Source organism: Citrobacter sp. JUb117, from assembly GCF_024809055.1.
GTDB lineage: Bacteria > Pseudomonadota > Gammaproteobacteria > Enterobacterales > Enterobacteriaceae > Citrobacter > Citrobacter gillenii.
In genome coordinates this window covers 1-57,671 of record NZ_JANUFB010000006.1, presented here as the reverse complement: position 1 = coordinate 57,671, position 57,671 = coordinate 1, and the positions used below count along the sequence as shown (strand labels likewise).

The 57,671-nt window shown below is 52.5% G+C and carries 52 protein-coding genes (1 of these 52 running past the window's edge); 19 read left to right on the top strand and 33 right to left on the bottom strand.

Annotated elements, in window-relative coordinates; translation table 11 throughout:
- Positions 1-359 carry the start of a DUF3748 domain-containing protein gene (locus M2374_RS14705; protein WP_181688616.1) on the bottom strand. 868 nt of this gene lie to the left of the window's left edge, so the window shows 359 of its 1,227 coding nt (coding positions 1-359); its start codon is at positions 357-359; its stop codon lies beyond the left edge, outside the window.
- A 99-nt stretch (positions 360-458) separates the two neighbouring features.
- Between M2374_RS14705 and cbrA the strand changes: the two genes are divergently transcribed.
- Entirely contained in the window at positions 459-1,586 is a 1,128-nt protein-coding gene (gene cbrA / locus M2374_RS14700) for a colicin M resistance lipid reductase CbrA (RefSeq protein ID WP_115257114.1), read from the top strand.
- 5 nt (positions 1,587-1,591) lie between these two features.
- On the opposite strand, the gene yidA is transcribed toward cbrA, so the two are convergent.
- The 5 genes from yidA to dnaA form a co-directional block, all read right to left on the bottom strand.
- Entirely contained in the window at positions 1,592-2,404 is an 813-nt protein-coding gene (gene yidA / locus M2374_RS14695; RefSeq protein ID WP_115257113.1) for a sugar-phosphatase, read from the bottom strand.
- A gap of 213 nt (positions 2,405-2,617) precedes the next feature.
- Positions 2,618-5,032: a DNA topoisomerase (ATP-hydrolyzing) subunit B gene (gene gyrB / locus M2374_RS14690; RefSeq protein ID WP_115257112.1), complete on the bottom strand. Its 2,415-nt coding sequence runs from the start codon at positions 5,030-5,032 to the stop codon at positions 2,618-2,620.
- Between the two features lie 28 nt (positions 5,033-5,060).
- Positions 5,061-6,134 carry a DNA replication/repair protein RecF gene (recF, locus tag M2374_RS14685; RefSeq protein WP_117342600.1) on the bottom strand — a complete coding sequence of 358 codons (1,074 nt, stop codon included), beginning with the start codon at positions 6,132-6,134 and terminating at the stop codon, positions 5,061-5,063.
- Positions 6,135-6,280: 146 nt separating this feature from the next.
- Complete coding sequence (dnaN, locus tag M2374_RS14680; protein WP_096758997.1) at positions 6,281-7,381, bottom strand: DNA polymerase III subunit beta; 1,101 nt, start codon at positions 7,379-7,381, stop codon at positions 6,281-6,283.
- Between the two features lie 4 nt (positions 7,382-7,385).
- A complete protein-coding gene (dnaA, locus tag M2374_RS14675) occupies positions 7,386-8,789 on the bottom strand; it encodes a chromosomal replication initiator protein DnaA (protein WP_181490786.1) in 1,404 nt (467 codons plus the stop codon).
- A gap of 606 nt (positions 8,790-9,395) precedes the next feature.
- Between dnaA and rpmH the strand changes: the two genes are divergently transcribed.
- The 9 genes from rpmH (at position 9,396) to M2374_RS14630 (ending at position 17,058) form a co-directional block, all read left to right on the top strand.
- Entirely contained in the window at positions 9,396-9,536 is a 141-nt protein-coding gene (rpmH, locus tag M2374_RS14670; protein ID WP_003023858.1) for a 50S ribosomal protein L34, read from the top strand.
- A 17-nt stretch (positions 9,537-9,553) separates the two neighbouring features.
- A complete protein-coding gene (rnpA, locus tag M2374_RS14665; RefSeq protein ID WP_096758995.1) occupies positions 9,554-9,913 on the top strand; it encodes a ribonuclease P protein component in 360 nt (119 codons plus the stop codon).
- Entirely contained in the window at positions 9,877-10,134 is a 258-nt protein-coding gene (yidD, locus tag M2374_RS14660) for a membrane protein insertion efficiency factor YidD (protein ID WP_003023846.1), read from the top strand. The genes rnpA and yidD overlap by 37 nt, the downstream gene beginning before the upstream one ends.
- Before the next feature lie 2 nt (positions 10,135-10,136).
- The gene (yidC, locus tag M2374_RS14655; RefSeq protein WP_181688615.1) at positions 10,137-11,783 is read left to right on the top strand and encodes a membrane protein insertase YidC; all 1,647 of its coding nucleotides are present in this window, start codon (positions 10,137-10,139) and stop codon (positions 11,781-11,783) included.
- Positions 11,784-11,891: 108 nt separating this feature from the next.
- Positions 11,892-13,256 carry a tRNA uridine-5-carboxymethylaminomethyl(34) synthesis GTPase MnmE gene (gene mnmE, locus M2374_RS14650; protein WP_096758993.1) on the top strand — a complete coding sequence of 455 codons (1,365 nt, stop codon included), beginning with the start codon at positions 11,892-11,894 and terminating at the stop codon, positions 13,254-13,256.
- Positions 13,257-13,435: 179 nt separating this feature from the next.
- Positions 13,436-14,617: an MFS transporter gene (locus tag M2374_RS14645; RefSeq protein ID WP_117342604.1), complete on the top strand. Its 1,182-nt coding sequence runs from the start codon at positions 13,436-13,438 to the stop codon at positions 14,615-14,617.
- On the top strand, positions 14,586-15,545 hold the full coding sequence (yidZ, locus tag M2374_RS14640; protein ID WP_181688614.1) for an HTH-type transcriptional regulator YidZ: 960 nt from the start codon (positions 14,586-14,588) through the stop codon (positions 15,543-15,545). The genes M2374_RS14645 and yidZ overlap by 32 nt, the downstream gene beginning before the upstream one ends.
- A 166-nt stretch (positions 15,546-15,711) precedes the next feature.
- Positions 15,712-16,461, top strand: coding sequence for a 4'-phosphopantetheinyl transferase superfamily protein (locus M2374_RS14635; RefSeq protein WP_117342606.1), 750 nt, complete (start codon positions 15,712-15,714; stop codon positions 16,459-16,461).
- Between the two features lie 30 nt (positions 16,462-16,491).
- A complete protein-coding gene (locus M2374_RS14630) occupies positions 16,492-17,058 on the top strand; it encodes an NADPH-dependent FMN reductase (protein ID WP_181629860.1) in 567 nt (188 codons plus the stop codon).
- Positions 17,059-17,112: 54 nt separating this feature from the next.
- Here M2374_RS14630 and adeP read toward each other — a convergent pair whose 3' ends face one another.
- Positions 17,113-18,450, bottom strand: a complete 1,338-nt coding sequence (gene adeP / locus M2374_RS14625) for an adenine permease AdeP (RefSeq protein ID WP_138140552.1) — start codon at positions 18,448-18,450, stop codon at positions 17,113-17,115.
- Between the two features lie 167 nt (positions 18,451-18,617).
- On the opposite strand from adeP, the gene yieH reads away from it, so the two are divergent.
- Complete coding sequence (gene yieH, locus M2374_RS14620) at positions 18,618-19,283, top strand: 6-phosphogluconate phosphatase (RefSeq protein ID WP_096758988.1); 666 nt, start codon at positions 18,618-18,620, stop codon at positions 19,281-19,283.
- A 120-nt stretch (positions 19,284-19,403) separates the two neighbouring features.
- Here yieH and phoU read toward each other — a convergent pair whose 3' ends face one another.
- The 22 genes from phoU to asnC form a co-directional block, all read right to left on the bottom strand.
- Positions 19,404-20,129, bottom strand: a complete 726-nt coding sequence (phoU, locus tag M2374_RS14615) for a phosphate signaling complex protein PhoU (protein WP_115259878.1) — start codon at positions 20,127-20,129, stop codon at positions 19,404-19,406.
- A gap of 14 nt (positions 20,130-20,143) precedes the next feature.
- Positions 20,144-20,917 (bottom strand): phosphate ABC transporter ATP-binding protein PstB, encoded by a 774-nt coding sequence (gene pstB / locus M2374_RS14610; RefSeq protein ID WP_003023821.1) that lies wholly within the window; start codon positions 20,915-20,917, stop codon positions 20,144-20,146.
- Between the two features lie 107 nt (positions 20,918-21,024).
- On the bottom strand, positions 21,025-21,915 hold the full coding sequence (pstA, locus tag M2374_RS14605) for a phosphate ABC transporter permease PstA (RefSeq protein ID WP_181688613.1): 891 nt from the start codon (positions 21,913-21,915) through the stop codon (positions 21,025-21,027).
- Entirely contained in the window at positions 21,915-22,874 is a 960-nt protein-coding gene (gene pstC, locus M2374_RS14600) for a phosphate ABC transporter permease PstC (RefSeq protein ID WP_096758985.1), read from the bottom strand. Before pstC ends, pstA begins: the two co-directional genes overlap by 1 nt.
- A 144-nt stretch (positions 22,875-23,018) precedes the next feature.
- A complete protein-coding gene (pstS, locus tag M2374_RS14595) occupies positions 23,019-24,059 on the bottom strand; it encodes a phosphate ABC transporter substrate-binding protein PstS (protein ID WP_096758984.1) in 1,041 nt (346 codons plus the stop codon).
- 334 nt (positions 24,060-24,393) lie between these two features.
- The gene (locus M2374_RS14590; RefSeq protein WP_181688612.1) at positions 24,394-26,145 is read right to left on the bottom strand and encodes an amidohydrolase; all 1,752 of its coding nucleotides are present in this window, start codon (positions 26,143-26,145) and stop codon (positions 24,394-24,396) included.
- Between the two features lie 67 nt (positions 26,146-26,212).
- Positions 26,213-27,100 (bottom strand): GyrI-like domain-containing protein, encoded by an 888-nt coding sequence (locus tag M2374_RS14585; protein ID WP_181688611.1) that lies wholly within the window; start codon positions 27,098-27,100, stop codon positions 26,213-26,215.
- Positions 27,101-27,205: 105 nt separating this feature from the next.
- Positions 27,206-29,035 carry a glutamine--fructose-6-phosphate transaminase (isomerizing) gene (glmS, locus tag M2374_RS14580; protein ID WP_135912819.1) on the bottom strand — a complete coding sequence of 610 codons (1,830 nt, stop codon included), beginning with the start codon at positions 29,033-29,035 and terminating at the stop codon, positions 27,206-27,208.
- A gap of 239 nt (positions 29,036-29,274) precedes the next feature.
- A complete protein-coding gene (gene glmU / locus M2374_RS14575) occupies positions 29,275-30,645 on the bottom strand; it encodes a bifunctional UDP-N-acetylglucosamine diphosphorylase/glucosamine-1-phosphate N-acetyltransferase GlmU (RefSeq protein ID WP_115259874.1) in 1,371 nt (456 codons plus the stop codon).
- A gap of 655 nt (positions 30,646-31,300) precedes the next feature.
- Complete coding sequence (locus tag M2374_RS14570; protein WP_005121460.1) at positions 31,301-31,720, bottom strand: F0F1 ATP synthase subunit epsilon; 420 nt, start codon at positions 31,718-31,720, stop codon at positions 31,301-31,303.
- A gap of 20 nt (positions 31,721-31,740) precedes the next feature.
- Entirely contained in the window at positions 31,741-33,123 is a 1,383-nt protein-coding gene (atpD, locus tag M2374_RS14565) for a F0F1 ATP synthase subunit beta (RefSeq protein WP_096758981.1), read from the bottom strand.
- A gap of 26 nt (positions 33,124-33,149) precedes the next feature.
- Positions 33,150-34,013, bottom strand: coding sequence for a F0F1 ATP synthase subunit gamma (atpG, locus tag M2374_RS14560; protein WP_096758980.1), 864 nt, complete (start codon positions 34,011-34,013; stop codon positions 33,150-33,152).
- 50 nt (positions 34,014-34,063) lie between these two features.
- A complete protein-coding gene (gene atpA, locus M2374_RS14555; protein WP_003827026.1) occupies positions 34,064-35,605 on the bottom strand; it encodes a F0F1 ATP synthase subunit alpha in 1,542 nt (513 codons plus the stop codon).
- A gap of 12 nt (positions 35,606-35,617) precedes the next feature.
- Positions 35,618-36,151 (bottom strand): F0F1 ATP synthase subunit delta, encoded by a 534-nt coding sequence (gene atpH / locus M2374_RS14550; protein WP_096758979.1) that lies wholly within the window; start codon positions 36,149-36,151, stop codon positions 35,618-35,620.
- Between the two features lie 14 nt (positions 36,152-36,165).
- Positions 36,166-36,636 (bottom strand): F0F1 ATP synthase subunit B, encoded by a 471-nt coding sequence (gene atpF / locus M2374_RS14545; protein WP_003827022.1) that lies wholly within the window; start codon positions 36,634-36,636, stop codon positions 36,166-36,168.
- Positions 36,637-36,695: 59 nt separating this feature from the next.
- The gene (gene atpE / locus M2374_RS14540; RefSeq protein WP_000429386.1) at positions 36,696-36,935 is read right to left on the bottom strand and encodes a F0F1 ATP synthase subunit C; all 240 of its coding nucleotides are present in this window, start codon (positions 36,933-36,935) and stop codon (positions 36,696-36,698) included.
- A 46-nt stretch (positions 36,936-36,981) separates the two neighbouring features.
- Positions 36,982-37,797, bottom strand: a complete 816-nt coding sequence (gene atpB / locus M2374_RS14535) for a F0F1 ATP synthase subunit A (protein WP_096758978.1) — start codon at positions 37,795-37,797, stop codon at positions 36,982-36,984.
- Between the two features lie 7 nt (positions 37,798-37,804).
- Entirely contained in the window at positions 37,805-38,185 is a 381-nt protein-coding gene (atpI, locus tag M2374_RS14530) for a F0F1 ATP synthase subunit I (RefSeq protein WP_096758977.1), read from the bottom strand.
- Between the two features lie 615 nt (positions 38,186-38,800).
- On the bottom strand, positions 38,801-39,424 hold the full coding sequence (rsmG, locus tag M2374_RS14525) for a 16S rRNA (guanine(527)-N(7))-methyltransferase RsmG (RefSeq protein ID WP_115259873.1): 624 nt from the start codon (positions 39,422-39,424) through the stop codon (positions 38,801-38,803).
- Positions 39,425-39,529: 105 nt separating this feature from the next.
- The gene (gene mnmG, locus M2374_RS14520; protein WP_096758975.1) at positions 39,530-41,419 is read right to left on the bottom strand and encodes a tRNA uridine-5-carboxymethylaminomethyl(34) synthesis enzyme MnmG; all 1,890 of its coding nucleotides are present in this window, start codon (positions 41,417-41,419) and stop codon (positions 39,530-39,532) included.
- Positions 41,420-41,791: 372 nt separating this feature from the next.
- A complete protein-coding gene (gene mioC / locus M2374_RS14515; RefSeq protein WP_181688610.1) occupies positions 41,792-42,241 on the bottom strand; it encodes an FMN-binding protein MioC in 450 nt (149 codons plus the stop codon).
- An 88-nt stretch (positions 42,242-42,329) separates the two neighbouring features.
- A complete protein-coding gene (gene asnC / locus M2374_RS14510) occupies positions 42,330-42,788 on the bottom strand; it encodes a transcriptional regulator AsnC (RefSeq protein WP_045449013.1) in 459 nt (152 codons plus the stop codon).
- A gap of 151 nt (positions 42,789-42,939) precedes the next feature.
- On the opposite strand from asnC, the gene asnA reads away from it, so the two are divergent.
- Positions 42,940-43,932: an aspartate--ammonia ligase gene (gene asnA, locus M2374_RS14505; RefSeq protein WP_096758973.1), complete on the top strand. Its 993-nt coding sequence runs from the start codon at positions 42,940-42,942 to the stop codon at positions 43,930-43,932.
- Positions 43,933-43,935: 3 nt separating this feature from the next.
- Here asnA and viaA read toward each other — a convergent pair whose 3' ends face one another.
- Together viaA and ravA are read right to left on the bottom strand one after the other, a co-directional pair.
- Positions 43,936-45,387, bottom strand: coding sequence for an ATPase RavA stimulator ViaA (viaA, locus tag M2374_RS14500; RefSeq protein WP_117342610.1), 1,452 nt, complete (start codon positions 45,385-45,387; stop codon positions 43,936-43,938).
- Positions 45,381-46,877, bottom strand: a complete 1,497-nt coding sequence (ravA, locus tag M2374_RS14495) for an ATPase RavA (protein WP_181688609.1) — start codon at positions 46,875-46,877, stop codon at positions 45,381-45,383. Before ravA ends, viaA begins: the two co-directional genes overlap by 7 nt.
- 328 nt (positions 46,878-47,205) lie before the next feature.
- On the opposite strand from ravA, the gene kup reads away from it, so the two are divergent.
- From kup to rbsR, 7 genes are all read left to right on the top strand, one after another.
- A complete protein-coding gene (gene kup / locus M2374_RS14490; protein ID WP_096758970.1) occupies positions 47,206-49,074 on the top strand; it encodes a low affinity potassium transporter Kup in 1,869 nt (622 codons plus the stop codon).
- A gap of 191 nt (positions 49,075-49,265) precedes the next feature.
- Positions 49,266-49,685, top strand: coding sequence for a D-ribose pyranase (rbsD, locus tag M2374_RS14485; protein ID WP_061075803.1), 420 nt, complete (start codon positions 49,266-49,268; stop codon positions 49,683-49,685).
- A gap of 7 nt (positions 49,686-49,692) precedes the next feature.
- Positions 49,693-51,198: a ribose ABC transporter ATP-binding protein RbsA gene (gene rbsA, locus M2374_RS14480; protein WP_096758969.1), complete on the top strand. Its 1,506-nt coding sequence runs from the start codon at positions 49,693-49,695 to the stop codon at positions 51,196-51,198.
- Positions 51,199-51,203: 5 nt separating this feature from the next.
- Positions 51,204-52,169, top strand: coding sequence for a ribose ABC transporter permease (gene rbsC, locus M2374_RS14475; RefSeq protein WP_096758968.1), 966 nt, complete (start codon positions 51,204-51,206; stop codon positions 52,167-52,169).
- 24 nt (positions 52,170-52,193) lie between these two features.
- Positions 52,194-53,084 carry a ribose ABC transporter substrate-binding protein RbsB gene (gene rbsB / locus M2374_RS14470; protein ID WP_096758967.1) on the top strand — a complete coding sequence of 297 codons (891 nt, stop codon included), beginning with the start codon at positions 52,194-52,196 and terminating at the stop codon, positions 53,082-53,084.
- 137 nt (positions 53,085-53,221) lie between these two features.
- On the top strand, positions 53,222-54,151 hold the full coding sequence (gene rbsK / locus M2374_RS14465; RefSeq protein WP_181688608.1) for a ribokinase: 930 nt from the start codon (positions 53,222-53,224) through the stop codon (positions 54,149-54,151).
- A gap of 3 nt (positions 54,152-54,154) precedes the next feature.
- A complete protein-coding gene (gene rbsR / locus M2374_RS14460; protein WP_181688607.1) occupies positions 54,155-55,147 on the top strand; it encodes a ribose operon transcriptional repressor RbsR in 993 nt (330 codons plus the stop codon).
- Here the strand turns inward: rbsR and mdtD are convergent.
- Both mdtD and M2374_RS14450 read right to left on the bottom strand, forming a co-directional pair.
- Positions 55,113-56,540 carry a multidrug transporter subunit MdtD gene (gene mdtD / locus M2374_RS14455; RefSeq protein WP_096758964.1) on the bottom strand — a complete coding sequence of 476 codons (1,428 nt, stop codon included), beginning with the start codon at positions 56,538-56,540 and terminating at the stop codon, positions 55,113-55,115. The two genes, rbsR and mdtD, sit on opposite strands and share 35 nt — an antisense overlap.
- A 1-nt stretch (position 56,541) precedes the next feature.
- On the bottom strand, positions 56,542-57,246 hold the full coding sequence (locus tag M2374_RS14450) for a FadR/GntR family transcriptional regulator (RefSeq protein ID WP_096758963.1): 705 nt from the start codon (positions 57,244-57,246) through the stop codon (positions 56,542-56,544).
- Positions 57,247-57,671: the final 425 nt, after the last annotated feature.

The window sequence follows — 57,671 nt, the reverse complement described above, 5'->3', positions numbered from 1 at the left end:
GGGGTATACGGGACAGTAATATCCATCGCGTCCAGATTCGTCACATCACCCTGCCCGGCAATGACTCCGCGACGGTGATGAAAGTCGTAATGCCATGTTTCATCAGGATTTTCAGGTCCGTGAATGAACACGTATTTTTCAGACTTCGGATGAACGGTCACCACGCCAACGTGTGCCTGCTGCGTCGCGCGATAAATTACTTCCACCTCGCCAGTGTGAATATTGACGCGTTCAATGGTCTCGCCGGTAAACGATGCGCCGGAGGGTCGCACATCAAAAACCAGCCACTGGCTGTCCGGGGTCCAGGTATTGATATTGGTCAGTTGGTGATGACGCGGCGTAAAGGTGACTTGCTTCATGGGATACCCTGATACGAGACAATTTCAGCAATCATACTTCACAAGGACTTCACTTTCAGGCTTTAGCGTATGCTCATCTCACTTACTATGGGCAGAAAGATGGAACATTTTGACGTGGCGATTATCGGTTTAGGCCCGGCAGGTGCGGCGCTGGCGCGGCAGTTGAGCGGAAAAATGCGCGTGATTGCTCTGGATAAAAAGCGCCAGTGCGGGACTGAAGGGTTCACCAAACCCTGCGGAGGCCTACTGGCTCCTGACGCCCAACGTTCATTTATCCGCGACGGGATCACGCTCCCCGTTGATGTTATTGCCAATCCGCAGATATTCAGCGTTAAAACGGTCGATGTGGCCGCCTCTCTGACCCGAAACTACCAGCGTAGTTATATCAATATCGATCGCCATGCTTTTGATTTATGGATGAAATCACTCATCCCTGACGATGTGCAGGTTTATCATGACAGCCTGTGTCGTAAAGTCTGGCGCGAGGGCGATAAATGGCATGTGATATTCCGTGCAGACGGCTGGGAACAGCAGATTACGGCTCGCTATCTGATCGGTGCCGACGGGGCGAATTCGCTGGTGCGCCGTCATCTCTATCCACAACACCAGATCCGCAAATATGTTGCTATCCAACAGTGGTTTACGGAACAACACCCTGTCCCATTCTACTCGTGTATTTTTGATAACGATGCTACGGACTGTTATTCCTGGAGTATCAGCAAAGACGGCTTTTTTATCTTCGGGGGTGCTTACCCAATGAAGGACGGTCAGGCACGTTTTGACATGCTGAAAACCAGGATGGAAGCGTTCCATTTCCAGTTTGGCAAACCGGTGAAAAGCGAAAAATGTACAGTCCTGTTCCCGTCACGCTGGAAGGATTTCGTCTGCGGCGAGGAGAACGCCTTTCTGATTGGTGAAGCCGCCGGATTTATTAGCGCCAGTTCACTGGAAGGTATTAGCTATGCGCTGGACAGCGCGGAAATCCTTAAATCCGTACTGTTGCAGGACGTGGTAGACAAAAATAAAGCCTATCGCAAAGCAACCCGCAAGCTGCGTATCAAGCTGTATGGAAAAATCCTCAAGAGCCGGGCGCTAACGTCCGCATTTTCCCGTAAATGGATAATGCGCAGCGGCGTGGCGCATATTCCGCAGGCCGAATACCCTGAATCAAAAACGACAACGGATGAAAAAGACGTTGGGCAAATGCGGCAAGGCATTTGCCCATAGCGGACTTAATTCAGCGCAAATTTCTCAATGGCATACGCAACGCCGTCTTCAAGATTAGATTTGGTGACGAAGTTGGCGATTTCTTTTACCGAGGGAATTGCGTTATCCATGGCTACGCCCATACCGGCATATTCGATCATCGCGATGTCGTTTTCCTGATCGCCAATCGCCATAACCTCTTCGGCTTTAATGCCCAGCGCATCGGCCAGCGATTTCACACCGGTGCCTTTATTGACGCGTTTATCCAGGATTTCGAGGAAGTACGGCGCACTTTTCAGCACTGTATATTTCTCTTTCACCTCTGCCGGAATGCGTGAGATGGCTTTATCGAGGATTTCTGGTTCATCAATCATCATTACTTTCAGGAACTGAGTCGCCGGGTCCATCTTCTCGGCTTCGCAGAACACCAGCGGAATGGTCGCGATAAACGATTCATGCACCGTGTAGTAGCTGATATCTCGGTTAGCGGTATACAGCGTGTTGCGATCGAGGGCGTGGAAGTGTGAACCGACTTCCCGGGAGAGTTGTTCCAGGTAACGATAATCGTCATAGCTCAACGCCGTTTGGGCAACGGTGCTGCCATCCCCTGCTTTCTGCACCAGCGCCCCGTTGTAGGTAATGCAGTAGTCGCCGGGTTGTTCCATATGAAGTTCTTTCAAGTAGCTGTGGACGCCGGCATACGGACGGCCAGTGGTCAGCACCACGTTTATCCCGCGCGCGCGCGCCGCAGCAATTGCATTTTTGACTGCAGGTGAAATGGTGTGATCGGGCAGCAGAAGTGTGCCATCCATGTCGATAGCAATAAGTTTGATAGCCATGAGTTCCCCGGATTAAATGAGTCCGTCCTCATGCTAACGCGATTCCGCTCAAAAAACAGCTACGAAAAGGGGGATAGGAAGGGGAACCGGGATCCCCCTTTTGACAATCGATGGTAGGCCGGATAAGGCCTAAGCCGCCATCCGGCAAAAACTGACGAACTGCCTGATGGCGTTGCGCTTATCAGGCCTACAGGAGCAAGCCTGAGTTACACATTAGATATCGATATTTGCCGCTTTCAGGGCGTTCTCTTCGATAAACGCACGACGCGGTTCAACGGCGTCGCCCATCAGCGTAGTGAACAACTGGTCGGCAGCAATCGCGTCTTTCACCGTTACACGCAGCATACGACGGCTTTCCGGATCCATGGTGGTTTCCCACAGCTGATCCGGGTTCATTTCGCCCAGGCCTTTATAACGCTGAATAGACAGACCACGGCGGGACTCTTTCACCAGCCAGTCCAGCGCCTGCTCGAAGCTGGTAACCGGCTGACGACGCTCACCACGTTCAATAAACGCATCGTCTTCGATCAGGCCACGCAGTTTCTCACCCAGCGTGCAGAGACGACGGTATTCACCTCCGGTCACAAACTCATGCTCCAGAGGATAGTCGGTATCGACCCCGTGGGTACGCACGCGGATAACCGGTTCAAACAGGTTCAGCTCGGCGTCTTTACGTACAAAGCTATTCCAGGTGCTACCGTGCATTTCGTTTTCATTCAGCACGTTCACCAGCTGGGAAACCCAGGCCGTGACTTTCTCTTCATCAGCCAAATCAGCTTCGGCCAGCGTCGGTTGATAAACCAGTTCTTTCAGCAACGAGCGCGGGAAGCGGCGCTCCATACGACCAATCATTTTCTGCGTGGCATTGTATTCAGATACCAGTTTTTCCAGCGCTTCACCCGCCAGCGCCGGAGCGTGGGCATTGGTGTGCAGCGTGGCGCCATCAAGAGCAATAGAGATCTGGTACTGATCCATCGCTTCATCGTCTTTGATGTACTGTTCCTGCTTGCCTTTCTTCACTTTGTACAGCGGTGGCTGTGCAATGTAGACGTGGCCGCGTTCAACGATTTCCGGCATCTGACGATAGAAGAAGGTCAACAGCAACGTACGAATGTGCGAGCCGTCGACGTCCGCATCGGTCATGATGATGATGCTGTGATAACGCAGTTTATCCGGGTTGTATTCGTCGCGACCGATACCGCAGCCGAGCGCGGTAATCAGCGTTGCCACTTCCTGAGAAGAGAGCATCTTGTCGAAGCGCGCCTTCTCAACGTTAAGGATTTTACCCTTCAGCGGCAGAATCGCCTGGTTCTTACGGTTACGCCCCTGCTTCGCAGAGCCGCCCGCTGAGTCCCCTTCCACCAGGTACAGTTCAGAGTGGGCCGGGTCGCGTTCCTGACAGTCCGCCAGTTTGCCCGGCAGGCCAGCTAAGTCCAGCGCACCCTTACGACGGGTCATTTCACGTGCACGACGTGCTGCTTCACGGGCACGTGCCGCATCAATAATTTTGCCGACGACGATTTTCGCGTCAGACGGGTTTTCCAGCAGGTATTCGCTCAGCAGTTCGTTCATCTGCTGTTCTACTGCGGTTTTCACCTCGGAGGAGACCAGCTTGTCTTTGGTCTGGGAGGAGAACTTCGGATCCGGTACTTTCACGGAAACGACAGCAATCAGGCCTTCACGGGCATCGTCACCGGTGGCGCTGACTTTCGCTTTTTTGCTGTAGCCTTCTTTGTCCATGTAGGCGTTCAGGGTACGGGTCATCGCCGCACGGAAGCCTGCAAGGTGAGTACCGCCATCACGCTGCGGAATGTTGTTGGTGAAGCAGTAGATGTTTTCCTGGAAACCATCGTTCCACTGCAGCGCAACTTCGACGCCAATACCGTCTTTTTCGGTGGAGAAGTAGAAGATATTCGGGTGGATCGGCGTTTTGTTTTTGTTGAGGTATTCAACAAACGCCTTGATGCCACCTTCGTAGTGGAAATGATCTTCTTTGCCGTCGCGCTTGTCGCGCAGGCGGATGGATACGCCGGAGTTCAGGAATGACAGCTCGCGCAGGCGTTTCGCCAGAATCTCATATTCAAACTCAACGACATTGGTAAAGGTTTCATGGCTTGGCCAGAAACGCACCTGGGTACCGGTCGCTTCAGTCTCGCCAGTCACGGCCAGTGGTGCCTGCGGTACGCCGTGCACGTAAGTTTGCTGATGCACTTTACCTTCGCGGCGAATCACCAGCTCCAGTTTCTGCGACAGGGCGTTAACCACGGAAACACCTACGCCGTGCAGACCGCCGGAGACTTTATAGGAGTTATCATCGAATTTACCGCCTGCGTGCAGGACGGTCATGATCACTTCGGCCGCCGAAACGCCCTCTTCCGGGTGGATACCGGTTGGGATACCACGACCATCATCGGTAACGGACACGGAGTTGTCAGCGTGGATTGTCACCACGATATCTTTACAGTGACCCGCGAGCGCTTCGTCGATAGCGTTATCTACCACCTCGAATACCATGTGGTGTAGACCGGTGCCGTCATCCGTGTCGCCGATATACATACCCGGGCGCTTACGCACCGCATCCAGTCCTTTCAGGACTTTGATACTGGAGGAGTCATAAGAATTCGACATCAACGTTTCTCGCTCATTTTATCTTGGGTTAATCCGTTATTTTACCCTTTTCCACGGTGAACATCTTCGAATTTTTGTCCGACATGTCCATAACGTGTTCAGCGCTAATTGCGCTGACAAAGACTTGAGATTGCGTGGCTTTTAAGCGGCTGGCTAGCAGTCCGCGACGCGCATCATCCAGTTCAGAGGCAAAATCATCTATCAGGTACAGGCAGCGCCGTCCGCTTTCGCGAGTCAGGAACTCCCCTTGCGCCAGACGTAAGGCGCACATCAGCAGTTTTAACTGCCCACGCGACAACGTATCTTCCACCGGTGCACCGTCGGCACGTATGCGGAAATCCGCTTTGTGCGGGCCGTGGGCGGTGTAGGTCAACATGCGATCGCGTTCAAAACTGCGTTCCAGCACCTCAGCGTAGTCGGTCTCTTTCTCCCAGCCACGCTGGAAAGAGAAAGAGAGTGAAAACTCGGGAAGAAACTGCTGGCAGGTATCCGCCATATCCTGCGCGATACCGGCGCTGTACTCCGCGCGCCAGGTGCTGATTTGTTCCGCCAGCGGGATCAACTCTCGATCCCACGGGCGCAGTTGCTCATAACGACTCACCTGACGCAGCGCCGCATTGCGCTGCTTTAGCAATCGCTTAAGGTTGCTCCAGGCGGTAAAGAATCCGGCTTCATTGTGAAAGCATCCCCAGTCAAGGAATGCTCTTCTGTATTTGGGGCCGCCATTGAGTAAAGTAAACCCCTCAGGCGTTATCAGCTGCATCGGCATCAGGTGCGCCAGTTCGGCAACCTTATGACCGTCAGTTCCGTCAATGCGCACTTTGCTGTCACCCAGCTTGTCTTTGGTCAGGCCAATCGAGGTTTCACGCTCGGCGCCCTGCAAACGCCCGTGGAGTACAAACGACTCCTGCTCGTGGCGAATGACGCGGCCAATCTGCACACTGCGAAACGCCCGACCGTGACCGAGCGTATAAATAGCTTCCAGCACGCTGGTTTTACCGCTGCCGTTAGCGCCGACCAGGAAGTTAAAGCCGGGAGATAAAGTGAGATCCGCATTTTCAATATTGCGGAAATCTTTGATGAGCAAGCGCGTCAGTGACATATCAGCGTTCTTTGGGCCAGGGCGTTATCGGCGCAGCCAGTTTCAACGCGGACTGCGCGCAGACCCTGGAGCGTACACGAAGTACGTGACAGGGGCGAGCACAGCCCAGGTTGAAAATGGCAAGTAAGATAGCCCGATATTTTCCACTACAGTCTCATTGGCATAACAACGTAGGCTGCGGATTGTGACGCTGCATCTTCAATCTGTACGCTCGATACGGAATCGGTCAGCATAATACGGACGTTTTCGCACTTCAGCGCGTTCAATACGTCCAGCACATAGCTAACATTGAAGCCGATTTCCATTTCAGTCCCAGGATAGGTGACATCGAGGATCTCTTCCGCTTCTTCCTGCTCTGGGTTGTTGGCCGTAATTTTGAGCTGGTTTTCGCTGACGTACAGACGCACACCGCGGAATTTCTCATTGGAGAGTATGGCCGCACGGGCAAACGCCTGCTTAAGGATATCGCAGCCCGCCTCCAGATGTTTGTCTGGATTCTTCGGCAGTACGCGACGGTAATCCGGGAAACGTCCATCTACCAGCTTGGAGGTAAAGATGAAATCGCCAACATGCGCACGGATGTTGTTGCTGCCAATCTGCACGCGCAGCGGGTTGTCGCCGCCGTCGAGCATACGCATCAGTTCAATCACGCCTTTACGCGGCACGATCACCGAATGACTGGGCAGCGATTGACCCACCGGCATAGAGCACACCGCCAGGCGGTGACCGTCGGTCGCCACGGTACGCAGTTCTTCACCTTCGGTTTCAAACAGCATGCCGTTTAAGTAATAGCGCACATCCTGATGAGCCATCGAAAACTGCGTGGCTTCAATCAGACGCTTCATCGTCGCCTGCGGCAGCGTGAATTCAACTTCACTCTGCCAGTCATCCAGATTCGGGAAGTCGGCAGCAGGCAGTGTGGACAGCGAGAAACGGCTGCGGCCAGAACGCACCAGCATGCGGTCACCTTCCAACTGGACAGCAATTTCCGCACCTTCCGGCAAACCACGACAAATGTCGAAGAATTTACGCGCCGGGACGGTGGTCGCACCGGGTTCATGCGGCTGGATCAGCGCAACGCGTGCCACCATCTCCATCTCGAGATCGGTACCGGTCAGAGAAAGCGTTCCATCCGCAACCTGTAGTAACAGGTTTCCGAGGATCGGCAGCGTAGGACGACCACCCAGCGGGCCGCTGACCTGCTGAAGCGGTTTTAATAAATGTTCACGTTCAACGGTAAATTTCATAGCGTCACGAAGATAATGTTCTGATTAAATTGGAGAAATCTTCTTTAATATCATGGCTTTCTTCACGCAACTGTTCAATCTTGCGACAGGCATGAAGCACGGTAGTATGGTCACGCCCGCCAAAGGCGTCGCCAATTTCCGGCAAACTGTGGTTGGTAAGCTCTTTTGCCAGCGCCATCGCCATCTGACGCGGACGCGCTACCGAGCGAGATCGACGCTTAGAAAGCAGATCCGCAATTTTGATTTTGTAATACTCAGCCACCGTCTTTTGAATATTGTCGATGGTGACCAGTTTTTCCTGTAATGCCAGCAGGTCGCGCAGCGCCTCACGCACAAAATCGATAGTAATCGCCCGGCCAGTAAAGTTGGCGTTAGCAATCACGCGGTTCAGTGCGCCTTCCAATTCACGCACGTTAGAGCGTAAACGCTTGGCAATAAAGAACGCCACCTCGCCTGGCAGACGAATATCGTTTTCGTCAGCTTTTTTCATCAGGATCGCAACGCGCGTTTCCAGTTCAGGTGGTTCGATCGCGACGGTCAGTCCCCAGCCAAAGCGGGATTTCAGACGATCTTCAACGCCATTGATCTCCTTCGGATAGCGATCCGACGTCAGGATGATCTGCTGATTACCTTCCAGCAGGGCATTGAAGGTGTGGAAAAACTCTTCCTGGGATCGTTCTTTATTAGCAAAGAATTGAATATCGTCAATCAGCAACGCATCAACCGAACGGTAGTAGCGTTTAAACTCTTCGATCGCATTGTTTTGTAGGGCTTTAACCATGTCCTGTACAAAACGCTCGGAGTGCATATACACCACTTTTGCATTCGGCTTGCGCGCCATAATCCCGTTACCCACAGCATGCAACAGGTGGGTTTTACCCAGACCGGTGCCGCCATAAAGGAATAGAGGATTGTAGGCGCCGCCAGGATTGTCCGCCACCTGACGAGCCGCCGCGCGCGCCAGTTGGTTAGATTTACCTTCAACGAAGTTATCAAACGTGTGTTTGACGTTGACGTTAGAGCGATAGGTTGGTTCTGCCGGGGCCGGGACGTTATCCCAACCCGAACGTGCTGCAGGTGCAGCTCGTTGCGGCTGAATTTGTTGCGCTACATACGCAGGTGCGACAACGTGATTAACCGGCGTCTTCAGCGTTTGCGTGACGGGTTTGGTACCGACTTCAAAGCGTAGCTGTGGGGCATCTGCTCCGCAGAAGTTATTCAGCAATCCATTAATATTATTAAGGTATTTGTCCCTTACCCAATCGAGCACAAAACGGTTTGGCGCATACAAAGCCAGCGTGTTATCGCTCAGTTCCGCCTGCAACGGGCGTATCCACATACTGAATTCTGTGGCTGGTAACTCATCCTGCAATCGGGCAAGACACTGCTGCCAAAGCGAAAGTGACACGGCGGACTCCACTCGAACAAAAGTCGATAAATGACAAAGGCTGAAACATTCATGATTGTTGGCGCACGTCGAAAAGACCCTGCGTGAGGGTGACGTGCGAACCGCTGTCTGCGGTTATATGCCTGATCAGGATCCATTGAAACGATCAGGACCGCGGATCATAGCCTAAACTGAGCGAGAGATCTTCTGTTTCTCACAGATTCTTCCCGATTTATCCACAGGATGATCCAGAATCGGCTAAGTGTAAACGATCCTGGAGAAGTGCTGCAGGTTTTCGCGCGCATATTGAAAAAATTAATGAGTAAAGATGCTTTACTGCGAAAACGATCTAATAAAGATCCCGTGCGATCCTTGCGCTTTATCCACCAGCCCGTATAATTCTTACCCCCAGCGAGTAAAGGTCGCCTCACGGCGTCAACGCTGCCTGTTTTTTACGCGAAACCATGCGGAAAAAAGCGGGAATTAAGGAAAGAGAATTGACTCCGGAGTGTACAATTATTACAATCCGGCCTCTTTAATCACCCACACTGTGGCGTAAGTCGTTCGAAGTTCGTTCGGGTATACGCAAAAGTCAGTGAATTTATTCAAGTTTAGGTAGAAATCGCCATGAAACGCACTTTTCAACCGTCTGTACTGAAGCGCAACCGTTCTCACGGCTTCCGTGCTCGTATGGCTAATAAAAATGGTCGTCAGGTTTTGGCACGTCGTCGTGCTAAAGGCCGTTCTCGTCTGACCGTTTCTAAGTAATAAAAGCTAGCCCCTGAGTGGTTAAGCTCGCATTTCCCAGGGAGTTACGTTTGTTAACTCCCACTCATTTCACATTCGTCTTCCAGCAGCCACAACGGGCTGGCACGCCGCAAATCACCATTCTCGGCCGCCAAAATTCGCTGGGGCATCCCCGCATCGGTCTAACGGTCGCCAAGAAAAATGTTAAACGTGCGCATGAACGCAACAGGATTAAACGCCTGACGCGTGAAAGCTTCCGTTTACGTCAGCACGAACTTCCAGCAATGGATTTCGTAGTGGTGGCTAAAAAAGGGGTTGCCGACCTCGATAACCGTGCTCTCTCGGAAGCGTTGGAAAAATTATGGCGTCGCCATTGTCGCCTGGCTCGCGGGTCCTGATAGCCCTCATTCGGGTCTATCAACGCCTGATCAGTCCGCTGCTTGGGCCGCATTGCCGTTTCACTCCAACCTGTTCGAGCTACGGAATTGAGGCATTGCGCAGGTTTGGAGTGATAAAAGGCAGTTGGTTGACGGTGAAACGCGTATTAAAATGCCACCCTTTACACCCTGGTGGTGACGATCCCGTCCCACCCGGACCATTTGATACCAGAGAACACTAACGATGGATTCGCAACGCAATCTTTTAGTCATCGCTTTGCTGTTCGTGTCTTTCATGATCTGGCAAGCCTGGGAGCAGGATAAAAATCCGCAACCTCAGGCTCAACAGACCACGCAGACAACGACCACCGCAGCGGGTAGCGCCGCCGACCAGGGCGTACCGGCCAGTGGCCAGGGGAAACTGATTACGGTTAAGACTGACGTGCTTGATCTGACCATCAACACCCGTGGTGGTGATGTGGAACAGGCTTCACTGCCAGCTTACCCGAAAGAACTCGGTTCTACCGAACCGTTCCAGTTACTGGATACCACGCCACAGTTCATCTATCAGGCACAGAGTGGCCTGACAGGTCGTGACGGCCCGGATAACCCGGCTAACGGCCCGCGTCCGCTGTACAACGTCGACAAAGACGCTTTTGTACTGGCTGACGGTCAAAATGAACTGCAGATCCCGATGACCTATACAGACGCCGCTGGCAACACGTTTACCAAAACGTTTGTTCTCAAGCGCGGTGAGTATGCGGTAAGCGTTAACTACAGCGTGCAGAACGCCAGCGAGAAGCCGCTGGAAATCTCCACCTTTGGTCAGCTGAAGCAATCCATCAATCTGCCCTCTCATCTCGACACTGGTAGCAGCAACTTTGCGCTGCATACCTTCCGTGGCGCGGCTTACTCCACGCCTGATGAGAAGTATGAGAAATACAAGTTCGACACCATTGCTGAAAACGAAAACCTGAACGTCAACGCTAAAGACGGCTGGGTCGCAATGCTGCAGCAGTATTTCGCCACGGCATGGGTTCCGCGTAACGACGGCACCAATAACTTCTATACCGCAAATCTGGGTAACGGCATTGCCGCTATCGGCTATAAATCTCAGCCGGTACTGGTTCAACCGGGCCAGACAAACGCGATGACCAGCACCCTGTGGGTTGGCCCGGAAATTCAGGATAAAATGGCGGCCGTTGCACCGCACCTGGATCTGACCGTCGACTACGGTTGGTTGTGGTTCATCTCTCAGCCGCTGTTCAAACTGCTGAAGTGGATCCATAGCTTCCTGGGTAACTGGGGCTTCTCTATCATCGTTATCACCTTTATCGTTCGTGGCATCATGTACCCGCTGACTAAAGCGCAGTACACCTCCATGGCGAAGATGCGTATGCTGCAGCCGAAGATTCAGGCAATGCGTGAGCGTCTGGGCGATGACAAACAGCGTCAGAGCCAGGAAATGATGGCCCTGTACAAAGCTGAGAAGGTTAACCCTCTGGGCGGCTGCTTCCCGCTGATCATCCAGATGCCAATCTTCCTGGCGCTGTACTACATGCTGATGGGCTCCATTGAACTGCGCCATGCGCCGTTCGCATTGTGGATCCATGACCTGTCTGCACAGGACCCGTACTACATCCTGCCGATCCTGATGGGCGTAACGATGTTCTTCATTCAGAAGATGTCGCCGACCACCGTGACCGACCCGATGCAGCAGAAGATCATGACCTTTATGCCAGTCATCTTCACCGTGTTCTTCCTGTGGTTCCCGTCAGGTCTGGTGCTGTACTATATCGTCAGCAACCTGGTAACCATTATTCAGCAGCAGCTGATTTACCGTGGTCTGGAGAAGCGTGGCCTGCATAGCCGCGAGAAAAAGAATTCCTGATTCGGTTGTAGGCCGGATAAGGCGAAGCCGCCATCCGGCAAACGGAACATAAATTAAAGGGCGGTCGATTGACCGCCTTTTTTATTATTGGTATTTAAGAGACATATCATGAGCCATAACGACACCATCGTCGCTCAGGCCACCCCACCGGGACGTGGTGGTGTGGGTATTCTGCGCATCTCCGGCCTGAAAGCCCGCGAGGTTGCAGAATCCGTACTGGGCAAACTGCCAAAACCACGTTATGCCGACTACCTGCCGTTTAAAGATGCCGATGGTAGCACGCTGGATCAGGGGATTGCCCTGTGGTTCCCCGGTCCAAACTCCTTTACCGGTGAAGACGTTTTAGAATTGCAGGGCCACGGCGGCCCGGTCATTCTCGACCTGCTGTTAAAACGTATTCTGACTATTCCCGGCCTGCGTATTGCCAGACCCGGTGAGTTCTCGGAGCGCGCGTTCCTGAACGATAAACTCGATTTAGCCCAGGCAGAAGCCATTGCCGACCTGATCGATGCCAGTTCAGAACAAGCCGCACGTTCCGCGCTGAACTCCTTGCAGGGTGCGTTCTCCGCCCGCGTAAATCACCTTGTGGAAGCACTCACTCACCTGCGCATCTACGTGGAAGCGGCGATTGATTTTCCGGATGAGGAAATCGACTTCCTCTCTGACGGTAAAATTGAAGGCCTGCTTAATAACGTCATCGCCGATCTCGATGCCGTACGGGCCGAAGCGCGTCAGGGTAGCCTGCTGCGTGAAGGGATGAAGGTGGTGATCGCCGGACGTCCTAACGCCGGGAAATCAAGCCTGCTGAACGCCTTAGCGGGCCGTGAGGCGGCGATTGTCACCGACATTGCTGGCACCACCCGCGACGTGCTGCGCGAACATATTCATATCGACGGTATGCCGCTGCATATCATCGACACCGCCGGTCTGCGTGACGCCAGTGACGAAGTCGAACGCATTGGTATCGAACGCGCCTGGCAGGAAATCGAACAGGCCGACCGCGTGCTGTTTATGGTGGATGGCACCACCACCGATGCCGTCGACCCGGCCGATATCTGGCCTGATTTTATCGCACGTTTGCCGACGAAGTTACCCATCACCGTAGTACGCAACAAAGCGGATATCACTGGAGAAACGCTGGGCCTTAGCGAAGTAAATGGCCACTCACTGGTTCGCCTCTCCGCGCGTACAGGTGAAGGCGTGGACGTGCTACGCAACCACCTCAAGCAGAGCATGGGTTTCGAAACCAATATGGAAGGGGGTTTCCTGGCGCGCCGTCGTCACCTGCAGGCACTGGCAGAAGCGGCAGAGCATCTCGAGCAGGGCAAAGCTCAGCTGTTGGGCGCCAGGGCCGGAGAATTGCTGGCAGAAGAGCTACGCCTCGCGCAGCAGAATCTCAGTGAGATCACTGGGGAGTTTACCTCCGACGATCTGCTGGGACGGATTTTCTCCAGCTTCTGTATCGGTAAGTAACGTTGTGTTGCCCGGTGGCGCGATGCTTGCCGGGCCTACAGGACCCGTAGGCCCGATAAGGCAAAGTCGCCATCCGGCAACAGTGATTTCCTCACAGGAAATCACTGTTGTCCGAATGGCAACTCGTGCTACTGACGCTCTCCCCGTATTCTTAGCGCCACATTCCTCATGAGGTCGCTATGACACGCTTTTTAATCTGCAGTTTTGCTCTGGTTCTGCTTTATCCTGCCGGTATTGATATGTATCTGGTGGGGTTACCGCGTATTGCCGCCGACCTTAACGCCAGCGAAGCACAGCTGCATATCGCATTTTCGGTGTATCTGGCCGGAATGGCCGCGGCGATGCTGTTCGCCGGTAAGATTGCCGACCAGTCGGGTCGTAAACCGGTCGCGATTGTCGGCGCCCTGATCTTTATTTTTGCTTCCGCCCTGTGTTCATTCGCCGAGAGCGGTACGCCGTTCCTGGTGGGCCGTTTTATTCAGGGAATTGGCGCAGGCTGCTGTTATGTAGTGGCCTTTGCGATTTTGCGCGATACGCTCGACGATCGCCGCCGGGCGAAGGTGCTGTCTCTGTTGAACGGTATCACCTGTATCGTGCCGGTTCTGGCCCCGGTAATGGGGCATCTGATTATGCTCAAATACCCGTGGCAGAGCCTGTTCTACACGATGATTGGTATGGGCGTGGCAGTTTGCCTGCTGTCGGTGTTTATCCTGCGAGAATCGCGCCCAGCGACGCTCTCAAGGTCTGCGGGTGTTGAGCAGCGCACCGAATCGCTGGTAAACCGCTTTTTCCTCAGCCGACTGGCGATTACCACGCTCAGCGTGTCGGTGATCCTTACCTTCGTCAACACCTCGCCGGTGCTACTGATGGAGGTAATGGGTTTTGACCGCGGTGAATACGCCACGACCATGGCGATGACCGCAGGGGTCAGTATGGCGGTCTCTTTCTCCACGCCGTTCGCCCTGAGCCTGTTTAAGCCCCGCACCCTGATGCTGGCCTCACAGGTGCTGTTCCTGAGCGCAGGCGTGGTATTAACCCTTGCCAGCTCGCATGCAGTTACACTGTTTGGCCTGACGTTAATCTGTGCCGGATTCTCGGTCGGTTTCGGCGTTGCCATGAGCCAGGCGCTGGGACCGTTCTCGCTGCGAGCGGGCGTCGCCAGCTCAACGCTAGGCATCGCCCAGGTTTGTGGCTCATCGCTGTGGATTTGGCTGGCGGCTGTCCTCGGACTTGACGCGTTGAATATGCTGATCGGGATTCTGATTGGCTGTAGCATAGTGAGCATCATGCTGATTATCACTGTTGCTCCTAACCGGTCCGCGCCTACTCATGAAGAAATCCCTCAGCAGTCTCGATCTTAATTTACTGCTCTGCCTGCAGCTCCTGATGCAGGAGCGCAGCGTCACCAAAACCGCCAAACGGATGAACGTCACGCCGTCGGCGGTCAGTAAATCTTTGGCAAAGCTGAGATCCTGGTTTGACGATCCGCTGTTTGTAAACACTCCGCTGGGGCTGACGCCGACGCCGTTGATGGTCAGTATGGAACAGAGCCTGGCGGAGTGGATGCAGATGGGCAATCAGTTGCTCGATAAGCCGCTTCACGAAGCACCGCGCGGGTTGAAGTTTGATCTGGTGGCCGAGACGCCGCTGGTGATGATCATGTTCAACGCGCTCTCGCAGCAGATTTATCAACGCTATCCGCAAGCGTCCATCAAAGTGCGCAACTGGGATTACGATTCACTGGACGCCATTATTCGCGGTGAGGTGGATATCGGGTTTACCGGGCGCGAAAGCCACCCGCGCTCACGCGAGTTGCTGAGCCTGCTGCCGTTATCTATCGACCATGAGGTGCTGTTTTCCGATCTCCCCTGCGTCTGGCTGCGCGAAGATCATCCGGCGTTACGAGAAGAGTGGAACCTGGAGACCTTCCTGCGCTATCCGCATATCAGCATCAGCTGGGAACAAAGCGATACCTGGGCGCTGGACGATGTGCTGCAGGAGATGGGACGCAAACGCACTATCGCCCTGAGCCTACCGGGGTTTGAGCAGTCTCTGTTTATGGCCGCCCAACCGGATCACGCGTTGATAGCCACCGCCCCAGTCTACTGTCAGCGTTATAATCAACTCCACCAGCTTCCACTGGTGGCACGCCCGCTGCCCTTTGATACCGCACAGCTGGAAAAAATGCGCGTACCGTTCACCCTGCTCTGGCATAAACGTAACAGCCACAATCCAAAGATCGTCTGGCTGAAAGACACGATCAAGACGCTCTATCGTGATATGTCCTGACACTGCGCGCCCAAATTGTTGCTAAATTAACCATGATAGTGTCAGAAATGTAAATGTCGCGTAATGTATCCCGTTTTCGCCTGATTTTTAGGCAGCAAAGCCTGCCTGGACGCCGTGTAAATGTTACTCTGGTAATAATCACGGACCATTAATCACGGAGCGAAAAATGGCGACACATTTTGCCAGAGGGATTCTTACGGAGGGACACCTGATTTCAGTTCGCCTCCCTTCTCCATGTCATATCGAAGCAAACAGCCTCCCAACTCACCGCCGAACACGCTTTCTGGCCTCCAGAAGCCTCCTCGCTGAACTGATGTTTATGCTTTACGGCACCAGCTCGCTACCCGAAATCGTGCAACATGCCAAAGGCAAACCGGTCTTTCGCGATAAAAATCTGCCCGGATTTTCCATTTCCTACGCCGGAAATATCGTCGGCGTGGCGCTGACGACAGAAGGCAGCTGCGGCCTGGATATGGAACTTCAGCGAGCAATCCGTGGGTTTAACTATCCACATTCGACGGACACCAGGCGCTTTTCCAGCAACGAAAACCTGTGGATCAACAACCAAAGCGATCCGAATGAAGCACGCGCACAGCTCATTACCCTACGCCAGAGCGTACTCAAACTTACCGGTGATATGAGCAATGACGATCCGCGCGAACTCCAGTTGTTACCCGGCGCCGGACGCCTGAAATGCGCCCATACGGCGCAGATCGAAGCCATTTGCGATGCGGAAGATGTGCTGGTGTGGTCGGTCGCGGTGACGCCAGCCATTGAAAAACTCAAGGTTTGGGAGTTTGATGGTAAGCAGGATTGGAAAAGTTTGCCCGATATCCAGACTCGCGCCAATGCGCCAACGGGCCGCCTGATCCGCTTCTCTCAATTATCCGCAGCGAAGAACTACACGCTTAACTGATTTAACCTTCATGATGAAACAGGAGTAACCATGTCCGAAACATTGAATGTTGTTACGTTACTGGGGAGCCTGCGCAAAGGCTCATTTAATGGAATGGTTGCCCGTGCGCTGCCAAAAATTGCCCCGGCAGGGATGGACGTCAACGCATTACCGTCGATTGGCGATATTCCACTGTACGATGCCGATCTCCAGCAGGAAGAAGGTTTTCCGGCAAGCGTAGAAGCGCTGGCTGAGCAGATCAGAAAAGCGGATGGCGTGGTGATTGTCACACCAGAATATAACTATTCGGTACCAGGTGGACTGAAGAACGCCATCGACTGGCTGTCCCGTCTGCCCGATCAGCCTCTGGCAGGCAAACCGGTGCTGATCCAGACCAGCTCAATGGGCGCGATTGGCGGTGCCCGCTGTCAGTACCATCTGCGCCAGATTCTGGTGTTCCTTGACGCCATGGTCATGAATAAACCGGAGTTTATGGGCGGTGTCATTCAGAATAAAGTGGATACACAAACCGGCGAAGTGATTGATCAAAGCACGCTGGATCACCTGACGGGCCAGTTAGCCGCCTTCGGGGATTATATTCAGCGCGTAAAAGCATAAAAGAAAAAGCCCGCCAGCAGTAATGCCGGGCGGGCTGTAGAGAATACCGATATTTTAGTGTGCGTCGATAAACACAATCTTCAGCACAAACAGCAGCGCCACAACGATCACGCATGGGCTGAGGTCGCGGAAGCGTCCGGTACCGATTTTCATTACACAGTAGGAAATAAAGCCCAGCGCGATACCTTCGGTAATCGAGAAGCTAAACGGCATCATCACGGCGGTAATAAACGCCGGGACCGCTTCGGTCAGGTCATCCCACTTCACGCGTGACAGGCTGGAGGTCATCAGCACACCGACATAAATCAGCGCACCTGCTGCCGCATAAGGCGGCACCATTCCCGCCAGCGGCGACAGGAAAATCACCAGCAGGAACAGGATCCCCACCACGACAGCCGTCAGGCCAGTACGCCCGCCAACTGAAACCCCGGAAGACGACTCGATATACGCAGTCACCGAAGAAGTACCGATAAAGGACCCGGCAACCGAGGAGACGCTATCCACAAACAGCGCCTGCTTCATGCGCGGAAACTTGCCTTTTTCATCGGCCAGACCCGCTTTGTCCGTCACACCGATAAGCGTACCGGAGGAGTCGAACAGGTTAACCAGCATGAAGGAGAAGATCACCCCCGCCAGCCCCAGGTTGAACGACCCGGCAAGGTCAACATGGCCCACAACGGTGGTGATGCTCGGTGGCGCAGAAACGATACCGTTATAGTGCACATCGCCCAGCATCCAGCCCAGCAGGGTGGTGACGATAATCGAAACCAGCACCGCCGCATGAATGTTGCGGGACGCCAGAATAGCGATAATGAAGAAGCCCAAGACCCCCAGCAGCACGCTGTGAGAAGTCAGGTTACCAATGGAAACCAGCGTATCCTTGTTCGCCACGATAACGCCGGCATTTTTCAGCCCCATCATGCCGATAAACAGACCGATACCGCTGGTGATCCCCACGCGCAGACTGACCGGAATGTTGGCAATCATCCAGTAACGCACGCGGAAGATAGTCAGCAGCAGCAGACCCACCGCACCCCAGAAGATAGCGCCCATACCTACCTGCCACGGCAGGCCCATTGCCTGTACCACGACGAACGCGAAGAAGGCGTTCAGCCCCATCGCTGGCGCCAGCGCCACCGGCAGGTTAGCGAATACGCCCATCAGGATACTGCCCAACGCCGCAATCAGACAGGTGGTCACGAAGACGGCACTGGTGTCCATTCCGGCTACGCCCAGAATTTGCGGGTTGACGAAAACGATGTAGACCATCGTCAGGAAAGTAGTGAAACCGGCGATCACTTCGGTCCGTGCCGTCGTGCCATGTTCGCGCAGTTTAAACACGCGTTCCAGTATGCCCCGGCCAGAAGCCTGGGTTGTGTGTTGTTGACTCATTATCAATTTCCGAACAAGGAGGGAAAATTCGTCGCTATCCTATACCAAAATGCGACAATAGGGTGGGTTATGAGCGATTTTTTTCCATTGATTTTGCTTATACGGCAACGATTGCGTCGCCCAATAATGCTGTACGTAAACGTTAAACTTGTTAAAACGGAAATGACATGTCCCAGATAGAAGCTGTATTTTTTGACTGTGACGGAACCCTCGTCGACAGTGAAGTCATTTGTTCTCGCGCGTATGTCAGCATGTTCCAGGCGTTTGGCATTACGCTCGATCTTGAAGAGACGTTTAAACGCTTCAAGGGGGTAAAGCTCTACGAGATCATCGACATTATCAACGACGAGCACGGTGTCGAACTGGCAAAAGCCGAACTAGAACCGATTTACCGCGCCGAGGTCGCACGCCTGTTCGATACGGAACTGGAGGTGATTGCGGGTGCCAACGCGCTGCTGGATAGCATGGCAGTGCCGATGTGCGTGGTGTCGAACGGTCCGGTCAGCAAAATGCAGCACTCGTTGGGCAAGCTAGGCATGCTGCATCATTTCCCGGATTTACTGTTCAGCGGCTATGATATCCAACGCTGGAAGCCCGATCCGGCGCTGATGTTCCATGCGGCAAAAGCCATGAACGTCAATCCGCAAAACTGCATTCTGGTGGATGATTCTGCAGCGGGTGCGCAGTCAGGGATTGATGCCGGGATGGAGGTGTTCTACTTCTGCGCCGATTCGCACAACAAACCGATCGATCATCCTAAAGTGACGACCTTTACCGATCTGGCACAGTTGCCGGCATTGTGGAAGGCGCGGGGTTGGAATATCGTCGATTAAACAGTAGGCCTGATAAGCAAAGCGCCATCAAGCGGATGGCGCAGAATGCCGGATGCGGCGTAACGCCTTATCCGGCCTACAATAGCGACGCCGGGGATCCCGGCGAACGCAACAAGCCGATTATTCCTTCGGGTCTTTACCCGCCAGCAGCTTATCCAGCTCATCGCCTCCGACGTGACGGAAATCTTGTCCCTTCACGAAGTAGAAGATGTATTCGCAAATATTCTGGCAACGGTCACCGATACGCTCGATAGAACGGGCGCAGAACAGTGCGGTCAGCACGCTCGGAATGGTGCGCGGGTCTTCCATCATATAGGTCATCAGTTGGCGTACGATGCCCTCATATTCCTGGTCAACTTTCCTGTCTTCACGGTAAATACGCACCGCTTCGTCCAGATCCATCCGCGCAAATGCATCCAGAACATCATGCAGCATTTGCACCGTATGGCGACCCAGTGATTCCAGGCTTACCAGCAACGGCTGATGCTGCAGGGAGAATTTCTCCAGCGCGGTACGGCAAATTTTATCCGCTACATCACCAATACGTTCCAGCTCGGCGATAGTTTTGATGATTGCCATCACCAGGCGCAGGTCGCTCGCCGTCGGCTGACGCTTGGCAATGATGCGCACACAGGCTTCATCAATCGCCACTTCCATCATATTGACGTTCTTATCGCCCTCAATGACGCGCTTCGCCAGCTCGCTGTCCTGGTTGTGCATAGCGGTAATGGCATCAGAAAGCTGCTGCTCCACCATGCCGCCCATGGTCATTACCTGGGTGCGGATGCTTTCCAGTTCTGCGTTGAACTGGCCGGAAATATGTTTATTAAGGTTCAGACTGTCCATAACGCGCTCCTGAATCAACCGTAACGACCGGTGATATAATCTTCTGTTTGTTTCTTCGCGGGCTTGGTGAACAGATCGTCCGTGTTGCTGAACTCAATCAACTCGCCCAGGTACATAAACGCCGTGTGGTCGGAACAACGCGCAGCCTGCTGCATGTTGTGGGTAACGATAACGACGGTGTAATCCTCTTTCAGCTCGGTGATCAGCTCTTCAATACGCCCGGTAGAGATCGGGTCGAGCGCCGAACACGGCTCATCCAGCAGCAACACTTCAGGGCGAATGGCAATACCACGCGCAATGCACAAACGCTGCTGCTGACCACCGGAGAGAGAGTACCCGCTCTGGTGTAGTTTATCTTTGGTTTCATTCCATAATGCGGCCTTGGTCAAGGCCCACTGCACGCGCTCGTCCATGTCTGCACGCGAGAGTTTTTCAAACAGACGGACACCAAACGCGATGTTGTCGTAGATGGACATCGGGAACGGCGTCGGCTTCTGGAACACCATCCCTACTTTGGCACGCAGCAGCGCGATATCCTGGGTATTGGTGAGAATATTGTCGCCATCCAGCAGGATTTCACCTTCCGCACGCTGTTCTGGATACAGTTCAAACATTTTGTTGAAGGTACGCAGAAGCGTTGATTTACCACAGCCTGATGGCCCGATAAACGCCGTGACCTGGTTTTTAGCGATATCCAGGTTGATGTTCTTCAGGGCATGGAATTTGCCGTAGTAGAAGTTCAAATCACGAACCTGAATCTTACCTGGGGCAGTATCAACCATACTCATTTCAATCTATTCCTTATCATGCCTGATGGCGCGCAGCTTATCAGGCCTACAAATATGTTCGACCGTAGGCCGGATAAGGCGTTTACGCCGCCATCCGGCAATTCGTCTTAACCGTGTTTCTTCTTCGCGAAAATAACGCGCGCCAGAATGTTCAGCAGCAGTACGCACAGGGTAATAATCAGCACCCCGGCCCAGGCCAGTTGCTGCCATTCCACAAATGGGCTCATCGCAAACTTAAAGATAGTCACCGGCAGGTTGGCTATCGGCTGCATCATGTCGGTGCTCCAGAACTGATTGGAGAGCGATGTAAACAGCAGCGGAGCGGTTTCACCGGCAATACGCGCAATCGCCAGCAAAACACCGGTGATAATGCCGGAGACAGACGCCTTCAGGGTGATCGCTGAAATCATCTTCCACTTCGGCGTACCCAGCGCATAGGCCGCTTCACGCAGGCTATCCGGCACCAGTTTGAGCATGTTTTCGGTGGTACGAATCACGATTGGCACCTGCAGCAGCGCCAGCGCAATCACGCCCGCCCAGCCAGAGAAGTGCTCCATTTTCGCGACGACCACGGTGTAAACGAACAGACCCACAACAATCGACGGCGCAGACAGCAGAATGTCGTTGATAAAGCGGATAATCTCAGCCAGCCAGGACTTACGCCCGTACTCGGCCAGATAGATGCCCGCTATAATACCGAGCGGCGTACCCAACACGGTCGCCCACAGGATCAACAGCCCGCTGCCCGCCAGGGCATTCGCCAGACCGCCACCCGCCGTATTCGGCGGCGGCGTCATTTCAGTGAACAGCGCCAGCGACATACCGTCGATACCGCGAACCACCGTTGAGAACAGGATCCACACCAACCAGAACAGACCGAACGCCATCGTCCCCATTGAGAGCGTCAGTGCGATGCGGTTTTTCAAGCGGCGACGCGCCTGCATCTTACGACGAGACTCCGCCAGCGCGGCGGTGTTTTGCATATCAAGCGTAGCCATTAGCGTGCCCCCTCGTTCTTCGCAAGGCGCATGATCATGAACTTAGACGCTGCCAGCACGATGAAGGTAATCACAAACAGGATCAGCCCCAGTTCCATCAACGCAGCCACATGCAGGCCAGATTCCGCTTCGGCAAATTCATTCGCCAACGCAGAGGTAATACTGTTACCCGGCATAAACAGCGATGCACTGTCGAGCTGGTAGGTGTTACCGATGATAAAGGTCACCGCCATGGTTTCACCCAGCGCGCGGCCAAGACCCAACATCACGCCGCCAATCACCCCATTTTTGGTGAACGGAAGGACGATGCGCCAGATAACTTCCCAGGTGGTACAGCCGATGCCGTAGGCTGACTCTTTCATCAGTACCGGCGTTTGTTCGAACACATCGCGCATGACCGCCGCAATGTATGGGATGATCATAATGGCCAGGATCACACCGGCTGCCAGAATACCGATACCAAAGGCCGGACCCGCAAACAGGGCACCCACAAACGGAATGTTGGAAAGGATGTTACCCACCGGCTCCTGGAAGTAGGTTGCAAACAGCGGGGCAAAAATAAACAGGCCCCACATGCCGTAAACAATACTCGGGATCGCCGCCAGCAGTTCAATTGCAATGCCCAGCGGGCGACGTAACCAGTTAGGTGCTAACTCAGTCAAAAATAAAGCGATGCCGAAGCTCACCGGAACGGCGATCAGCAAGGCGATAAACGAGGTCACCAGCGTACCGTAAATCGGTACCAGCGCACCGTAGATGTCGTTTGGCGCATCCCACTCTTTGGTCCACAAAAATGAGAAACCAAATTTTTGAATGCTTGGCCAGGAGGAGATGATCAGAGAGACAATAATGCCACCCAACATCAATAGCACAATCAGCGCAGCCAGTTTTACCAGCACGCTGAATATCATGTCACCCTTTTTACCCGGTGGGTTAAAAGCAGGCTTGGTTGCAGCCATAAATCACTCTTTAAGTTAAACTCGTTTACTCAGTTGCCCATGCCGGATGGCGCTACGCTTATCCGGCCTACACTCTGGGCCTACGGTAGAAACCGTAGGGCGGATAAGCGTAGCGCCATCCGCCAATTCGTCAAAGATATTCTATTAGTACAGTGCTTTACCGCTGCTGTCTTTCACGTTGGTCTTCCATGCAGCACGAATCTGCTCAACCACGTTATCCGGCAGGCTGGCGTAATCCAGGTCATTCGCCTGTTTACCGCCATTTTTATACGCCCAGTCAAAGAACTTCAGCACTTCAACGCCCTGCTCAGGTTTCTTCTGCTCTTTGTGAACCAGGATGAATGTGGTGGACGTAATCGGCCACGCCTCATCACCTTTCTGGTTAGTCAGATCCTGGGCGAAGGTTTTGCTCCAGTCAGCACCTTTTGCCGCATTTGCAAAGTTTTCTTCGGTCGGGCTTACCGGTTTACCGTCAGCAGAAATCAGTTTGGTATAGGCCAGGTTGTTCTGCTTAGCGTAAGCATATTCAACGTAACCAATGGAGCCTGGCAGACGCTGTACGAACGCGGCGATACCGTCGTTACCTTTACCACCCAGACCGGTTGGCCAGTTAACGGTAGAGCCTGCACCAATTTTAGATTTCCACTCTTCGTTCACTTTTGCCAAGTAGCTGGTGAACACGAAAGAGGTACCGGAACCATCAGCACGACGCACAACGGCGATGTTCTGCGAAGGCAGTTTCAGCCCTGGGTTCAGTTTGGTGATGGCTTCATCATCCCACTTCTTGATTTTGCCGAGGTAGATATCACCCAGGGTCTTACCGTCCAGCACCAGTTCGCCGGATTTCAGGCCAGGGATATTTACAGCCAGCACGACACCGCCGATCACTGTCGGGAACTGGAACAGGCCTTCCTGTGCCAGTTTCTCATCAGACAACGGTGCATCAGAAGCGCCGAAATCAACGGTATTTGCCGTAATTTGTTTTACACCACCGGAGGAGCCGATACCCTGGTAGTTGACTTTACTACCGGTCTCTTTCTGATAAGTATCAGCCCATTTGGCATACACTGGCGCAGGAAAAGTTGCACCTGCACCTGTCAGGCTCGCTGCGGCAAATACAGAGAACGCGCTCATGGATAAGGTCGCGGCGACAACAGTTGCGACAGTGGTACGCATAACTTTCATAATGTCTCCTGCACGGTTTTCGTAAATCATTGTTTGAGTTGCTACTGTGAGCAAAATAGGACAAACAGGTGACAGTTAAATGTACGAAATATGACAGTTTTATGACAATGAAAAAAAGTGAAATACAGAATTTAAAAAATACTGCAAAAACAAGTTATTAACGCATTTCATGACAATAACATTTCGCGAAAATTTTATTTTTATGACACTTAAAAGCGTAGCCAAGGATGACTATTTTTCATCAAAATGCCGTGATGTATTTCTTTTCTAACGGCTCAAAAAACAGGCTATCGTAATGTAAAAGACCACCTCCCGGTGGCCTTTCAGCAGCAGTTTACTTCCCGCTATAGACTTTTTTTCCGGCAAACATCGTCCAAAGCACCGTGGCATCCCGTAGCTTTTCAATACTCACTTTCTCAAGGTTGCGATCGAACAACACCAGGTCAGCACTTTTCCCTACGGCAATTGAGCCCGTTTCTTTATCGCGGCCAATAACTTTTGCTGCATTCAGGGTGTAGGCCTGTAGCATCGCGGCACGGCTGATTTTTTCACTCTCAGGTGGCAGTTCGCCCTCTTCCCCCATCCGCGTAACTGCCGTGTAAATGGCAAACAGCGGGTTGGGGCTAGATACCGGCCAGTCGCTGGCCCCCGCAATCAGCGCGTGATGGCGGAACAGATCGCCAGCAGGATAAAGGTGTTGGAGTAACGGCGCTGGCACTTTGCCATCCAGCAGAGTTGTCGTTGCACCGTCTTTACCCGCCCACAGCAACTGCATAGACGCTGCGACGTTCAACTGCTGAAATTGAGGGAGGCTCTGCGGGTTGACGATTTCCAGGTGGGTAATGCTGTGCAATATGCCGCTGTTGCCATTCTTTTCGCGCGCACAGGCAACCGCATCCAGTGACTCCTGCACGGCGCGATCGCCGATAGCATGAAAGTGGGCAATCAACTTTTCAGCATCCGCTTTGGCCACCAGCGAACAGAACGTCACTTTATCCAGCGAGTTACTACCACTGTAGCCAAGTCGATTCAGGTATGACTGACTCAACTTCGCCGTCTGGGACGGATATTCAATCACTCCGTCCTGAAAGATTTTAATCCCAGCCAGCTTGATATCGGGTATTCCGGCATATTTATCCCTGATAGCCACTACGTCATCAATGGCTGCTGGAGAAGCGTTAATATTGACCAATGCCAGACCGGTTACGTGGGCGGTGAGTTTTCCGTCCTTCGCCAGAGAACTGTACGCCGGAAGTAGCCCTTCATCGTTGCGTCCCGGGTGAGCATCAAATGACAGTGCCAGCGGGCGCAGGTTGCTCAGCGGCTCCATCCAGGCGGTGATACCATAGCGGTTCATCACCTTTGATCCAGCGATAATCGACTGCGCAATTTTGTCGTTATTGACGGGAGGAATGGCACCGAGCACCCGATCCCATGCGCCTTCGGAGACAAAGCCGTTGAGTTTTCCATTGGGGGTTAGCCCAACATTGGTTCTTATACTGTTGCCAGCGTCAGCAATGGCCTGGGGATCCAACTTGGCTTTACGTAACATGGCGTTATTAACCCAGCCGGTATGGGCATCCGATCCAGCCAGCACCACCGGCGTATCCTGATATTCTGGCGCATTAAATACGCTATCCAGCAGGCTAATATTGTCCCAGTAATCCAGGGATACATTGCTGTAAAACTGGACGCCATGGAGATCGCGCTGAGGGTTACGCTTATTTTTATCGACAAACGCTCTAATCGCTGCCGCTTTTGTCATCCCTTCAGGAAATTCGACGGTGATCGTTTTAAAACCGCCATCAGCAACATGGGCGTGGCTGTCGATCAACCCCGGCATCAGGTAATTACCCTGCAAATCAATGCGAATAGCATCAGAACCGGCCTTCTTCAGCACATCGTTGAACGTTCCCACGGCAATGATTTTTTTGCCTTCAATAGCGATGGCTTGTGGAGAGGGATTATTTGGATCGGCGCTGTAGATTTCCCCGCCAAAGATAATCATTTTATTACCTTCCAGAGCAGAGACCGTGGAAGACGTGACGGCCAGTGAACATGCCAGAAAGAGCATTGAAATTCTCATGAAAAATTAACTCCATTGCGTTGCGAATAAACGTATTCGTTGCTGTGTAGATAGCTTTTTTCTGGCGTTAATTCAAAGGGATGCAAATGTCATAGACATAATAATCATGCGCGGCATTGGTTTCGTTGTAATATATTTCGTAGCAAAGTTTACCGCTTTTCATCAGCCCTTTCGTTCGCATCCAGGCAAAGGCGAGCGCCCAGGTGTTATCAACCTGATCTCCCCAAGCTGCGCACTTGCATACCAGATAATTTCCGGCGGCTATTGTCTGCACGGCAATATGTCGACTGACCTGCTCCCCCTCGCTGAGTTCAAAACCAACATCCGTGCGGCAATGCTGTTCTGCCGTCACATCTGGCGGATCCCAGTAAACACATAGCATTCCGGCAGGCTGTAACGGCGTTCTGGCGGGCAACGAGGTCAACAAGTCCTGATGCGTTTGTTGGCAGGTCTCTTTACCGTATGGTCCAAATCGGCGCATAAATGCGACCCTACGCGTGGGGAGCGCAATGACTTTTGCACCCAAAAAGCCTGCTGTATGCCAGTGTGCTTGGGTAGTATCGCACTGAGAATAGGTGCTTTTTTGCTGAGAGACGTGTCCTGTCTTGCTTTTTATTGCCTCCCGAAGGGAGCGACGAAATTCGCCTGGCGATACGGAAAAATGACGGCGAAATGCCCGGGCAAAGTTTTGCGAACTGGAAAATCCGACCTGTAATGCCAGCCCGGTAATATCGCTATGCGGTGCGTCAATCAGGCTCATAGCGGCCTTTTCCATCCGCAGACGACGGGTAAATTCAGCGACCGTTTCGCCAACCTGTGCTTTGAAGATGCGATGAAAGTGATAGCAGGACACAGCGACCTCACGCGAGACCTCTTCCAGAGTTGGATTAAGATCCAGATGCTGGCTGATGTAGTCCATTGCCCTGAACACCGACTTACGATAGTCCTGCGTCATCTTCTGCCTCATTTAATATACTGATTTTAGACATAAAAAAATCCGGAGTGCCGTAACAGCACGCCGGATTTTTAGCGCTATCTCCGCGATAAATCGCGTGGCGCGTTACTCTACGGTAACTGACTTCGCCAGGTTGCGCGGCTGATCGACATCGGTGCCTTTAATCAGCGCCACGTGATACGCCAGCAGTTGCAGCGGAACGGTATAGAAGATCGGAGCAATCACCTCTTCCACATGCGGCATCTCAATGATGTGCATGTTTTCGTTGCTGGTAAAGCCCGCATCTTGATCGGCGAAGACGTACAGTTGGCCGCCACGGGCACGAACTTCTTCAATGTTGGATTTCAGTTTTTCCAACAGTTCGTTGTTCGGTGCCACGACGATAACCGGCATATCCGCATCAATCAGCGCCAGCGGGCCGTGTTTCAGCTCGCCAGCTGCGTAGGCTTCCGCGTGAATATAAGAGATCTCTTTCAGCTTCAGCGCGCCTTCCAGCGCAATCGGATACTGATCGCCACGGCCGAGGAACAGCGCATGGTGTTTGTCAGAGAAATCTTCTGCCAGGGCAGCAATGCGTTTGTCCTGAGACAGCATCTGCTCAATACGGTTCGGCAGCGCCTGCAGACCGTGAACGATGTCATGCTCAATAGACGCATCCAGGCCTTTAAGACGTGACAGTTTCGCCACCAGCATCAGCAGTACAGTCAGTTGGGTGGTAAATGCTTTCGTGGAGGCCACGCCGATTTCGGTACCGGCGTTGGTCATCATCGCCAGGTCGGATTCACGCACCAGAGAAGAACCCGGTACGTTACAAATCGCCAGCGAACCCAGATAACCCAGCTCTTTTGATAAGCGCAGACCCGCCAGGGTATCCGCCGTTTCACCAGACTGGGACAGGGTGATCATCAGGCTGTTGCGACGCACCGCTGATTTGCGGTAACGGAATTCAGAGGCGATTTCTACATCACACGGAATACCCGCCAGCGACTCAAACCAGTAGCGAGACACCATACCGGAGTTGTACGACGTACCACAGGCGATGATCTGAATATGCTCCACCTGAGACAGCATCTCGTTGGCATGCGGACCCAGCTCGCTTAAATCCACCTCACCGTGGCTGATGCGCCCGGTCAGCGTATTTTTGATCGCATTCGGCTGTTCGTAGATCTCTTTCTGCATGTAGTGGCGATAGATACCTTTTTCGCCCGCGTCATATTGCAGACTGGATTCAATATCCTGACGTTTAACTTCCACGCCAGACTTGTCGAAAATGGTCACTGAACGACGAGTCACTTCCGCAATATCGCCTTCTTCCAGGAAGATAAAGCGACGGGTTACCGGCAGCAGCGCCAGCTGATCGGAAGCGATAAAGTTCTCACCCATGCCCAAACCAATTACCAGCGGGCTACCAGAACGCGCCGCCAGCAGGATTTCAGGGTTACGGGTATCCATGATCACCGTACCGTATGCACCGCGCAGCTGCGGGATAGTCCGCAGTACGGCCTCACGCAGAGTACCGCCCTGCTCCAGCTCCCAGTGCACCAGGTGAGCAATCACTTCGGTGTCGGTTTCTGACACGAAAGTGTAGCCACGTGTTTTCAGCATTTCACGCAGCGGTTCATGGTTTTCGATGATGCCGTTATGCACCACCACAATGTGATCAGAAACATGCGGATGCGCGTTCGCTTCTGAAGGTTCGCCGTGCGTTGCCCAACGCGTGTGAGCAATACCGGTGCCGCCATGTAACGGATGATCTTCCGCAGCCGCGGTAAGCATCTGTACTTTGCCCAGACGACGCAGACGGGTCATTTTGCCTTCAGCATCGACAACTGCCAGACCGGCAGAGTCATAACCACGATATTCCAGACGACGTAAACCTTCGAGAAGGATTTCAGCAACATCACGCTGCGCGATAGCGCCAACAATTCCACACATATTTTTAGATTCCGAATTTAGGCATTGTGCCTGTCGTTGTCGGTCAACCTGATACCCGTATTCCGGGCGCCCCGAGCCTTGTAGAGAGTGGGGTTATTTTTATGGTACTGCGTGTTGAGCGGAGGATTATATTATCCCCTCATCTCTTGTCTGCCTGATGGCAATCACGTTTATCAGGCCTACTGAACGTCACCGCACGTAGGTCAGATAAGGCAAAGTCGCCATCCAGCAAAAATTAATTACTTCTTCTTCACCGGACGCTTCCAGCCCTGTTTATGGACCTGCGGTACCCGGCTGATAACCAGTTCGTTATCCGCGACATCACGCGTTACGGTGGTCCCGGCGGCAATAGTCGCGCCTTTACCCACGGAGACAGGCGCCACCAACTGAGTATCAGAACCAACAAACACATCGTCGCCAATAATGGTTTTAAACTTATTGGCACCATCGTAGTTGCAGGTAATCGTCCCTGCGCCGATGTTCACGTTATCGCCAATTTCTGCATCGCCCAGATACGTCAGATGACCGGCTTTAGAGCCTTTACCCAGACGCGCTTTTTTCATTTCGACGAAGTTACCCACGTGTGCGCCTTCCTGCAGCTCAGCGCCGGGACGTAAACGTGCAAACGGACCGATAGTACATGCCGCATCGAGGCGTGCATCTTCCACAACGCTGTATGGGCTAAGCTCACAGTCATCACCAATCACGCTGTTCTTGATGACGCAACCTGCGCCAATCTTGACGCGATCGCCGAGGGTCACGTGACCTTCAATGATAACGTTAGTATCAATTTCAACATCGCGCCCGTGAATAAGCGTACCGCGTAGATCAAAACGCGCCGGATCGCGCAGCATCACGCCAGCCAGCAGCAGTTTTTCTGCCTGCTCGGACTGATAAACGCGCTCCAGGCGGGAAAGCTGCAGACGATTATTGACGCCTTCCGTTTCGCTAATACGCGCCGGATGTACTGCGGCAATCTCACGTCCTTCATGATAGGCCATCGCAATGATATCGGTGATGTAGTATTCACCCTGCGCATTGTTGTTGGTGAGTTTTGCCAGCCAGCGCTTCATGTCTGCACCGTTAGCCACCAGAATACCGGTATTGATTTCCTGAATCTGACGCTGCTCGTCGGTGGCATCTTTATGCTCAACGATGCCAGTAACCACGCCGTTTTCACGCGTAATACGCCCGTAGCCGGTTGGGTCATCCAGTTTCACCGTTAACAGGCCGATGCCACCCTGCGGTTTTGCATCGCGCAGACGCTGTAAGGTGTCGGTGGAGATGAGCGGAACATCGCCATAAAGCATCAAAATGTCTTCGTCATCACCAAAGAATGGCGCCGCCTGCTGCATAGCATGACCGGTACCCAACTGCTCTGCTTGCAGAACCCAGTTCAGGTTGTCATCTTTCAGCGTTTGTTTAAGCAGATCGCCACCGTGTCCGTAGACCAGATGTACGCGAGTTGCGCCTAATTCATTAGCAGCATCAATGACATGCTGGACCATCGATTTGCCCGCGAGGGTATGCAGCACTTTAGGAAGATCGGAATACATACGTGTGCCTTTGCCTGCGGCAAGGATCACGACGCTCATAGCACTATTCAACATACACGTCCTGACTGTAATTTAAGAACGAATTTATACCGTTTCACATTGAAAATACTACATTTTTTTCATCGTGAAATGGGCCGAAGATAAAACGCTCAATAGGGGAAAATACCTATCGTTTAGCCCACTATTTTCGTCGATATCTACGCCTTTTGTCTTCCCAAAAACAGGAGGCTGCTCTTATTAAAGCCTTAGGTTAATGTTTTTGCTATTTTTTTTCCCCATGAATAAAGAATTCAGTGTCCGGACTCAATTTTATTTATCGAATTCAGGGGGTAATAGAAGGAGTGGATCGAGGCGGGGGATAGTGCGAAAACGACAGGAGAACAGATGGCGCTAGCTTATAAATTACGCAAAGCATAGCGCCATATTAAAGCAGGTATTACAGGTTGAACGTGCCGAAAGAGACGTTCATGCTGCTGAAAAGGGCGATGATTTTGTTGATCAGTTTCATGTTGGTATCCCGTTTTTATCTGAGTTAATTATGTGACACTCATCACAAAAAAGAGTCTACGCTTCATTTTTTAATCGATCAATATTTATGTGATGAATATCACATAAAATTTAAAATACCTTTTCAGTTTAAAATTAACTAAAACACAGGCATAAAAAAACCAGCCTGAAATCAGACTGGTTTTTGTGTTTCAAGCCGGTGTTACATCGCTTTTTTGGTCAACTCGATAACGCGCAGTTTGGCGATCGCTTTGGCCAGTTCCGCAGATGCCTGAGCGTAATCCACGTCACCATGAGAGCTCTTAATGTGCTCTTCTGCCTTACGTTTCGCTTCCAGGGCTCTCGCTTCATCGAGATCCTGCCCGCGAATCGCGGTATCAGCCAGTACGGTCACGTTGCCAGGCTGCACTTCAAGAATGCCGCCGGACAGATAGATAAACTCTTCATGACCGAACTGTTTAACGATGCGGATCATACCAGGCTTAATGGCGGTGAGCAGCGGTGCGTGTCCCGGGAAAATACCCAGTTCACCTTCACTGCCCGTTACCTGGATTTTTTCGACCAGACCAGAGAACATTTGTTGCTCTGCGCTGACGACGTCCAGGTGGTAAGTCATTGCCATATCACCCTCCGATTAAGGCGTTAAAGTTTTTTCGCTTTTTCCACGGCTTCGTCGATAGAACCAACCATGTAGAACGCTTGCTCTGGCAGGTGGTCATATTCGCCTTCCATGATGCCTTTAAAGCCACGGATGGTGTCTTTCAGGGAAACGTATTTACCCGGAGAACCGGTAAATACTTCCGCAACGAAGAACGGCTGGGACAGGAAGCGCTGGATCTTACGCGCACGTGCTACCACCAGTTTGTCTTCTTCAGACAGTTCATCCATACCCAGGATGGCGATGATGTCTTTCAGTTCCTGGTAACGCTGCAGCAGGGACTGTACGCCACGCGCGGTGTCGTAGTGTTCCTGACCAACAACCAGCGGATCCAGCTGACGGCTGGTGGAGTCCAGCGGGTCAACGGCCGGGTAGATACCCAGGGATGCGATCTGACGGCTCAGTACCACGGTTGCATCTAAGTGAGCAAAGGTGGTGGCTGGGGATGGGTCAGTCAAGTCATCCGCAGGTACGTATACCGCCTGAACGGAGGTGATAGAACCGGTTTTGGTCGAGGTGATACGTTCCTGAAGAACACCCATCTCTTCCGCCAGAGTCGGCTGATAGCCTACCGCTGATGGCATACGACCCAGCAGTGCGGATACTTCCGTACCGGCCAGGGTGTAACGGTAGATGTTATCAACGAACAGCAGTACGTCACGACCTTCGTCACGGAATTTCTCAGCCATGGTCAGGCCGGTCAGTGCAACGCGCAGACGGTTTCCCGGCGGCTCGTTCATCTGGCCATATACCAGGGATACTTTGTCCAGAACGTTGGAATCGGTCATTTCGTGGTAGAAGTCGTTACCCTCACGAGTACGTTCACCTACACCCGCAAACACAGAATAACCGGAGTGCTCGATCGCGATGTTACGGATCAGCTCCATCATGTTTACGGTTTTACCTACACCCGCACCACCGAACAGACCGACTTTACCGCCCTTCGCGAACGGACACATCAGGTCGATAACTTTAATGCCGGTTTCCAGCAGTTCCTGAGAGCTGGACAGCTCTTCATAGGACGGTGCCGCGCGGTGGATAGCCCAACGCTCTTCTTCACCGATGTCGCCTTTCATGTCGATCGGGTGACCCAATACGTTCATGATACGACCCAGTGTTGCTTTACCTACCGGGACTTCGATCGGGTGCTCGAGGTCTTTTACTTCCAGACCACGACGCAGACCGTCGGAAGAACCCATGGCGATGGTACGTACGATACCGCCGCCGAGCTGCTGCTGAACTTCCAGCACCAGAACTTCATTACCATTCTGAACCTCAAGGGCTTCGTACACACGCGGTACGGCATCCTGAGGGAATTCGACGTCAACTACGGCGCCGATTACCTGGACAATTTTTCCAGTAGCCATCTTGAATCCTCTACGAATTAACCTGGTTATACCGCGGATGCACCACCGACAATCTCGGTGAGTTCCTGAGTAATGCTGGCCTGACGAGCTTTGTTGTATACCAACTGCAGCTCTTTAATCAGGCTGCCGCCATTGTCGGTCGCGGCTTTCATCGCCACCATACGTGCGGCCTGCTCGCTGGCCAGGTTTTCTACCACGCCCTGATAAACCTGAGATTCAACGTAACGACGCAGCAGGGTATCCAGCAGCGGTTTCGGGTCTGGTTCATACAGGTAATCCCAGGCTTTTTGTTTCAACTCTTCATCTTCTGATGCCGGTAATGGCAACATCTGAGTCAGGGTCGGAACCTGTGACATGGTGTTAATAAATTTGTTGCTGACAACGTACAGTCTGTCCAGACGGCCTTCATCGTAGGCCTGCAGCATCACTTTAACCGGACCGATCAGTTCGGACAGGGAAGGGTTATCCCCCATACCGGTTACCTGAGCAACCACGTTACCGCCAACAGAGTTAAAGAAAGACACGCCCTTAGAGCCGATCATTGCGATATCGCACTGAACGCCTTTATCGGACCATGCTTTCATATCCGCCAACAGTTTTTTGAACAGGTTAATGTTCAAGCCGCCGCACAGACCACGGTCGGTCGACACCACCAGGTAGCCCACGCGTTTAACGTCGCGTTCTTCCAGGTAAGGGTGCTTATATTCCAGATTACCATTCGCAAGGTGACCAATCACTTTGCGCATGGTCTCTGCATAAGGACGGCTGGCCGCCATGCGATCCTGCGATTTACGCATTTTGGAAGCGGCGACCATCTCCATCGCTTTAGTGATCTTCTGCGTGTTCTGGACGCTTGCGATCTTACTACGTATCTCTTTTGCGCCGGCCATGAGCTTCTCCTCAATGCCTTGCGGTCCGCCCTAGGACAGACCGCCAGACGTTACCAGGACTGGGTTGCTTTGAAGGAATCGAGGATAGCTTTCAGCTTGCCTTCGATTTCATCGTTATAGCCACCGGACTGGTTAATCTCTTGCATCAGCGGAGCGTGATCACGGTCGACGTAAGCCAGCAGAGCGGCTTCAAAGCTACCGATTTTCGCCAGTTCCACATCTTCGAGGTAACCGCGTTCAGCCGCAAACAACACCACACCCTGTTGTGCAACAGACATTGGGGCATACTGTTTCTGCTTCAGCAGCTCAGTGACTTTCTGACCATGGCTCAGCTGCTTACGCGTAGCTTCATCCAGGTCGGAAGCGAACTGAGAAAACGCGGCCAGTTCACGATACTGTGCCAGCGCGGTACGAATACCACCGGACAGTTTCTTGATGATCTTGGTCTGCGCTGCACCACCTACACGCGATACGGAGATACCTGGGTTAACCGCCGGACGAATACCGGAGTTAAACAGGTTGGTTTCCAGGAAGATCTGACCATCGGTAATTGAGATTACGTTGGTCGGAACGAACGCAGAAACGTCACCCGCCTGGGTTTCGATAATCGGCAGAGCGGTCAGGGAGCCGGTTTTACCTTTAACTTCACCATTGGTGAACTTCTCAACGTATTCAGCGTTAACGCGGGATGCGCGCTCCAGCAGACGGGAGTGGAGGTAAAATACATCGCCTGGGAATGCTTCACGTCCTGGCGGACGACGCAGCAGCAGGGAAACCTGACGGTAAGCAACAGCCTGTTTGGACAGGTCATCGTAAACGATCAGTGCATCTTCACCGCGGTCACGGAAGTATTCGCCCATTGCGCAACCAGCATACGGTGCCAGATATTGCAGTGCAGCAGATTCAGACGCGGTAGCCACAACAACGATAGTGTTGGACAGTGCGCCGTGCTCTTCCAGTTTACGAACCACGTTAGAAATGGTGGACGCTTTCTGGCCGATAGCCACGTACACACATTTGATGCCGGAGTCACGTTGGTTGATGATCGCATCGATAGCCATCGCGGTTTTACCGGTCTGACGGTCACCGATGATCAGCTCACGCTGACCACGTCCGATTGGGATCATGGCATCAACGGATTTATAACCGGTCTGTACCGGCTGATCGACGGACTGACGTTCGATTACGCCCGGTGCGATAACTTCGATTGGCGAGAAGCCATCGTTATCAACCGGACCTTTACCGTCGATTGGGGAACCCAGAGTGTTCACCACACGACCCAGCAGGCCACGGCCTACCGGAACTTCAAGGATACGACCCGTACACTTAACCTTCATGCCTTCGGCGAGGTCAGCGTATGGACCCATCACAACTGCACCTACGGAGTCGCGCTCCAGGTTCAGTGCGATAGCGTAACGGTTACCCGGCAGGGAAATCATCTCACCCTGCATACAATCGGCAAGGCCGTGGATGCGGATAACACCGTCACTTACAGAAACAATAGTACCTTCGTTATGAGCTTCGCTCACAACACTGAACTGAGCAATGCGCTGCTTGATCAGTTCGCTGATTTCGGTGGAATTCAGTTGCATGCTCCAGTCCCCTTAAGACTGCAAGACGTCTGCAAGGCGCTCAAGACGGCCGCGTACGCTGCCATCAATGACCATATCACCCGCACGGATGATTACGCCCGCCATTACAGACTTATCGATTTTGCAATTCAGCTTAACTTTGCGTGACAGACGTTTTTCCATCGCGGCGCTGATCTTCGCAAGCTGCTCATCACTCAGTGCATTGGCAGAAGTGACTTCTACCTCAGAGATAGCCTCACTGGCTGCACGCAGGTGAATAAACTGCTCAAGAACATCCGGGAGCGCATTCAGACGGTTATTTTCAGCCATTACCTTAATCAGGTTTTGGCCGCTTTCGTCCAGCTGCTCACCGCAGACTGCGATAAACGACTCAGCGAGCGTTTCCGGCGCCAGCGCGCCAGAGAGAAGCTCTGCCATTTGTTCGTTCTTCGTCACCTCAGCGGCGAACGTCAGCATATCCTGCCAACGGTCAACGCTCTGGTGCTCAACGGCAAAGTCAAAAGCTGCTTTGGCGTAGGGGCGAGCTACCGTAATAAATTCAGACATCAGCCCCTCCCTCCTTACAGTTCAGCGACAAGTTTGTCCACGATGTCGCTGTTAGCAGCTTCATCCACGGAACGTTCGATGATCTTCTCGGCGCCAGCAACAGCCAGGATAGCGACTTGCTTACGCAGTTCTTCGCGAGCACGTTTACGTTCGGCGTCAATTTCCGCCTGCGCTTGTGCCACGATTTTAGTACGTTCCTGCTCTGCTTCAGTTTTGGCTTCGTCCAGGATCTGAGCGCGACGTTTGTTCGCCTGCTCAATGATTACCTGAGCTTCCGCCTTCGCTTTTTTCAGCTGGTCGGTCGCGCTGGCCTTTGCAAGGTCAAGATCCTTATGTGCTCGTTCCGCAGAAGCAAGACCGTCAGCAATTTCTTTCTGACGTTTTTCGATGGCTGCCATTAATGGCGGCCATACGTACTTCATGCAGAACAGAACGAACAGGACAAACGCGATGGCCTGGCCGAGGATTGTTGCGTTAAGATTCACAGCACAATGCCTCTATCTAGTTAACGTTCTGATATTGCTCTTAATTCAAGCAACGCTTACTACGCGACAGCGAACATCACGTACAGACCCAGACCTACAGCGATCATCGGGATAGCATCCACCAGACCCATAACGATAAAGAACTGAGTACGCAGCAGAGGAATCAGATCAGGTTGACGCGCTGCGCCTTCCAGGAATTTACCCCCGAGGATGCCGATACCGATCGCAGCACCGATTGCCGCCAGACCCATCATCACAGCGGCAGCCATGTACAGCAGATCCATATTCAGGTTTTCCATGACAGTCTCCAGTTTGTTTCAGTTAAAACGTAGTAGTGTTGGTAAATTAATGCTCTTCAGACGCCATCGACAGATAGACAATCGTCAGAACCATGAAGATGAAGGCTTGCAGCGTGATAATCAGTATGTGGAAAATGGCCCATGGCACATTCAGGATCCACTGTGACCACCACGGCAACAGACCAGCAATCAGAATGAAAATCAGCTCACCGGCATACATGTTACCGAACAGTCGTAAACCAAGAGAGATTGGTTTGGACAGCAGGCTTACCCCTTCAAGGATTAAGTTGACAGGAATGAACGCCCAGTGATTGAACGGCTGCAGCGTCAACTCTTTCGTGAAGCCACCGATGCCTTTCATTTTGATGCTGTAGAACAGAATGAGGATAAATACGCCCAGTGCCATCGACAGGGTGATGTTCACGTCAGCAGACGGAACCACACGCAGAGCCGGCAGGCCAAAGATATGCTCGCCGATGTACGGCAGCAGGTCGATAGGCAGTAAATCCATCAGGTTCATCAGGAATACCCAGACGAAAATCGTCAGGGCCAGCGGAGCAATCAGCTTGCTTTTGCCATGGTACATGTCTTTCACGCTACCATGTACAAAGCCGATTACCAGCTCAATCGCGGTCTGAAATTTACCCGGTACGCCGCTGGTTGCCTTTTTGGCCACGCTACGGAACACAAGCAGGAACAACAGACCCAGAACCACCGAGAAAAACATGGAGTCAATATTGAGCGTCCAGAAGGTGGCTGGGGGGTTGTGCGGATCCACCAGCGAGAATGTACGTAGGTCCAACTGAAGGTTATTCAGATGGTGTCCTATGTAATCCTGCGGCGTCATATTTTCTGAAGCCATGATGCCTTTACCCTTTGTTGTTAATTACAGCCGGTGCCAGTATCTGAACCACCAGCACCAAAACCCACGTAACGATCAGCGGCGTAAATACCGCCTTCAAAACCGCCAACGCCACCACCAGCAAAACCAGCATCGCTAACACCTTGAAGGCTTCGCCGAAGGCGAACGACCAGGCCACTCGACCTCTTGCTGGTGTATGTGCCTGGTGACGCCAGGCAAATATCATAAACAACATATTAGGCAGTAACACTGCCAATCCACCGCACAATGCGGAGATGCCCCAGAAAGGGTCTTTGAGGCTAAACAGCAATCCACTTGCCATTACCACCAGAAGCTGTGTGAGCAAAAGCTTACGTGCAACGTTTCGACTCAAGAGCGACATAGACATCACGTTTTTACTCCTGCTCCCTTCGAGGTACGCCGCGTGTCGTATAAAACGTTCTTTATGGCTTAGAGTCAAGCATCAAAAAGCGGACAAATTATACGGTGCGCCTTCGTGATTTCAAACAATAAGTAGCTAAAAAGTGAATAAATGTTTAAATATTTTTCTCTGGGCCACATTTATTACTTTTTGGCAAACTGTGAACGATCATGCAAAACTGCAAATACCGCGTAAACACTGGCTGAAAAGCGTGCGGCAGATCACATATTGAACATATTCACCTTCGCATAATTAAATTGCGTGGCAAATGATGCCTTTTCATCTTTTTGATATTTAAGCCTAAAAATCATCACTCTTTTAAAAATAGCGCCTAACAACAAAAACACCACTCATTGACATTTATAATAAAAAATTAACACACACCGATGATTGTTAGGTTCTATTTTTAGCAGCCTGATATTTTCACAGTTGACTTGTTTCACTTTTAACAAAAAACGGTACGTTATAGTTATGATGCAAAACAGTAAGTCACCGGTGAAATGTAACAACATTTAACCACACGATCACCCCTATTTTTTAACGCCTGACGCACCGTTTTATTTCTATTTTTTTTGACAAATATTAAATTTTGTTTGGCTTAATCACCACCAGATGACGTTCGCCATCCAGTTGTGGAACGCGTAATTTTTCAACCGACTCGACGCTGAACTCAGCAGGCAAAGAGGCAATTTCATCCTCAGGCAACTGCCCCTTCAACGCGTAAAAGCGTCCGTTTTGACCCGGTAAATGATGGCACCAGGTCACCATATCGTTCAGCGAAGCGAAAGCGCGGCTGATCACGCCATCAAAAGGCGGTTCCGAAGGAAAATCCTCAACCCGACTTTGTACCGGGGTGATGTTTTCCAGCTTGAGTTCATGCTGCACCTGACGCAAGAAGCGTACGCGTTTCCCCAAACTGTCTAACAGAGTGAAATGCGCATCTGGACGTACAATGGAGAGCGGAATACCCGGCAGCCCAGGACCCGTACCAACGTCAATAAAACGTTCTCCCTGCAGATGTGGCGCAACGACAATGCTGTCCAGAATATGACGTACCAGCATGTCGTTGGGATCACGCACCGACGTCAGGTTGTACGCTTTGTTCCATTTATGCAGCATATCGACATACGCTATCAGCTGATTTTTCTGGTGATCGGTAAGAGATATACCGGCATCGGCCAGCAGACGAGAGAGTTTGTTGAGCACGGTCGTTACCTGTTGATGATAATTTGCCCGATGGCACTAACGCTGACCGGGCCTACAAATTTGTAGGGCGGGCAAGCAAAGCGCCCCCGCCAAAATAGTGTGTCATTAAGCGCTGCGGCGCAGCATACCTTGTTTTTTCAGCCATACCAGCAAAATGGAGATGGCGGCAGGCGTAACGCCAGATATGCGCGATGCCTGACCGATAGACACCGGTTTGTGATCGTTCAGCTTGGCAATGACTTCATTCGACAAGCCGGATACCTGGCGATAATCCAGGGTCGCAGGCAACAGGGTGTTTTCATTACGCTGGTGTCTTTCGATCTCGTCCTGCTGGCGAGCGATATAGCCTTCGTACTTAACTTGAATCTCAACCTGTTCAGCGGCCTGAGCATCGTCAAGGCCTGGTGCAAACGCTGACAACGACGTCAGTTGCGCGTAGGTTACGTCCGGGCGACGCAGAAGATCTTCACCGCTGGCCTCACGTGACAACGGGGTCGCCAGGTAAGCGTTCACTTCTGCAGCAGTCTCGGCTAATGGGTTCACCCAAGTCGATTTCAGACGCTGACGTTCTTGTTCAATGCGCTCCAGTTTTTCATTGAAGCGCGCCCAGCGTGCATCATCCACCAGACCCAGCTCGCGTCCTTTTTCGGTCAGACGGAGATCGGCATTGTCCTCACGCAGCATCAAACGGTATTCCGCTCGTGAGGTAAACATGCGGTACGGTTCTTTGGTACCCAGCGTGCAGAGATCGTCCACCAGCACGCCGAGATAGGCCTGAGAACGCGCAGGCGCCCAGCCTTCTTTGTCGGCTGACAGGCGAGCAGCGTTGAGGCCCGCAAGTAAACCTTGCGCAGCGGCTTCTTCGTAACCCGTTGTACCGTTGATTTGTCCGGCAAAGAACAGGCCCTGAATAAATTTGCTTTCCAGAGTCGGTTTTAGGTCGCGCGGATCGAAGAAATCATACTCAATCGCGTAGCCAGGGCGGACGATTCGGGCGTTTTCCATCCCCTGCATTGAGCGGACAATTTGCATCTGCACATCAAACGGTAGGCTGGTGGAGATACCGTTCGGGTAAATTTCGTTGGACGTCAGTCCTTCCGGCTCGAGGAAAATCTGATGCTGGTTCCTGTCGGCAAAGCGCATCACTTTGTCTTCGATCGACGGGCAGTAGCGTGGGCCGATCCCTTCGATCACGCCAGCATACATCGGGCTACGATCGAGGTTATTGCGGATCACGTCATGGGTTTTCTCGTTGGTATACGTGATATAACACGGCATCTGGCGCGGGTGTTGAGAGACGTCGCCAAGGAACGAGAAGACCGGCATGGGGTTATCGCTGTTCTGCTGACCCAGCACGCTGAAATCGATAGTACGCGCATCAATTCGCGGTGGTGTACCTGTTTTCAGGCGGCTGACGCGTAGCGGCAGTTCGCGCAGGCGGCGTGACAGCGGAATAGACGGCGGATCGCCTGCACGGCCACCGCTGTAGTTGTCCAGACCGATATGAATTTTACCGTCGAGGAAGGTTCCGACCGTTAAGACTACGGCTTTGGCACGGAACTTCAGTCCCATTTGGGTCACTGCCCCGACAACACGATCGTTTTCCACAATCAGATCTTCAACCGCCTGCTGGAAGATCATCAGGTTTGGCTGATTCTCCAGAGCAGTACGAACGGCCTGGCGATACAGCACGCGGTCTGCCTGAGCACGGGTGGCGCGCACCGCCGGTCCTTTGCTCGCGTTTAGTATCCTAAACTGAATGCCTGCATGGTCGATCGCTTTGGCCATCAGCCCACCGAGCGCATCCACTTCTTTTACCAGGTGTCCTTTCCCAATACCGCCGATCGCCGGGTTGCAGCTCATCTGTCCCAGAGTGTCGATATTGTGTGTCAACAGCAGGGTCTGTTGACCCATTCGCGCCGCGGCCATCGCGGCCTCGGTGCCTGCATGACCCCCGCCAATGATGATGACGTCAAAAGGATCCTGATAAAACATGGTAATTGCCTCGCATAACGCGGTGTGAAAATGGATTGAAGCCCGGGCCGTGGATTCTACTCAACTTTAGTCGATCGAGAAAGACCTTGGATCCTGGGTATTAAAAAGAAGATCTTTTTATTTAGAGATCTGTTTTATTGTGATCTCTTATTAGGATCGCGATGTTCTGTGGATAAGGGCGATCCTCTGAATAAGATCAACACGTTGCTGAGGATCATTAACTGTGAATGATCGGTGATCCTGGTCCGTATAAGCTGGGATCAAAATGAAGGGTTATACACAACTCAAAAACTGAACAACGGTTGTTCTTTGGATAACTACCGGTTGATCCAAGCTTACTACCAGAGTTATCCACACTCGATCGCACGATCTTTACACGTTTTTGAGTAAATTAATCCAGGATCCGAGCCAAACTTCTGCTGGATCTTCCGGAATGTCGTGTTCGAGGACGTTGATCTTGAGTGTTTCGCCTATCTGTTTTGCACCAGACGCGGTCAGTTCAGTCTGTAATTTATCGATCGCGCCACAGAAGGTGTCATATTCGCAACTGCCAATGCCGATTGCACCAAAACGAACCTGGGAAAGGTCGGGTTTCTGAGACTGAAGATCGTTATAGAAGGGAAGCAGGTTGTCCGGAATGTCTCCCGCACCGTGCGTTGAGCTGATCACCAGCCAAATGCCACAGCTTGAAAGCTCCTCGACCTGCGGGCCGTGCAAGGTTTCGGTTGAAAAACCTGCATCCTCCAGCTTTTCAGCCAGATGTTCTGCAACGTATTCAGCACCGCCAAGGGTACTGCCGCTGATAAGAGTAATGTCTGCCATGCTCGCCCACCTCTATAAAGAGTGCGTATTGTACGCTGTGAGCGAGCTGGGATCTACCTGTGGAAAAATAGGGGATTAAAAAAAACGATTATGGACGAATAGTACGCATAATCGGGTTCTGCAGGACGATCAAGGTTTCAGTGGACTGAATTTCATCGATTGTTTGGATCTTGTTGATAAGTACCTGCTGTAAGGCGTCGATGGATCGGCACATGACCTTAATAAAGATGCTGTAGTGCCCGGTGGTGTAATACGCTTCGGTTACTTCATCAAGGCTTTCCAGTCTGGCCAATGCGGACGGATAGTCCTTCGCGCTTTTCAGGATGATGCCGATAAAACAGCCAACGTCATAGCCCAACTGTTTGGGGCTGACGTCAATGCGCGCCCCGGTAATGATCCCAGCCTGTTTCATCTTCTCTACGCGCACGTGGATCGTCCCCGGGCTGACACCAAACTGTTTAGCCAGTTCAGCGTAGGCTGTACGGGCATTTTCCATTAGGGCGTCGAGAATGCCGCGGTCCAGATTGTCGATCTGATAATTTTCCATAGGTTTTTCTTATGTAGATTGATGATTCGCTCTATTTTAGCGGTTTATTTTAACGAATTAAAATCTAATGAGGCTTTTTGTTTGTTGATTATTGAATATTGACCGCATTCTGTTGCTTAATCATAGGCAACAGGACACAGGAGTAAACATAATGAAAACCGCTTACATTGCCAAACAACGTCAAATTAGCTTCGTGAAATCTCACTTTTCTCGCCAACTGGAAGAGCGTCTGGGGCTGATTGAAGTCCAGGCACCGATCCTGAGCCGTGTAGGAGATGGCACGCAGGATAACTTGTCGGGCTGTGAAAAAGCGGTGCAGGTGAAAGTGAAAGCTTTGCCAGACGCCCAGTTCGAAGTGGTGCATTCACTGGCGAAGTGGAAGCGTCAAACGCTGGGACAACACGACTTCAGCGCGGGTGAGGGGCTGTACACGCACATGAAAGCCCTGCGCCCGGATGAAGACCGTCTCTCTCCGCTTCACTCGGTCTATGTGGACCAGTGGGACTGGGAGCGCGTAATGGGCGATGGTGAGCGTCAATTCTCCACCCTGAAAAGCACGGTAGAGGCTATCTGGGCGGGAATTAAGGCGACCGAAGCGGCGGTAAGCAAAGAATTTGGTCTGGCACCGTTCCTGCCAGAGCAGATCCATTTTGTTCACAGCCAGGAGTTGTTAGCGCGTTATCCGGATCTTGATGCCAAAGGGCGTGAACGCGCCATCGCGAAAGATCTGGGTGCGGTATTCTTGGTGGGGATCGGCGGCAAGCTCAGCGATGGTCATCGTCATGACGTACGTGCGCCGGATTATGATGACTGGAGTTCGGCTTCCGAGCTGGGTTACGCCGGTCTGAACGGCGATATTCTGGTCTGGAACCCGGTTCTTGAAGATGCGTTTGAACTGTCTTCCATGGGGATCCGTGTGGATGCCGATGCGTTGAAACACCAGCTTTCCCTGACGGGCGACGAAGATCGCCTGAGTCTGGAATGGCACCAGGCGCTGCTGCGTGGCGAAATGCCGCAGACCATTGGCGGCGGTATTGGTCAGTCACGTTTGACCATGTTGTTGCTGCAGTTGCCGCATATTGGTCAGGTACAGTGCGGCGTATGGCCGGCGCAGGTCCGTGAAAGCGTCGACTCCCTGCTGTAAGTATTAACGCTGCCAGCGTCTGAGCAGGCGGCTTCGCATCCCGGTATCAAAGCGCCAGATATGATCGAAAATGCGCATGATGCCGGGTTTGCCATGGGCTGACATCGCAACCGCATGAAAACGGTGTTGATGCACCCGCTGTAACTCCCCAACTTTACTCACTACTTCATCAGGCAATCGCTGAGCGATAAAATCCGAAATCACGACCGCGTCAGCATCAAACCACTCCCGTCCCTGCATCCTTTCAATAATGGCGCGAAAACAGCTGGCAATATCCGTACCGCCGCGAAAACGCTGGCTTAAGAAACGGATCGCCTGCTCAATGCCCTGTGGACCAGACAGTTCGTAGCGCACAACTTCAGTCGAAAATAACATGATGTAGCAGCGACGGTTATCGGCAAGGGCTACGCGCATTAGCGCCAGACAAAAGGCTTTCGCGCACTGCTCATTAAATCCTCCCATTGAACCCGACGTATCCACGCAGACAATAAATGGTCCGCGAGGCTGCTCGTCAAAATCCTGATGCACGACCGGGCGCTCGGTGACTTTTTCACGCCAGGCTTCGCCATGCAGGCGGTATGTCAGCAGCTGTTTTTCCACCAGCCGCCGATAGAACTCATATTCCAGTTCGGTGATGCCAAGGGTCGCCAGCTCCGGAGGGAGTAAACGCAGAATATCGTCGCTTTGTTGGATGCCATCAACCTGCTCCGGGACGGTGGCGGGTTCGCGTACCAGCGTGCGAAAGGTTTCCATTGGCGCATCTTTCCGCGGAACCGATTTGGCTTCCCGGGAGCGTCCCAACTGTTCGGCTAAGCGTTGGAGTTCGGGCTGCTGCGTCAGGAAATCACCGTACTTCACGATCAACTGGTAATCGCCGCGCTTGATTTGACCGGCGCTCATGTCCCATAAACGGCCTGCGGCGGTGTCGTTTTCCGCCAGCACCGGATCCAGCTGTCCGCTCAGCGTCATACGTTCCTGAACTTCACTGAGCAACTGTTCGCGTTCTTCTTCCAGCAACTGGTGATTCAGCGTGGTGGTTTGAATCACCAGGCTTAAACGCCAGCGTTGTAAAAACAGCGTGTGCAGCGCGGGAGTGAATGTACTGTTGCCATCAACCAATTGTTGGGCTTGCCCGGCATAGGGGGAATGTAACCGGTGCAGTAGCGTTAATATTTGCGGTAACTGGACGATAAACTGCGGGGTGGAAAGGAGCTGACTTTGCTGGTAGCACATCACTTCTTCCGTCAGTTCCGGCGGTACGCGGGTATCTTTCAGACGGTTGCGTAATGCCTCGCGCCAGCGGGGAAGATCGTTGGCTATCGCCTTCTTTAGCCGGGGGAATTTTTCAAAAAAAACCGCCAGCTGTGGGGAGGCCAGCAGCGCGAGGATCATCTCTTCGATCATCCCCTCTTCGCTTACCGCCAACATGATATTCAGCGTATCAAGCGTCAGCATTGCTGTGCCTGGCGGATCTGCTCGCCAACGTCTTGCAGGCTGGCTTCAATCCGGCCTAACCAGTCGCTATGGATAAACAGACATTTTTGCTGTTCGCTAAACCCGCGGTGCTGCTGGTGCCACTCGGTATCGAGCGCCTCAAGCTGCTCTTTTATCTCGCTGGGCATATTCTCTTTCGATGAACCCGGAAGTGCCAGGCGGGAGCCTTGTAAGCTGACGTCGCGCACGACCAGGTGCTGGTCGCTGTCGACTTCCATATTCAGCATCTGGGCAAAGCCTATGCCGTTTAGCTTGCCGCGGATCTCACTGCCTTTGGTCAGCCACTGCTCCAGCGCGCTACGCTCAAACGCAATATGAATAACGTCCATATCATGCAGTTTTAAAGGCTTTTGTAGCAGCAACGTCACTACCGCCGTATTAACGTCTGCAGGTAAATCATAATGTGGACGACGGCTGAACATCCCACCCTGGCGAATAACGGTAAAGGCGGTTTTATCGCTCTGTTGCTGCTGTAACTGGAGGCGGCGCTGCACAATCGCGCCGAGGCGCGTTAGCATTGATTGCTGCTGCCAGGCGTGTCCGGTCATCAATATTTCAATCTGCTGCTGCATCAGATTCAGGCTTTGTGCGTCGTACCACAGGCAATCTTTCAACAGGATAAGATCGATAGGCGCAACCGCATCACGTCCGCTAAAGAAGGCGCTGGCCTGCAACAGGCGGATCGCTTTTTTCCAGCGACGGTCAGAGACGTAAGGAGCGTTCGGTAGTGCATCCAACTGCTGGCGCAGCGTATAGACCAACTCAAAGACGCGATCGGGAAGCGTGATGGTGCCGATATCTTTTTGCCACTGGTAATACTCTTCATCGGTCACCTGTAACGTTGCCGGAACAGGGGTGTCGCTTTCATCCTGCTGGCTTAACAACATGGAGCGGAAGTTGGCCTTGTCCTGCACCTTGTCCAGCCACAGGCGAATTAGCATACGGTCGTACAGTGCTTCCAGGCTGCTGTCTGCTTCAGGCAGTTCGTTAGAGGCCGCCACCAGCAGACGCATCGGGATTTTTTCCTCAAACGCGCCGTTGCGGAAGTGGCGTTCGTTAATGGCGGTCAGCAGGGTGTTGAGGATGGCCGGGCCCGCCTTCCAGATTTCATCCAGAAAAACGATTTCAGCTTCGGGAAGATAACCCGCCGTTAAGCGCTCATAGCGCCCTTCATCTTTCAGGGCCTGAATAGATAGCGGGCCGAAGACTTCTTCTGGCGTGGAGAAGCGCGTCATCAAATATTCGAAAGCGCGCGCATTTTTAAACGCAAACTTCAGCCGACGTGCAATTAAGCTTTTTGCGATCCCTGGCGGGCCGAGTAAGAACACACTCTCACCGCTAAGCGCCGCCAGCAGGCACAGACGAATGGCGTGGCTACGTTCATAGAGTCCCTTTTCCAGCGCATTGCTCAGACGGGAAATTCTTTCCGCTAATAAATGTGGGTGAGCCATAATGAAGTGGCGTCCTTTCGCCAAATGTACTGCGTAAACTGCGAGTATAGATGCTTCACACCAGTGCAGTAATAGACTGAAGGTGCGCTTATTTTTCTTTGAGCCAGATTAATCTGGTCTCATTTAGGGGTACGATTTTGCGATTAATCGTGCATACTGTGCGCCTTTTTGTGGGCCAAGGGACTACGCACACATTTCTTATATATACACCAAATCAATCAAGCTGCACGAAGACGGTAAATGAGTTATCTCCTGGGATGGGCGGAATAACGAGTGAAGCCAATGGAAGCGGCCTGAAGAATGACGTGTATAAACGAAAGACGAGTCTATGAGCACTGATAATAAGCAATCATTGTCTGCGATTACCCTTGCAGCTATTGGGGTTGTCTACGGTGATATTGGTACCAGCCCACTTTATACACTCCGTGAATGTTTGTCTGGGCAGTTCGGTTTTGGCGTTGAACGTGATGCCGTGTTTGGTTTTCTCTCGCTGATTTTCTGGTTGCTGATCTTTGTTGTCTCCATCAAGTACCTGACGTTTGTCATGCGTGCGGATAACGCCGGAGAAGGCGGGATCCTGACGCTAATGTCACTGGCCGGGCGTAATACGTCGGCGCGAACGACCTCAATGCTGGTCATTATGGGGTTGATAGGCGGCAGCTTCTTCTATGGTGAGGTGGTGATTACGCCGGCTATTTCGGTGATGTCGGCGATCGAAGGTCTGGAGATCGTGGCACCGCAACTGGATACCTGGATTGTTCCGCTCTCTATTATTGTCCTGACACTGCTGTTTATGATTCAAAAGCACGGTACTGGTACCGTGGGTAAGCTTTTTGCACCTATTATGCTGGTTTGGTTCCTGGTGCTGGCGGTGTTGGGCGTACGTAGCATTATTGCTAACCCGGAAGTGCTGCAGGCGTTAAACCCAATGTGGGCGGTGCATTTCTTCCTCGAATATAAAACGCTGTCGTTTATTGCGCTGGGCGCGGTGGTGCTGTCGATCACCGGCGTTGAAGCGCTGTACGCGGATATGGGCCACTTTGGTAAGTTCCCCATTCGCCTGGCGTGGTTTTCTGTAGTGTTACCTTCGCTGGTGCTGAACTATTTTGGCCAGGGTGCATTGCTGTTAAAACATCCGGAAGCGATCAAAAACCCGTTCTTCCTGCTGGCTCCGGACTGGGCATTGATTCCCCTGCTGATCCTTGCCGCGCTGGCCACGGTTATTGCCTCGCAGGCGGTGATCTCTGGTGTATTCTCATTGACGCGGCAGGCGGTACGTCTGGGATATCTGTCGCCGATGCGTATCATCCATACTTCAGAGATGGAGTCAGGGCAAATCTATATTCCGTTCGTCAACTGGATGCTGTACATCGCCGTGGTGATTGTGATTGTCAGCTTTGAGCACTCCAGTAACCTGGCCGCCGCGTACGGTATTGCGGTGACGGGGACGATGGTGCTGACGTCTATTCTGTCGACAACCGTGGCGCGCAAAAACTGGCACTGGAATAAATACTTTGTGTTCCTGATTCTGGTGGCCTTCCTGTGCATTGATATTCCGCTGTTCTCCGCGAACCTTGATAAGCTGATTTCTGGTGGTTGGCTGCCGCTGACGCTGGGTCTGGTGATGTTCACCATCATGACCACCTGGAAAAGCGAGCGCTTCCGTCTGCTGCGTCGTATGCATGAACACGGTAATTCTCTGGAGGCGATGATTGCTTCTCTGGAGAAATCGCCGCCGGTACGCGTGCCTGGCACAGCGGTGTATATGTCCCGTGCCATGAATGTCATCCCGTTTGCGCTTCTGCATAACCTCAAACATAACAAGGTGCTGCATGAACGCGTGATCCTGCTGACTCTGCGTACAGAAGATGCGCCGTATGTTCATAATGTGCGTAGGGTGCAAATTGAGCAGCTGTCGCCGACCTTCTGGCGCGTGGTGGCCAGCTACGGCTGGCGCGAAACACCAAACGTAGAGGAAGTGTTCCATCGCTGCGGGCTGGAAGGCCTAAGCTGTCGGATGATGGAAACCTCGTTCTTCATGTCGCACGAGTCGCTGATTGTCGGCAAACGTCCGTGGTATTTACGCCTGCGCGGCAAATTGTATCTGCTGTTGCAGCGCAATGCGCTACGTGCACCGGACCAGTTTGAGATCCCACCTAACCGGGTGATTGAGCTCGGGACGCAGGTCGAGATTTAACGTTACCGACGCCCTCTTTCTTCATGAAAGGGGGCGTTTTGTTTTCCCCCTCACATTTTCCTTTCTTCTGATGATACGGCTTGCGAAACGTTTCGATGACGATCACATTTTCGTAACGTCATGGTGGTTTTATGTGCATTCTTCAGACTAAACTTATCACCAGCGAAACGTTTCGCTAGTGGGGAAAGAAAATGAAGAAAGGCACGGTACTCAACTCTGAAATTTCATCGGTGATCTCCCGTCTGGGGCATACCGATACGCTGGTGGTGTGTGATGCGGGTTTACCCATCCCAAATAGTACTACGCGTATCGATATGGCATTAACCCAGGGCGTACCTTCTTTTATGCAGGTACTGGACGTGGTCACGCGTGAAATGCAGGTCGAGTCGGCCATTCTCGCGACGGAAATCAAACAACATAATCCGCAACTCCACGAAACGTTGCTCAGCCACATTGAGCAACTGCAACAACACCAGGGAAATACCATAGAAATTCGTTACACCACGCATGAACAATTCAAAAAACAAACCGCAGACAGTCAGGCGGTAATTCGCAGCGGAGAATGTTCTCCGTATGCGAATATCATTCTTTGTGCTGGCGTCACGTTCTGAGGCCATCATGAACGCACTACTGCAACTCAAAGGGATCGATAAAGCGTTCCCGGGCGTTAAAGCGCTATCCGGCGCCGCGTTGAATGTTTACTCCGGCCGCGTTATGGCGCTGGTGGGCGAAAACGGCGCGGGCAAATCCACCATGATGAAAGTCCTGACTGGTATCTACACTCGTGATGCCGGTTCGTTATTGTGGCTGGGGAAAGAAACCACCTTTAACGGTCCTAAATCCTCTCAGGAAGCAGGGATCGGCATCATTCACCAGGAACTGAACCTGATCCCGCAACTCACCATCGCCGAGAACATTTTCCTCGGCCGTGAGTTTGTGAATCGCTTTGGCAAAATCGACTGGAAGAAGATGTATGCCGAAGCAGACCAGTTGCTGGCTAAACTTAATCTGCGTTTTAAAAGCGACAAGCTGGTCGGTGAGCTATCGATTGGCGATCAGCAGATGGTTGAAATCGCCAAAGTGCTGAGCTTTGAATCCCGGGTCATCATTATGGATGAACCGACGGATGCGTTGACGGATACCGAAACCGAATCCCTGTTCCGCGTGATCCGTGAACTTAAATCTCAGGGACGCGGCATTGTCTATATTTCTCACCGCATGAAAGAGATTTTCGAAATTTGTGATGATGTGACGGTGTTCCGTGATGGGCAGTTTATTGCCGAACGTGAAGTGGCCTCACTGACCGAAGATTCACTCATTGAAATGATGGTGGGACGTAAGCTGGAAGATCAGTACCCGCGGCTGGATAAAGCACCTGGCGATGTGCGCCTGAAGGTCGATAACTTGTGCGGCCCTGGAGTGCATGATGTGTCATTCACGCTGCGTAAAGGTGAGATCCTTGGCGTGTCGGGTCTGATGGGTGCCGGACGTACCGAATTGATGAAAGTGCTATACGGCGCGCTGCCGCGCACCAGTGGTTACGTCACGCTTGACGGGCATGAAGTGGTTACGCGTTCTGAACAGGATGGGCTGGCCAACGGCATCGTCTATATTTCTGAAGACCGCAAACGCGACGGCTTAGTGCTGGGCATGTCGGTGAAAGAGAACATGTCGTTGACCGCATTGCGTTACTTCAGCCGTGCGGGCGGCAGTCTGAAACACAAAGATGAGCAGCAGGCGGTGGGCGATTTTATCCGTCTGTTCAATGTGAAAACGCCCTCGATGGAACAGGCAATCGGCCTGCTCTCCGGTGGCAATCAGCAAAAAGTGGCGATTGCGCGTGGTTTGATGACCCGGCCCAAAGTGCTGATCCTCGATGAACCCACGCGCGGCGTGGATGTTGGGGCTAAAAAAGAGATTTACCAGCTAATCAACCAGTTTAAGGCTGATGGGCTGAGCATCATTCTGGTCTCTTCGGAGATGCCAGAAGTATTGGGCATGAGCGATCGCATTATCGTCATGCATGAAGGGCATCTCGGCGGTGAATTCACTCGCGAGCAGGCCACTCAGGAAGTATTAATGGCTGCCGCTGTGGGCAAGCTTAATCGCGTGAATCAGGAGTAAAAAAGATGACTACCCAGGCTGTTTCTGGTCGCCGTTATTTCACTAAAGCATGGCTTCTGGAGCAAAAGTCGCTCATCGCTCTGTTAGTGCTGATCGCGATTGTTTCCACCATGAGCCCCAACTTTTTTACCGTTAATAACCTGTTCAACATTCTCCAGCAAACGTCGGTTAACGCCATCATGGCCGTTGGTATGACGCTGGTTATTCTGACGTCGGGTATCGATCTGTCTGTGGGTTCGCTACTGGCGCTTACCGGTGCCGTTGCTGCTTCGATTGTGGGTCTTGAAGTCAACGCGTTGGTGGCCGTTGCCGCTGCGCTGGCGTTAGGTGCGGCAGTTGGTGCCGTGACTGGCGTTATTGTGGCAAAAGGCCGCGTGCAGGCGTTTATCGCCACGCTGGTGATGATGCTGCTGCTGCGCGGCGTCACCATGGTGTACACCAACGGCAGTCCGGTAAACACCGGCTTTACCGACAATGCCGATCTGTTTGGCTGGTTTGGTATTGGTCGTCCGTTAGGCGTCCCTACGCCAGTATGGATCATGGGGATTGTCTTCCTGGCCGCGTGGTACATGCTGCACCATACCCGTCTGGGTCGATATATTTATGCGCTGGGCGGTAACGAAGCGGCAACGCGTCTGTCCGGTATCAGCGTCAATAAGATCAAAATTATCGTTTATTCACTCTGTGGGCTGCTGGCATCGCTGGCAGGCATCATCGAAGTGGCGCGTCTCTCCTCAGCGCAACCGACGGCGGGTACCGGCTATGAGCTGGATGCTATCGCGGCGGTGGTATTAGGCGGCACCAGCCTTGCGGGCGGTAAAGGACGTATTGTTGGTACGCTGATCGGCGCACTGATTCTCGGTTTCCTCAATAATGGTTTGAATTTGTTAGGTGTTTCCTCCTATTACCAGATGATCGTTAAAGCAGTGGTCATTTTGCTGGCGGTACTGGTAGACAACAAAAAGCAGTAACAACGACTACAGGACATCTTAAATATGAACATGAAAAAACTGGCTACCCTGGTTTCTGCTGTTGCGCTGAGTGCCACCGTGAGCGCGAATGCGATGGCAAAAGATACCATTGCGCTGGTGGTCTCTACCCTTAACAACCCGTTCTTTGTCTCTCTGAAGGATGGGGCGCAAAAAGAAGCCGATAAGCTGGGTTATAACCTGGTGATTCTGGACTCGCAGAACAACCCGGCGAAAGAGTTGGCGAACGTTCAGGACTTAACCGTGCGTGGAACCAAAATTCTGCTGATTAACCCAACCGACTCCGATGCCGTGGGTAATGCCGTGAAGATGGCTAACCAGGCGAAAATTCCGGTGATCACCCTGGACCGTCAGGCAACCAAAGGGGACGTTGTCAGCCATATTGCGTCTGATAACGTGCTGGGCGGTAAAATTGCCGGTGACTACATCGCGAAGAAAGCAGGCGAAGGTGCGAAAGTTATCGAACTGCAGGGTATTGCCGGAACATCGGCGGCGCGTGAGCGTGGCGAAGGTTTCCAGCAGGCCGTTGCGGCACACAAATTTAACGTGCTGGCTAGCCAGCCGGCAGATTTCGACCGTACCAAAGGTCTGAACGTTATGCAGAACCTGCTGACCGCGCATCCTGATGTGCAGGCCGTATTTGCTCAGAACGATGAAATGGCACTGGGCGCGCTGCGTGCTCTGCAAACGGCGGGTAAATCTGATGTGATGGTGGTTGGATTTGACGGCACGCCTGATGGCGAAAAAGCGGTAAATGATGGCAAACTGGCTGCGACCATCGCTCAGTTACCGGATCAGATTGGCGCGAAAGGCGTTGATATTGCGGATAAGGTACTGAAGGGCGAGAAGGTTCAGGCTAAATATCCGGTTGACCTGAAGCTGGTCATCAAGCAGTAATAGCGATTCAGGCCGCTCGCGACCTGATGGTGACATAAATACGCCATCCTCAGAGCGTTGAAGATGAAAGCGTAAAAAGAAAAGCAGGGCACGCGCCACCCTAACCCGGTGGCGCACTTTGACTTGGAATTCCGAACATGAAAACCGCAGGCAACCTCGTTGTACTTGGCAGCATTAATGCCGATCACATCCTTAACCTTAACTCTTTTCCGACACCTGGCGAAACCGTAACCGGTAGCCACTATCAGGTCGCATTTGGCGGAAAAGGCGCGAACCAGGCGGTTGCTGCGGGTCGTAGTGGTGCGAATATCGCCTTCATTGCCTGTACAGGAGATGACGATATTGGTGAGCGTGTACGTAAACAATTAGCCAGCGATAACATCGATATTGCGCCTGTTAGCGTGATTTCTGGCGAAGCGACCGGCGTGGCGCTGATTTTTGTTAATGCGGAAGGCGAGAACGTTATCGCTATTCATGCCGGGGCGAATGCCGCACTTTCTCCTGCGTTAGTGGAAGCTCAACATGACCGTATTGCGCAGGCCTCGGCCTTACTGATGCAGTTAGAGTCGCCCATTGAAAGCGTACTGGCTGCGGCAAAAATTGCGCGTCGACATAATACGACGGTCGCGCTTAATCCGGCTCCGGCTCGTGAACTCCCTGACGAACTGCTGTCGCTGGTAGATATCATTACCCCGAATGAAACGGAAGCTGAAAAGCTGACCGGGATCCGGGTAGAAAACGATGAAGATGCCGCTAAAGCAGCGCTGGCGCTGCACGCAAAGGGAATTCACACCGTACTGATTACCTTAGGAAGTCGTGGTGTGTGGGCTAGCGTAAACGGTGAAGGTCATCGTGTTCCTGGTTTTAAAGTGGACGCCGTTGATACCATCGCTGCCGGTGATACCTTTAACGGTGCGTTAATTACCGCGTTACTGGAAGATACACCGTTGCCTGAGGCGATTCGCTTTGCGCATGCGGCCGCGGCGATTGCGGTAACGCGTAAAGGTGCACAACCTTCCGTTCCGTGGCGCGAAGAAATTGAGGCGTTTTTAGGTCAGCAGAGGTAACGCTTGGCTACAATGAAGGACGTTGCCCGCCTGGCGGGTGTTTCCACGTCGACGGTTTCTCACGTCATTAATAAAGATCGCTTTGTCAGCGAGGCTATCACCGGCAAAGTTGACGCTGCGATTAAAAAGCTTAACTACGCGCCTTCCGCGCTGGCGCGTAGCCTCAAGTTGAATCAGACTCGCACCATTGGCATGTTAATCACAGCCAGTACCAACCCCTTCTATTCAGAACTGGTACGCGGCGTTGAGCGTAGCTGTTTTGAGCGCGGCTACAGTCTGGTTTTGTGCAACACCGAAGGCGATGAACAGCGCATGAATCGTAATCTGGAGACGCTGATGCAAAAGCGGGTGGACGGCTTACTGCTGCTCTGCACTGAAACCCATCAGCCTTCCATGGAGATCATGCAGCGCTACCCTTCTATTCCCACCGTGATGATGGACTGGTCACCCTTTGAAGGGGAAAGTGACCTGATTCAGGACAATTCCCTGCTGGGTGGCGATCTGGCAACTCAGCATCTCATTGATAAGGGTTTTACGCGCATAGCTTGTATTACCGGTCCACTGGATAAAACGCCGGCACGTTTGCGGCTGGAGGGATACCGGGAAGCGATGAAGCGTGCAGGGCTGGATATTCCTCAGGGCTATGAGATCACCGGTGATTTTGAGTTCGGCGGTGGGTTTGAAGCCATGCAAACGCTGTTGTTACATAACCAGCGACCACAGGCTGTTTTTGCGGGCAATGATGCAATGGCTGTGGGGGCGTATCAGGCTCTGTATCAGTCAGGATTGCGCATTCCGCAGGATATGGCGGTCGTGGGCTATGATGATATCGAACTGGCGCGCTACATGACGCCGCCGCTCACCACAATTCATCAACCGAAAGATGAACTGGGTGAGCTAGCCATCGACGTATTAATCCACCGCATGGCGCAGCCCGCTTTACAGCAACAGCGCCTGCAGCTTACTCCTGTTCTGATGGTGCGGGGGTCGGTTTAGACTTATGCCGATCATTGATCAGGTTGCGGCCATCTTTGGCTTTTAGCAGCATGAACATCAGCGCTGATATCACCGTAATCGCGCCCATCGTAATAAAGGTATAGTGGAACTGTTCTACCGTATTGGTTCCTTCCATGCCTTCATAGACACGCAGTACGGCGGCACTAATCGCTACCCCTAAGCTGATTGACAGCTGCTGCGTGACGGCTAACACGCTGTTGCCGCTACTGGCATTATCATCGGTTAGATCCGCAAGGGTAATGGTATTCATTGAAGTAAACTGGGTGGACATTCCCATACCTAAAATGAACAGCGGCAGGATCAGCATCCAGACTGGCATCGCGGGAGATTGCAAAGAGAACTGCGCAATCATCAGGCCGATAAATACCGTGACGCCGACCAGCGTGGTGCGGTAGCCAAGACGACGCAGAACCTGCGTCACCATCGATTTCGCCAGAATAGATCCCAGCGCCGTCGGCGCCATCATGCAACCGGCTATTAGCGCCGGGTAGCCAAAGCCTACCTGCAACATCAGCGGCATTAAGAAAGGGACACACCCCGTTCCCAGACGTGTGGCAAGGTTTCCCGCGATACCGACCGAGAAGGTGCGGGTCTTAAAGATTGGCAGAGAAATTAACGGTGTGGGATGGCGGCGCGCGTGGCGGATGTAAGCGAGCAGCAGCAAAATGCTACCAAGAATAATGCTGAGGGCGACCCAACTGGCGACAAGCTTTTCACCGAACAACTCCACGCCGCTGGAGAACAGTACCAGACTCAGACCAAAGAGAAAGAAGCCAGTCATATCAAAACGGCGGCGCGGCGTCGTGAAGTTAGGCATATATTTGCGGGCGTAGAAGATGCCGGCGATGCCAATCGGAATATTAATCAAGAAGATCCAATGCCAGCTGGCCCACGTGACCAGTACTCCGCCCAGGACCGGACCTAAAATGGGTCCCACCAGTCCCGGCATAGTCACGAAGTTAAGGACCGGGAGCAGCTCACTGCGCGGGTAGGCGCGTAATAGCGCCAGGCGGGCAACCGGCATCATCATTGCACCACCAATGCCTTGTATCACGCGGAAAATAACCAGTTGGGTTAAAGAGCCGGAGAGTGCACAGGCAAGTGAACCCAGAGTAAACAGACTCACGGCAATCATAAAGATACGTCGGGTGCCGAAGCGGTCAGCCAGCCAGCCACTTACCGGGATCAACATCGCTACCGTCAGGGTGTAGCTGATAATGGCAGACTGCATGGCGAGTGGGGAGCGGTTGAGGCTGTGCGCGATGGCGGGTAACGCAGTATTAAGGATGGTGGCGTCTAATGCCTGCATAAAAAAGGCCATGGCTGCGATCCATGGCAGTCCGGCCATACTGCGCGATTTCTTTTCAGGCATGTTATTTATCCGGGAGATCGTTAGGAGCTATCAGCAATGCCTGACAGGCGGTGAAGGCGCGATCGCCATCGCTCTCCTCTATGGCATCGACAATAGCCTGATGCAAATCCAGCTTTACTACGTCGTTATAGGTAATAGAGGTAAAATAGGTCTGGTAGACGGAATGGAATAACGAGGCAAAGGAGATCAGAAATGGATTCGCACTCATTTCATAGATGTGCTCATGCCAGGCGATATCAACCTCAATCCAGCGCTCGCGCTTAAAGTTCCTTTTCAGCTCGACCATCTCTTCCATTAACGTAGTCAGATGTGCTTTTTGTTCTGCTGTGCCGATAGTCGCCGCCAGTAAACAGGCTTGAGGCTCCAGGCTAATGCGCATCACCAGAAAATGTTTGATGACCTGAGGGAAATTATCTTCCGTCATCCACCAGGTGAGCAGTTCCTGATCGAGAAAGTTCCAGTTTGCTTGTGGCATAACGCGAGTACCAATACGCGGGCGCGGTAATACCATACCTTTTGCCGTTAATGTCTTTACCGCTTCCCTTACCGCTGTACGGCTCACACCGAACTGGCTGCCCAGTTCTATTTCACCTGGTAGGATGGCGCCTGGCGCGTACTCACCTTTTAATATTCGCTGAGCCAGCTTTTCGGCCAGAACATAGGAAAGGTTTTTCTGTGCGGCTAGCTGTTGGGCATTTAAAGGCATGAATGTTCTTCCTTACTCTTTCTCTTATTCATTAGTATGCCATCAGGAAGTGTGATTGCGGTTGCAAAAACGGCAGATTGCTTATTTTATGGCATGTTAAAGACAGTTTTGGTGAAATAACGCGCACTCAGAAAGTTATTTTAAATTTCCTCTTGTCAGCCTGAAATAACTCCCTATAATGCGCCTCCACTGACACGGAACAACGGATTACAAGCCGCCGGGTCAGCGGGGTTCCACTGAGAACCCTGCGGAGAAAAGCGGAAAGAAATGCTTGACTCTGAATGAGGAAAACGTATTATACGGGACCTCGCAACGGTGAGCGAAAGCCGCGTTGCACTGCTCTTTAACAATTTATCAGACAATCTGTGTGGGCACTCGAAGATACGGATTCTTAACGTCGCAAGACGAAAAATGAATACCAAGTC

Coding starts and splice junctions, on each gene's coding strand:
- glmU (WP_115259874.1), bottom strand. CDS start 30,645: ATGTTGAATAGTGCTATGAGCGTCGTGATCCTTGCCGCAGGCAAAGGC.
- asnC (WP_045449013.1), bottom strand. CDS start 42,788: ATGGAAAATTATCAGATCGACAATCTGGACCGCGGCATTCTCGACGCC.
- atpI (WP_096758977.1), bottom strand. CDS start 38,185: ATGTCTATGTCGCTCTTGAGTCGAAACGTTGCACGTAAGCTTTTGCTC.
- atpH (WP_096758979.1), bottom strand. CDS start 36,151: ATGTCTGAATTTATTACGGTAGCTCGCCCCTACGCCAAAGCAGCTTTT.
- yieH (WP_096758988.1), top strand. CDS start 18,618: ATGTCCCAGATAGAAGCTGTATTTTTTGACTGTGACGGAACCCTCGTC.
- atpA (WP_003827026.1), bottom strand. CDS start 35,605: ATGCAACTGAATTCCACCGAAATCAGCGAACTGATCAAGCAGCGCATT.
- M2374_RS14635 (WP_117342606.1), top strand. CDS start 15,712: ATGGCGACACATTTTGCCAGAGGGATTCTTACGGAGGGACACCTGATT.
- rbsC (WP_096758968.1), top strand. CDS start 51,204: ATGACTACCCAGGCTGTTTCTGGTCGCCGTTATTTCACTAAAGCATGG.
- rpmH (WP_003023858.1), top strand. CDS start 9,396: ATGAAACGCACTTTTCAACCGTCTGTACTGAAGCGCAACCGTTCTCAC.
- atpE (WP_000429386.1), bottom strand. CDS start 36,935: ATGGAAAACCTGAATATGGATCTGCTGTACATGGCTGCCGCTGTGATG.
- yidA (WP_115257113.1), bottom strand. CDS start 2,404: ATGGCTATCAAACTTATTGCTATCGACATGGATGGCACACTTCTGCTG.
- yidZ (WP_181688614.1), top strand. CDS start 14,586: ATGAAGAAATCCCTCAGCAGTCTCGATCTTAATTTACTGCTCTGCCTG.
- yidC (WP_181688615.1), top strand. CDS start 10,137: ATGGATTCGCAACGCAATCTTTTAGTCATCGCTTTGCTGTTCGTGTCT.
- M2374_RS14590 (WP_181688612.1), bottom strand. CDS start 26,145: ATGAGAATTTCAATGCTCTTTCTGGCATGTTCACTGGCCGTCACGTCT.
- asnA (WP_096758973.1), top strand. CDS start 42,940: ATGAAAACCGCTTACATTGCCAAACAACGTCAAATTAGCTTCGTGAAA.
- rbsA (WP_096758969.1), top strand. CDS start 49,693: ATGAACGCACTACTGCAACTCAAAGGGATCGATAAAGCGTTCCCGGGC.
- M2374_RS14570 (WP_005121460.1), bottom strand. CDS start 31,720: ATGGCAATGACTTACCACCTGGACGTCGTCAGCGCAGAGCAACAAATG.
- rbsD (WP_061075803.1), top strand. CDS start 49,266: ATGAAGAAAGGCACGGTACTCAACTCTGAAATTTCATCGGTGATCTCC.
- gyrB (WP_115257112.1), bottom strand. CDS start 5,032: ATGTCGAATTCTTATGACTCCTCCAGTATCAAAGTCCTGAAAGGACTG.
- kup (WP_096758970.1), top strand. CDS start 47,206: ATGAGCACTGATAATAAGCAATCATTGTCTGCGATTACCCTTGCAGCT.
- pstB (WP_003023821.1), bottom strand. CDS start 20,917: ATGAGTATGGTTGATACTGCCCCAGGTAAGATTCAGGTTCGTGATTTG.
- M2374_RS14450 (WP_096758963.1), bottom strand. CDS start 57,246: ATGCCTTTAAATGCCCAACAGCTAGCCGCACAGAAAAACCTTTCCTAT.
- mdtD (WP_096758964.1), bottom strand. CDS start 56,540: ATGCCTGAAAAGAAATCGCGCAGTATGGCCGGACTGCCATGGATCGCA.
- M2374_RS14630 (WP_181629860.1), top strand. CDS start 16,492: ATGTCCGAAACATTGAATGTTGTTACGTTACTGGGGAGCCTGCGCAAA.
- recF (WP_117342600.1), bottom strand. CDS start 6,134: ATGTCACTGACGCGCTTGCTCATCAAAGATTTCCGCAATATTGAAAAT.
- pstC (WP_096758985.1), bottom strand. CDS start 22,874: ATGGCTGCAACCAAGCCTGCTTTTAACCCACCGGGTAAAAAGGGTGAC.
- cbrA (WP_115257114.1), top strand. CDS start 459: ATGGAACATTTTGACGTGGCGATTATCGGTTTAGGCCCGGCAGGTGCG.
- mnmG (WP_096758975.1), bottom strand. CDS start 41,419: ATGTTTTATCAGGATCCTTTTGACGTCATCATCATTGGCGGGGGTCAT.
- pstS (WP_096758984.1), bottom strand. CDS start 24,059: ATGAAAGTTATGCGTACCACTGTCGCAACTGTTGTCGCCGCGACCTTA.
- dnaN (WP_096758997.1), bottom strand. CDS start 7,381: ATGAAATTTACCGTTGAACGTGAACATTTATTAAAACCGCTTCAGCAG.
- viaA (WP_117342610.1), bottom strand. CDS start 45,387: ATGCTGACGCTTGATACGCTGAATATCATGTTGGCGGTAAGCGAAGAG.
- adeP (WP_138140552.1), bottom strand. CDS start 18,450: ATGAGTCAACAACACACAACCCAGGCTTCTGGCCGGGGCATACTGGAA.
- pstA (WP_181688613.1), bottom strand. CDS start 21,915: ATGGCTACGCTTGATATGCAAAACACCGCCGCGCTGGCGGAGTCTCGT.
- mioC (WP_181688610.1), bottom strand. CDS start 42,241: ATGGCAGACATTACTCTTATCAGCGGCAGTACCCTTGGCGGTGCTGAA.
- M2374_RS14645 (WP_117342604.1), top strand. CDS start 13,436: ATGACACGCTTTTTAATCTGCAGTTTTGCTCTGGTTCTGCTTTATCCT.
- atpB (WP_096758978.1), bottom strand. CDS start 37,797: ATGGCTTCAGAAAATATGACGCCGCAGGATTACATAGGACACCATCTG.
- M2374_RS14585 (WP_181688611.1), bottom strand. CDS start 27,100: ATGACGCAGGACTATCGTAAGTCGGTGTTCAGGGCAATGGACTACATC.
- rbsK (WP_181688608.1), top strand. CDS start 53,222: ATGAAAACCGCAGGCAACCTCGTTGTACTTGGCAGCATTAATGCCGAT.
- ravA (WP_181688609.1), bottom strand. CDS start 46,877: ATGGCTCACCCACATTTATTAGCGGAAAGAATTTCCCGTCTGAGCAAT.
- glmS (WP_135912819.1), bottom strand. CDS start 29,035: ATGTGTGGAATTGTTGGCGCTATCGCGCAGCGTGATGTTGCTGAAATC.
- phoU (WP_115259878.1), bottom strand. CDS start 20,129: ATGGACAGTCTGAACCTTAATAAACATATTTCCGGCCAGTTCAACGCA.
- rbsB (WP_096758967.1), top strand. CDS start 52,194: ATGAACATGAAAAAACTGGCTACCCTGGTTTCTGCTGTTGCGCTGAGT.
- atpG (WP_096758980.1), bottom strand. CDS start 34,013: ATGGCCGGCGCAAAAGAGATACGTAGTAAGATCGCAAGCGTCCAGAAC.
- yidD (WP_003023846.1), top strand. CDS start 9,877: ATGGCGTCGCCATTGTCGCCTGGCTCGCGGGTCCTGATAGCCCTCATT.
- mnmE (WP_096758993.1), top strand. CDS start 11,892: ATGAGCCATAACGACACCATCGTCGCTCAGGCCACCCCACCGGGACGT.
- atpD (WP_096758981.1), bottom strand. CDS start 33,123: ATGGCTACTGGAAAAATTGTCCAGGTAATCGGCGCCGTAGTTGACGTC.